54 protein-coding genes (2 of these 54 cut by a window edge) are annotated in these 57,671 nt (G+C 58.4%); 19 read left to right on the top strand and 35 right to left on the bottom strand.

Translation table 11 applies throughout. From position 1 onward, the window contains the following. Window positions 1-342 carry the 3' portion of a leucyl/phenylalanyl-tRNA--protein transferase gene (gene aat / locus T424_RS0101955; RefSeq protein WP_027486230.1) on the top strand. It extends 303 nt beyond the left edge of the window, so the window shows 342 of its 645 coding nt (coding positions 304-645); the start codon falls outside the window, past its left edge; it ends in the stop codon at window positions 340-342. 5 nt (window positions 343-347) lie between these two features. Here aat and T424_RS0101950 read toward each other — a convergent pair whose 3' ends face one another. From T424_RS0101950 to gatB, 4 genes are all read right to left on the bottom strand, one after another. Beyond that, the gene (locus T424_RS0101950; protein WP_051558719.1) at window positions 348-770 is read right to left on the bottom strand and encodes a DUF2155 domain-containing protein; all 423 of its coding nucleotides are present in this window, start codon (window positions 768-770) and stop codon (window positions 348-350) included. Between the two features lie 104 nt (window positions 771-874). Continuing rightward, window positions 875-1,273, bottom strand: a complete 399-nt coding sequence (locus T424_RS0101945; RefSeq protein WP_027486228.1) for an NADH:ubiquinone oxidoreductase subunit NDUFA12 — start codon at window positions 1,271-1,273, stop codon at window positions 875-877. 179 nt (window positions 1,274-1,452) lie between these two features. Then, window positions 1,453-1,950 (bottom strand): GNAT family N-acetyltransferase, encoded by a 498-nt coding sequence (locus T424_RS0101940; RefSeq protein ID WP_027486227.1) that lies wholly within the window; start codon window positions 1,948-1,950, stop codon window positions 1,453-1,455. A 3-nt stretch (window positions 1,951-1,953) separates the two neighbouring features. Beyond that, the gene (gene gatB, locus T424_RS0101935) at window positions 1,954-3,459 is read right to left on the bottom strand and encodes an Asp-tRNA(Asn)/Glu-tRNA(Gln) amidotransferase subunit GatB (protein WP_027486226.1); all 1,506 of its coding nucleotides are present in this window, start codon (window positions 3,457-3,459) and stop codon (window positions 1,954-1,956) included. Between the two features lie 211 nt (window positions 3,460-3,670). Between gatB and T424_RS0101930 the strand changes: the two genes are divergently transcribed. Genes T424_RS0101930 through T424_RS0101920 form a run of 3 tightly spaced genes read left to right on the top strand, consistent with a single transcriptional unit; the run spans window position 3,671 to window position 6,190 of the window. Further along, entirely contained in the window at window positions 3,671-4,414 is a 744-nt protein-coding gene (locus T424_RS0101930) for a glycosyltransferase family 2 protein (protein WP_084268353.1), read from the top strand. Next, on the top strand, window positions 4,414-4,737 hold the full coding sequence (locus T424_RS0101925; protein WP_027486224.1) for a lipid-A-disaccharide synthase N-terminal domain-containing protein: 324 nt from the start codon (window positions 4,414-4,416) through the stop codon (window positions 4,735-4,737). Before T424_RS0101930 ends, T424_RS0101925 begins: the two co-directional genes overlap by 1 nt. A gap of 7 nt (window positions 4,738-4,744) precedes the next feature. Beyond that, a complete protein-coding gene (locus T424_RS0101920; protein WP_027486223.1) occupies window positions 4,745-6,190 on the top strand; it encodes an ArnT family glycosyltransferase in 1,446 nt (481 codons plus the stop codon). Window positions 6,191-6,269: 79 nt separating this feature from the next. On the opposite strand, the gene T424_RS0101915 is transcribed toward T424_RS0101920, so the two are convergent. From T424_RS0101915 to T424_RS0101895, 5 genes are all read right to left on the bottom strand, one after another. Further along, window positions 6,270-6,785: a GNAT family N-acetyltransferase gene (locus tag T424_RS0101915; protein ID WP_027486222.1), complete on the bottom strand. Its 516-nt coding sequence runs from the start codon at window positions 6,783-6,785 to the stop codon at window positions 6,270-6,272. A 122-nt stretch (window positions 6,786-6,907) separates the two neighbouring features. Then, complete coding sequence (locus T424_RS0101910; protein WP_027486221.1) at window positions 6,908-7,372, bottom strand: GNAT family N-acetyltransferase; 465 nt, start codon at window positions 7,370-7,372, stop codon at window positions 6,908-6,910. A gap of 19 nt (window positions 7,373-7,391) precedes the next feature. Next, window positions 7,392-8,873 (bottom strand): Asp-tRNA(Asn)/Glu-tRNA(Gln) amidotransferase subunit GatA, encoded by a 1,482-nt coding sequence (gene gatA / locus T424_RS0101905; RefSeq protein ID WP_027486220.1) that lies wholly within the window; start codon window positions 8,871-8,873, stop codon window positions 7,392-7,394. A gap of 177 nt (window positions 8,874-9,050) precedes the next feature. Then, window positions 9,051-9,338 carry an Asp-tRNA(Asn)/Glu-tRNA(Gln) amidotransferase subunit GatC gene (gene gatC / locus T424_RS0101900; protein ID WP_027486219.1) on the bottom strand — a complete coding sequence of 96 codons (288 nt, stop codon included), beginning with the start codon at window positions 9,336-9,338 and terminating at the stop codon, window positions 9,051-9,053. A gap of 90 nt (window positions 9,339-9,428) precedes the next feature. Continuing rightward, window positions 9,429-10,133: a metal-dependent hydrolase gene (locus T424_RS0101895; RefSeq protein ID WP_027486218.1), complete on the bottom strand. Its 705-nt coding sequence runs from the start codon at window positions 10,131-10,133 to the stop codon at window positions 9,429-9,431. 230 nt (window positions 10,134-10,363) lie between these two features. Between T424_RS0101895 and ruvX the strand changes: the two genes are divergently transcribed. Further along, window positions 10,364-10,843, top strand: a complete 480-nt coding sequence (gene ruvX, locus T424_RS0101890) for a Holliday junction resolvase RuvX (RefSeq protein WP_027486217.1) — start codon at window positions 10,364-10,366, stop codon at window positions 10,841-10,843. Here the strand turns inward: ruvX and T424_RS0101885 are convergent. From T424_RS0101885 to T424_RS0101875, 3 genes are all read right to left on the bottom strand, one after another. After that, window positions 10,795-11,118: a DUF6105 family protein gene (locus tag T424_RS0101885; protein WP_027486216.1), complete on the bottom strand. Its 324-nt coding sequence runs from the start codon at window positions 11,116-11,118 to the stop codon at window positions 10,795-10,797. The two genes, ruvX and T424_RS0101885, sit on opposite strands and share 49 nt — an antisense overlap. Further along, window positions 11,115-11,306: a hypothetical protein gene (locus T424_RS22815; protein WP_037066267.1), complete on the bottom strand. Its 192-nt coding sequence runs from the start codon at window positions 11,304-11,306 to the stop codon at window positions 11,115-11,117. The genes T424_RS0101885 and T424_RS22815 overlap by 4 nt, the downstream gene beginning before the upstream one ends. Before the next feature lie 118 nt (window positions 11,307-11,424). After that, window positions 11,425-13,068, bottom strand: coding sequence for an acyl-CoA dehydrogenase family protein (locus tag T424_RS0101875; protein ID WP_027486215.1), 1,644 nt, complete (start codon window positions 13,066-13,068; stop codon window positions 11,425-11,427). Window positions 13,069-13,392: 324 nt separating this feature from the next. On the opposite strand from T424_RS0101875, the gene T424_RS0101870 reads away from it, so the two are divergent. Genes T424_RS0101870 through dprA form a run of 4 tightly spaced genes read left to right on the top strand, consistent with a single transcriptional unit; the run spans window position 13,393 to window position 17,435 of the window. Next, window positions 13,393-14,334: an aspartate carbamoyltransferase catalytic subunit gene (locus tag T424_RS0101870; RefSeq protein WP_027486214.1), complete on the top strand. Its 942-nt coding sequence runs from the start codon at window positions 13,393-13,395 to the stop codon at window positions 14,332-14,334. Window positions 14,335-14,345: 11 nt separating this feature from the next. Then, window positions 14,346-15,638, top strand: a complete 1,293-nt coding sequence (locus tag T424_RS0101865; protein ID WP_027486213.1) for a dihydroorotase — start codon at window positions 14,346-14,348, stop codon at window positions 15,636-15,638. Between the two features lie 11 nt (window positions 15,639-15,649). Continuing rightward, on the top strand, window positions 15,650-16,279 hold the full coding sequence (gene plsY / locus T424_RS0101860) for a glycerol-3-phosphate 1-O-acyltransferase PlsY (RefSeq protein WP_027486212.1): 630 nt from the start codon (window positions 15,650-15,652) through the stop codon (window positions 16,277-16,279). 4 nt (window positions 16,280-16,283) lie between these two features. Beyond that, window positions 16,284-17,435, top strand: coding sequence for a DNA-processing protein DprA (gene dprA / locus T424_RS0101855; protein WP_027486211.1), 1,152 nt, complete (start codon window positions 16,284-16,286; stop codon window positions 17,433-17,435). On the opposite strand, the gene T424_RS0101850 is transcribed toward dprA, so the two are convergent. Then, window positions 17,388-17,609 (bottom strand): hypothetical protein, encoded by a 222-nt coding sequence (locus T424_RS0101850; RefSeq protein ID WP_027486210.1) that lies wholly within the window; start codon window positions 17,607-17,609, stop codon window positions 17,388-17,390. The two genes, dprA and T424_RS0101850, sit on opposite strands and share 48 nt — an antisense overlap. 251 nt (window positions 17,610-17,860) lie before the next feature. Here T424_RS0101850 and topA point away from each other — a divergent pair, with 251 nt between their 5' ends. From topA to T424_RS23125, 6 genes are all read left to right on the top strand, one after another. Next, window positions 17,861-20,581, top strand: a complete 2,721-nt coding sequence (gene topA / locus T424_RS0101845; protein ID WP_027486209.1) for a type I DNA topoisomerase — start codon at window positions 17,861-17,863, stop codon at window positions 20,579-20,581. Continuing rightward, window positions 20,578-22,926, top strand: coding sequence for a ribonuclease R (gene rnr / locus T424_RS0101840; RefSeq protein WP_027486208.1), 2,349 nt, complete (start codon window positions 20,578-20,580; stop codon window positions 22,924-22,926). The genes topA and rnr overlap by 4 nt, the downstream gene beginning before the upstream one ends. 192 nt (window positions 22,927-23,118) lie before the next feature. Continuing rightward, window positions 23,119-23,565, top strand: a complete 447-nt coding sequence (locus T424_RS0101830) for a DUF983 domain-containing protein (RefSeq protein WP_027486207.1) — start codon at window positions 23,119-23,121, stop codon at window positions 23,563-23,565. Window positions 23,566-23,749: 184 nt separating this feature from the next. Continuing rightward, entirely contained in the window at window positions 23,750-24,931 is a 1,182-nt protein-coding gene (locus tag T424_RS0101825) for an MFS transporter (protein ID WP_027486206.1), read from the top strand. Between the two features lie 94 nt (window positions 24,932-25,025). After that, window positions 25,026-25,193 carry a 50S ribosomal protein L33 gene (gene rpmG / locus T424_RS0101820; RefSeq protein ID WP_027486205.1) on the top strand — a complete coding sequence of 56 codons (168 nt, stop codon included), beginning with the start codon at window positions 25,026-25,028 and terminating at the stop codon, window positions 25,191-25,193. A 652-nt stretch (window positions 25,194-25,845) separates the two neighbouring features. Next, a complete protein-coding gene (locus T424_RS23125) occupies window positions 25,846-25,974 on the top strand; it encodes a hypothetical protein (RefSeq protein WP_269076417.1) in 129 nt (42 codons plus the stop codon). 48 nt (window positions 25,975-26,022) lie between these two features. On the opposite strand, the gene T424_RS0101810 is transcribed toward T424_RS23125, so the two are convergent. Continuing rightward, window positions 26,023-27,393, bottom strand: coding sequence for a PleD family two-component system response regulator (locus T424_RS0101810; RefSeq protein WP_027486204.1), 1,371 nt, complete (start codon window positions 27,391-27,393; stop codon window positions 26,023-26,025). Between the two features lie 12 nt (window positions 27,394-27,405). Continuing rightward, window positions 27,406-27,777 carry a response regulator gene (locus tag T424_RS0101805; RefSeq protein ID WP_027486203.1) on the bottom strand — a complete coding sequence of 124 codons (372 nt, stop codon included), beginning with the start codon at window positions 27,775-27,777 and terminating at the stop codon, window positions 27,406-27,408. A gap of 118 nt (window positions 27,778-27,895) precedes the next feature. On the opposite strand from T424_RS0101805, the gene T424_RS0101800 reads away from it, so the two are divergent. From T424_RS0101800 to T424_RS0101785, 4 genes are all read left to right on the top strand, one after another. Then, complete coding sequence (locus T424_RS0101800; protein WP_037066263.1) at window positions 27,896-28,204, top strand: DUF3572 domain-containing protein; 309 nt, start codon at window positions 27,896-27,898, stop codon at window positions 28,202-28,204. 1 nt (window position 28,205) lies between these two features. After that, window positions 28,206-28,847 carry a hypothetical protein gene (locus T424_RS0101795; RefSeq protein ID WP_027486201.1) on the top strand — a complete coding sequence of 214 codons (642 nt, stop codon included), beginning with the start codon at window positions 28,206-28,208 and terminating at the stop codon, window positions 28,845-28,847. A 139-nt stretch (window positions 28,848-28,986) separates the two neighbouring features. Beyond that, entirely contained in the window at window positions 28,987-30,282 is a 1,296-nt protein-coding gene (locus T424_RS0101790; RefSeq protein ID WP_027486200.1) for a DNA polymerase IV, read from the top strand. Window positions 30,283-30,489: 207 nt separating this feature from the next. Further along, entirely contained in the window at window positions 30,490-31,662 is a 1,173-nt protein-coding gene (locus tag T424_RS0101785) for a L,D-transpeptidase family protein (RefSeq protein WP_027486199.1), read from the top strand. Window positions 31,663-31,882: 220 nt separating this feature from the next. On the opposite strand, the gene T424_RS21655 is transcribed toward T424_RS0101785, so the two are convergent. From T424_RS21655 to T424_RS19940, 20 genes are all read right to left on the bottom strand, one after another. Next, window positions 31,883-33,547 carry a sulfatase-like hydrolase/transferase gene (locus T424_RS21655; protein ID WP_051558718.1) on the bottom strand — a complete coding sequence of 555 codons (1,665 nt, stop codon included), beginning with the start codon at window positions 33,545-33,547 and terminating at the stop codon, window positions 31,883-31,885. 631 nt (window positions 33,548-34,178) lie between these two features. Beyond that, window positions 34,179-37,673, bottom strand: coding sequence for a DNA polymerase III subunit alpha (gene dnaE, locus T424_RS0101775; protein ID WP_027486198.1), 3,495 nt, complete (start codon window positions 37,671-37,673; stop codon window positions 34,179-34,181). A gap of 569 nt (window positions 37,674-38,242) precedes the next feature. Then, entirely contained in the window at window positions 38,243-38,836 is a 594-nt protein-coding gene (locus T424_RS0101765; protein WP_027486197.1) for an SCO family protein, read from the bottom strand. Then, complete coding sequence (locus tag T424_RS0101760) at window positions 38,833-39,360, bottom strand: copper chaperone PCu(A)C (protein WP_027486196.1); 528 nt, start codon at window positions 39,358-39,360, stop codon at window positions 38,833-38,835. Before T424_RS0101760 ends, T424_RS0101765 begins: the two co-directional genes overlap by 4 nt. Window positions 39,361-39,724: 364 nt before the next feature. Then, a complete protein-coding gene (locus tag T424_RS0101755) occupies window positions 39,725-40,414 on the bottom strand; it encodes an ABC transporter ATP-binding protein (RefSeq protein ID WP_027486195.1) in 690 nt (229 codons plus the stop codon). A gap of 68 nt (window positions 40,415-40,482) precedes the next feature. After that, window positions 40,483-41,760, bottom strand: coding sequence for a lipoprotein-releasing ABC transporter permease subunit (locus T424_RS0101750; RefSeq protein WP_027486194.1), 1,278 nt, complete (start codon window positions 41,758-41,760; stop codon window positions 40,483-40,485). Between the two features lie 49 nt (window positions 41,761-41,809). Further along, window positions 41,810-43,132, bottom strand: a complete 1,323-nt coding sequence (gene proS, locus T424_RS0101745) for a proline--tRNA ligase (protein ID WP_027486193.1) — start codon at window positions 43,130-43,132, stop codon at window positions 41,810-41,812. A 691-nt stretch (window positions 43,133-43,823) separates the two neighbouring features. Next, window positions 43,824-44,093 carry a DUF1467 family protein gene (locus T424_RS0101740; protein WP_027486192.1) on the bottom strand — a complete coding sequence of 90 codons (270 nt, stop codon included), beginning with the start codon at window positions 44,091-44,093 and terminating at the stop codon, window positions 43,824-43,826. A 154-nt stretch (window positions 44,094-44,247) separates the two neighbouring features. Continuing rightward, window positions 44,248-44,652, bottom strand: coding sequence for a methylmalonyl-CoA epimerase (mce, locus tag T424_RS0101735; RefSeq protein ID WP_027486191.1), 405 nt, complete (start codon window positions 44,650-44,652; stop codon window positions 44,248-44,250). 99 nt (window positions 44,653-44,751) lie between these two features. Next, on the bottom strand, window positions 44,752-46,419 hold the full coding sequence (locus T424_RS0101730; protein ID WP_027486190.1) for a ribonuclease J: 1,668 nt from the start codon (window positions 46,417-46,419) through the stop codon (window positions 44,752-44,754). Then, window positions 46,412-47,191: a biotin--[acetyl-CoA-carboxylase] ligase gene (locus tag T424_RS0101725; RefSeq protein WP_027486189.1), complete on the bottom strand. Its 780-nt coding sequence runs from the start codon at window positions 47,189-47,191 to the stop codon at window positions 46,412-46,414. The genes T424_RS0101730 and T424_RS0101725 overlap by 8 nt, the downstream gene beginning before the upstream one ends. Before the next feature lie 8 nt (window positions 47,192-47,199). Next, window positions 47,200-48,639 (bottom strand): NADH-quinone oxidoreductase subunit NuoN, encoded by a 1,440-nt coding sequence (gene nuoN / locus T424_RS0101720; protein ID WP_027486188.1) that lies wholly within the window; start codon window positions 48,637-48,639, stop codon window positions 47,200-47,202. A 17-nt stretch (window positions 48,640-48,656) separates the two neighbouring features. Then, entirely contained in the window at window positions 48,657-50,168 is a 1,512-nt protein-coding gene (locus tag T424_RS0101715; protein ID WP_027486187.1) for an NADH-quinone oxidoreductase subunit M, read from the bottom strand. After that, window positions 50,168-52,162, bottom strand: coding sequence for an NADH-quinone oxidoreductase subunit L (gene nuoL, locus T424_RS0101710; protein WP_027486186.1), 1,995 nt, complete (start codon window positions 52,160-52,162; stop codon window positions 50,168-50,170). The genes T424_RS0101715 and nuoL overlap by 1 nt, the downstream gene beginning before the upstream one ends. 7 nt (window positions 52,163-52,169) lie before the next feature. Further along, entirely contained in the window at window positions 52,170-52,478 is a 309-nt protein-coding gene (gene nuoK / locus T424_RS0101705; RefSeq protein WP_027486185.1) for an NADH-quinone oxidoreductase subunit NuoK, read from the bottom strand. A gap of 30 nt (window positions 52,479-52,508) precedes the next feature. Then, the gene (locus T424_RS0101700; RefSeq protein WP_027486184.1) at window positions 52,509-53,123 is read right to left on the bottom strand and encodes an NADH-quinone oxidoreductase subunit J; all 615 of its coding nucleotides are present in this window, start codon (window positions 53,121-53,123) and stop codon (window positions 52,509-52,511) included. 128 nt (window positions 53,124-53,251) lie between these two features. Further along, the gene (gene nuoI / locus T424_RS0101695; protein ID WP_027486183.1) at window positions 53,252-53,743 is read right to left on the bottom strand and encodes an NADH-quinone oxidoreductase subunit NuoI; all 492 of its coding nucleotides are present in this window, start codon (window positions 53,741-53,743) and stop codon (window positions 53,252-53,254) included. Window positions 53,744-53,783: 40 nt separating this feature from the next. Further along, entirely contained in the window at window positions 53,784-54,827 is a 1,044-nt protein-coding gene (gene nuoH, locus T424_RS0101690; protein ID WP_027486182.1) for an NADH-quinone oxidoreductase subunit NuoH, read from the bottom strand. Between the two features lie 12 nt (window positions 54,828-54,839). Further along, entirely contained in the window at window positions 54,840-56,921 is a 2,082-nt protein-coding gene (nuoG, locus tag T424_RS0101685; RefSeq protein WP_027486181.1) for an NADH-quinone oxidoreductase subunit NuoG, read from the bottom strand. A 163-nt stretch (window positions 56,922-57,084) separates the two neighbouring features. Continuing rightward, window positions 57,085-57,671: the 3' portion of a hypothetical protein gene (locus T424_RS19940; protein WP_051558717.1), read on the bottom strand. It continues 40 nt past the right edge of the window; only the last 587 of its 627 coding nucleotides appear in the window; its start codon lies beyond the right edge, outside the window; it ends in the stop codon at window positions 57,085-57,087.

Below are 57,671 nucleotides of genomic sequence, written 5' to 3'. Positions count from 1 at the left end.
GGCGAGCTTCACCGCATGGGCCACGCCCACAGCGTGGAGGCATGGGAAGGCAGCGAACTGGTTGGTGGTCTTTACGGTGTTTCTCTCGGGGCGGCCTTTTTTGGCGAAAGCATGTTTTCCCGCCGCAGCAATGCCTCCAAGATCTGTCTCGTGCATCTCGTCGAGCGCTTGCGGCTGCAGGGCTTCATGCTTCTGGACACGCAGTTTACCACGGACCATCTGAAAACCTTTGGCGCCATTGACGTCCCCAAGGCCGATTATTGCCTGATGCTGGAGCGCGCCATCGCCCCTCCCCACCGGCCGTTTTTGCTGCCCGGAGAATCCAGCGGGACTTCTGGTTGAAAGGATTACTTCTGGCTGGGCTTCGGTACGTCGGAGCTTTGCTTGCAGTCCTTCAGCCAGACGTCATAAATGGGATGTTCCACGGCATTCAGCGCCGGACTATCGGCAAACATCCAGCCCGAGAAGATGCGGCGAATCTTGCGGTCGAGGGTGATTTCCTCCACCTGTACGAAGGCATCGACGTGCTGTGCCTCGGACGAATCGCGCGAGTAGCAAACCTTGGGCGTGACCTGCAAGGCGCCGAACTGCACCGTCTCGTTCACATAAACGTCGAATTCGGTTATGCGTCCGGTAATCTTGTCCAGGCCGGAGAAGACGGCAACCGTGTTGGAAATGCGTGCTGCCTGCACAGAACCCGGCAGGGTAAGCCCGGACAGCGCCAGAGCGGCAACTGAGAAGAGCCAGGGGCGCAGGCGAACTGTCAGCATGGACACGTCATTCCTCAATCAGAAAATCATAAGGTTCGGGGCCGGAGGTATGTCCTTCCAGCCCCTACCTGTCTATGCGGCAATTATGGCCAAAGCCCGGAGGCTTAGTTGCCCGGCGTCCAGGCGTCGTAATCGCCGGTTACGCGCGGGCGTTCCCCGGTGGCGGCAATCGAACCCTGCGGGCGATAGGCGGCAGCAGAACCGGTGAGATTGGCGTGATGCGCCTTTTCCCATTCGCGGGGCTGATAATTATCCTTGGTCGGCGGCGTGTTGGTGCGGTGATGCATCCAGCCATGCCAGCCCGGAGGAATGGCGGAGGCTTCGGCATAGCCCTTGAAAACCACCCACCGGCGCGGAAGACCATAGCTGGACAGCGGGCCCTCGTAATAGATATTGCCGAACTGGTCTTCACCGACGCGCTTTCCATGGCGCCAGGTGAAAAAACGGGTTCCGATAGTCTGGCCGCTCCACCAGGTGAAAATCTGCAACAGAAGCTGCTTCATGTCTCGTCCTCGGCTCTGCCAGCCGCGCTGGCAGCTTTCATTCTGTTTCGCTTATGACGCCTCGCGCCGGGATTGTCCAGCAAAAGCGGTCGCCCTCATCGTCATTTCAGCCTGCAATGCAATGAAAAATCGCTGCCCCAATCTCCATTCCAAGACCGAGGATCATCTTCCGAAAAAACCTATTTCAGCGTCTTCTCCAGCACGCGCACAGCAATCTCACTGGCCTCGCCGCCGCCCCCGCCGATCCGGTCCACCTCGTTAAAGCCATGCGCGGTGTAGAAGGCAATTACGCCGGAATTCTTCTCGTCCACCTCCAGCCGCATCACCTCGGCATCGGGAAAACATGTTTCCAATTCTGCAAAGAGATCGCGCCCAATGCCCTGCCGCTGCAAGGAAGGGTGGACGTAAAGCTGGTGAAGAATTGCGGTCTTGGCCATTTTCGGCGCCATGGCGGCAAAGGCCATGCCACCGATCCTGCGGCCATCATCGGCCACCAGAAACTCCCCGTCGCGGCGCTCAAGCTGTGCCTTGAGCGCGGCTGGGGAATGCCACTGCCGGGTGATCTCTTCGACCTTGGCCGCACCGTGGAATGCGTCATAGGTGGCGTGCCAGGTTTCATGCAAAAGCCTGCGCACCTTCTCCATATCGCTTTCGGTGGCGGTCCGGACGAAGAACACGCCCTATTCCTCTTCGATGCCGAGCTTCGCCTTGACCAGCGCCTGCACGGCCTGGGGGTTGGCCTTACCGCCGGTGGACTTCATCACCTGCCCAACGAACCAGCCTGCCAGCGTCGGCTTTGCCTTGACCTTGGCCACCTGATCGGGATTGGCCGCGATGATGTCGTCAACCGCCTTTTCGATGGCGCCAGTATCCGTGACCTGCTTCATGCCACGGCTTTCCACCAGCGCAGCCGGGTCGCCGCCCTCGTTCCAGACGATTTCGAACAGATCCTTGGCGATCTTGCCGGAAATCGTGCCGTCCTTGATGAGGTCGATAATACCACCGAGCTGGGCGGGAGAAACCGGAGTCTCTTCAATGGCTTTGCCCGCCTTGTTCAAGGCGCCCAGGAGGTCGTTGATGACCCAGTTGGCGGCAGCCTTGCCGTCACGGCCCTCGGCCACGGCTTCGAAATAATCGGCAATCGCCTTTTCCGACACCAGAACGGAGGCATCATAGACCGAAAGCCCAAGCTCGGCGACGAATCGGGCCTTCTTGTCATCCGGCAATTCCGGCAGCGTTGCCTTCAGTTCGGAGACGAAAGCATCGTCGAATTCGAGCGGCAGCAGGTCCGGATCGGGGAAGTAGCGGTAATCATGCGCATCTTCCTTGGAGCGCATGGAGCGGGTCTCGCCCTTGCCCGGATCGAAAAGGCGCGTTTCCTGATCGATGACGCCGCCATCTTCCAGAATCGCAATCTGGCGACGGGCTTCATACTCGATGGCCTGACCGATGAACCGGATGGAATTGACGTTCTTGATCTCGCAGCGCGTGCCGAACGCTTCGCCCGGACGGCGCACCGAAACGTTGACGTCGGCCCGCATGGAGCCTTCATCCATATTGCCATCGCAAGTGCCGAGATATCGCACGATGGAGCGCAGCTTGGTCATATAGGCCTTGGCTTCATCGGAGGAGCGCATGTCCGGTTTGGATACGATTTCCATCAGCGCCACGCCGGAGCGGTTGAGATCCACATAGGACATGGTCGGATGCTGGTCATGCATCGACTTGCCTGCATCCTGCTCCAGATGCAGACGCTCGATGCCGATTTCGATGTCCTCGAAATTGCCCTGGCGATCCGGCCCCAGCGAGATGATGATCTTGCCTTCGCCGACGATCGGATCCTTGAACTGCGAAATCTGGTAGCCCTGCGGCAGGTCCGGATAGAAATAGTTCTTCCGGTCGAAGATCGAGCGGTTGTTGATCTTCGCCTTCAGGCCAAGGCCGGTGCGCACCGCCTGACGGACGCATTCCTCGTTGATGACCGGCAACATGCCGGGCATGGCGGCATCCACCAGCGACACGTTGGAATTCGGCGCATTGCCGAAAACGGTGGAGGCGCCGGAAAACAGCTTGGACTGGCTGAGAACCTGGGCATGGACCTCCATGCCGATGATGACTTCCCAGTCGCCGGTGGCGCCGGGAATCAGGCGTTTCGGGTCGGGCGTGCGCGTATCGACAAGGGTCATGACATGCTCTTCTACAGGAATGGTATTTTCTCTTCCGGTTAGAGCAATTGTCCCCAAGGTGCAAGACTTGCCGCGACGCGCGGCGACGATGCGGCGATATGCTGGTGGATTGCGCCACGCAAATGCGGCAAAACCCCGCAATTCTGGTGACGAGCCCTGCAAAACAAGCTAAGGAGCCGCCATCCACTCCCTGGCACCCATTGGACCGGCCATGACCGCTGACGTGACACCCCGCTTTTCCATCGTCGTTCCTATGAAGAACGAGGCGGAGAATATCGATCTCATGATTGCCGAAATCGAAGAGGCCTGCGCCGGATTCGATTTCGAGGCGATTTTCATCGATGACGGTTCGACCGATGCCACGCGCGCCCGGCTGGAACAGGCCATGGCCCGCCTTCCCTGGCTGCGCGGGCTCTCGCACGCCTCCTCCGGTGGCCAGTCGGCAGCCGTGCATTCGGGCGTTCTTGCCGCGCGTGCGCCAGTCATCTGCACCATGGACGGCGACGGGCAAAATCCGCCCGCTGAAATTCCCCGCCTCGTGGCACCGCTGATTGCCGCCGACTGTCCGGCAGGCCTTGCCCTCGTCGCGGGCCAGCGCGTGAAGCGGCAGGATACGCTGTCCAAGCGGCTTGCCTCCAAGGCAGCCAATGCCATCCGCCAGAGCCTGCTGAACGACCATACCCGCGACACGGGCTGCGGCCTGAAGGCCTTTCGCCGGGATGCGTTTCTGGAGCTTCCCTTTTTCAACCACATGCATCGTTACCTGCCAGCGCTTTTCACCGCCCATGGCTGGTCGGTGGCGCATGTGGATGTGAGCCACCGGCACCGCCATGCCGGCACCTCCAACTACAACAACCTGCAAAGGGGCCTTGTCGGCATTTACGACCTGATCGGCGTGGTGTGGCTGATCAAGCGCCGCAAGCGTGTGCGCCCGCAGGAATTGGGTAAAGCCTGATGAGCGACCTTCTCGCCTATTTCAAAATCCATTCCACCAGCGATCTCGTCTGGCTGGGGCTTGGCGTCGTGGCGCAATTGATGTTTTCGCTGCGCTTCATCATCCAGTGGCTGGTATCGGAAAAAGCCAAGCGCTCCGTCATGCCCACGGCCTTCTGGTGGTTTTCTCTGGCCGGTGGCGTCATGCTGCTGGCCTATGGCCTGCATCGCGGGGAACCGATCATCATCCTCGGGCAGGGCCTCGGCCTGATCGTCTATGTGCGCAATCTCATGCTGGTGCATCAGGGCCGCAAGACCGGCCTGCCGAACGAATCGGAAAGCTGAACCGATCATGAAACTCTCGCTGCGCGTGACCATCGCTCTTATCCTTGCGTTAACCGCCTACCGTATCGTGATGCTGCATTTCGACGGCACCGATCTTTTCGTGGATGAGGCGCAATACTGGCAATGGTCGCAGCATCTGGATTTCGGCTATTATTCCAAGCCGCCAATGATTGCCTGGGTCATCCACCTGTTCACCACGCTTGGCGGCTCCAGCGATATTTTCTGGATCAGGCTGGCAAGCCCGCTGCTGCATATGGCAACGGCGCTGATCCTCATTCCCGCCACAGCCCGCCTCACCGGCTCGAAGGAGGTCGCAAACTGGACGGCGATCAGCTATGCCACCCTGCCAGGCGTGGCGCTCTCTTCCGTGTTCATGTCCACCGATACTGTGCTTTTCCCCTGTCTGGCCATCACCCTCTACGCCTATTCTCACCTCATCGAACGCCGCGCCGCTGGCTTTGCGGTGCTGGTGGGCGTGGCGATCGGCTTCGGTACGCTGGCAAAATATGCCATGCTCTACTTTGTGGCGACCGCCGCGATTGCCGCGATTTTCATACCGCGCACGCGCATTGCGCTGCGCGATTGCCTGTTTGCGGCCATCGCGACGCTGCTGGTGATTTTTCCCAATATCTGGTGGAACGCCACCCATGGCGGCGCAACGCTGAAACACACCTCTGAAAATGCCGACTGGCACGGCCTGAACTTCAAACTGGGCAAGGCGCTGGAATTTTTCTCCAGCCAGTTCGGCGTGGTCGGGCCGGTACTGTTCGCCGCCATGATCGTGGTGTTCGTTCGCCTTGTGCGCGGCCGCGCACAGCCCACGGAAAAGCACCTCTTCATCCTGTCCTGGCCCATTGTGCTGGCCATCGTGTTTCAGGCGCTGATGTCGCGGGCCTATGCCAATTGGGCCGCGACAGCCTATGCCGCCGGCACCATGCTGGCGGTGTTTTATCTTTTTACGCATTCGCCGCGCTGGCTTCGCGCATCGCTCGTTATCAACACTCTTGCAGCACTGCTTTTCCCGCTCATGACGGTGCTTGCCCAGGACGTTCGCCTGCCAAATGGCAAACCCGTTCTGGCGCGGTATCTCGGTCGCGCCGAGCTTTCACGACAGATCGGCGAAACCGCAACCCGCGTTGGCGCCGCCACCATCGTTGCCGACAACCGCGATATTCTGGCCGATCTTTTCCACACGCTGCGCAACGAGCCCTATACGGTGCTGGCCCGCACGCAGGGCGGATTTCCGCGAAACTACTATGAGCAGACCTTTCCCCTTACGTCAGCCAAGGGTGATGATCTGGTGCTTTACGTAACGGCAGCCGGGGTTCTGTCCTGCCATGGCGTCACGCTCGATCCCGTGGCTGATCTCAGCCCCCGCGACGGCTATCTTGCCGGCAGACGCCTTCATGCCTTCGCGCTGCCTGCCAGCTGCCTGACAAACCTGATCGGATAAAGCGGTGTCCTGCAAAGAGTGATGCCGGATTTCTGACCGGAAAAGATGAGCCAGAGCGTTGGAGCGCCATGACGCAAGGTCAGAACATGCCGCCCGGACCATAGGTCAGGCGCTCATTCTGAACGAGGCGCTTTGCCATGCCGACGGTTTCCATGTCCCGGTCGAGCTTGGGATTATAAACCACGGACAGCCACTGGATCCCGAAACCATTCGACTTGAAGAATTGCACCGCTTCCCGGTTGCGGGCATGGGTTTCCAGCCGCGTTTCTTCATAGCCTGCATGGCGTATCGCTTCCTCCACCGCTGAAAGCAGGGCTGAACCATAGCCTTTGCGCAGATGATCGGGATCGATCCAGAAATCGGAAATGCGCTCATCCAGTGTTTCGCGCGCCGCCCAGCCCATGGGTCTGCCATGGCTTTCCACCACAGTGATGGTAAGCGGCGAAGAGCGCGTGAAATTCTGGAATGCCGAGCGGGCGTTTTCCACCATGGCGCGGCTTTCCCCGATCGGCAGCATGGCCCGTTCCCAGGCCCGAAAGCCAATATCCGCCAGAAAAACCAACTCTTCCGGATGCGCACTGCGAATCGCAACCACGCTTGCCTCCACTGTCCCCTGCTTCAAAGTAGAACATTGGTTTCAGCAATTGACCAGAGCGTGTCCGGCAAAAGTGCAGGGGCAGTCCTTTTCCGGACATGCAACCTGTGGACAGTGGAATATCAGTCCAGCCTGCGACGCAAGCGGACCGCCGGGATCTCCAGCTTCAGCACATAATCGACAGCCATGCCCTGCCACACCATGTCGAAACCGGCACGGCGATAGAGCCCGATGGCTGGAAAATGATTCTGGTGGGTGGAGATGAGCGCCTGCCCTGCCCCTTCGGCACGAAGAACGCCACAGACATGCTCCAGCAAGGATGCGCCAATGGCATGGCTTTGCGGATCGGGAAGCAGCCAGACATCGGAAAGACAATCCGGCTTTTCGCCCCGCGCCACCCAACCGGCAAGCACACCATGCCGTTCCGCCAGAAATACCGGCCCTGTCACCTCGAAGGGAAAGCGCAGAAAGCCCTCTCTCACACGCTGCGCAACCTTGGGGTTGGCCATGATCCGATCCGGCGGGCCATTATGCCGCCAGGCATTCCAGCCAAGATGGCCGACCGCCTCGCGATCAGCCTCCTCCATCCGCCGAAAGTAAATGGGCTCACCACCACTTGGCGGGTGTGAAGGTGCCGGCGGCGCTTTCGATGACATGGGCGGTCTTGAACAGGGTTTCTTCCTCGAAGGGCTTGCCGATCAATTGCAGGCCAAGCGGCAGGCCCTTCTTGTCCAGCCCGGCAGGCACGGAAATGCCCGGAAGGCCAGCCATGTTGAGCGTTATGGTGAAGATGTCGTTCAAATACATTTTCACCGGATCGGCCGCGAGATCCTTGTCGCCGATGGCGAAGGCGGAAGAGGGCGTGATCGGCGCGAGAATGGCATCCACGCCTGCGTGGAAGGCCTGTTCGAAATCGCGCTTGATGAGGGTGCGTACCTTCTGCGCCCGCAGATAATAGGCATCGTAATAACCGGCGGACAGCACATAGGTACCCATGAGAATACGCCGCTGCACTTCCTTGCCGAAGCCTGCCGCGCGGCTTTTCTCATACATGTCGGCAATGTCCTTGCCGTCCACGCGCAGGCCGTAGCGAACGCCGTCATAACGGGCAAGGTTGGAAGATGCTTCGGCGGAGGCGACGATGTAATAGGCGGGAAGCGCATATTTGGTGTGCGGCAGCGAAATATCGACAATCTCGGCACCGGCTGCCTTCAGCCATTCCATGCCCTGACGCCACAGGGCCTCGATTTCCTCCGGCATTCCCTCGACGCGATATTCCTTCGGGATGCCGATCTTCATGCCCTTGACGGACTGGCCAATGGCCGCCTCATAATCCGGCACGGCGACATCCACCGAGGTCGTGTCCTTCTCATCCACGCTGGCCATGGATTTCAGCAGGATGGCGGCATCGCGCACGTCGCGGGCAATCGGACCGGCCTGATCGAGCGACGAGGCATAGGCGACGATGCCGAAGCGAGAGCAGCGGCCATAGGTCGGCTTGATGCCAACCGTGCCGGTGAAGGCCGCAGGCTGACGAATGGAGCCGCCAGTATCGGTTGCGGTTGCACCGGCGCAAAGCTGCGCGGCAACGGCGGCCGCAGAGCCGCCGGAAGAGCCGCCCGGCACCAGCTTTTCGTCAGAGCCTTCAGCCTTCCACGGGTTGACGCAGGGGCCATAGAACGAGCTTTCATTGGAGGAGCCCATCGCGAACTCATCCATGTTGAGCTTGCCCAGCAAAACCGCGCCATCGTTCCACAGATTGGCGGTGACGGTCGATTCATATTTCGGCTTGAAGCGGTTCAGGATGTTGGAGCAGGCCTGCGTATGCACATCGCGCGTGGCGAAAAGATCCTTGACGCCCAGCGGAATACCTTCCAGCGCGCCTGCCTTGCCGGAGGCAATACGCTCATCCGATGCGCGGGCCATGTCGCGGGCAATTTCAGGCGTCACCGTCACATAGGCATTGATCGCGTCATTGGCGGCCTCGATGGCGCCAAGGTAAGCATCGGTGAGTTCAACGGCCTTGATGTCCTTCGCAGCCAGTCGGGCGCGGGCTTCGGCAATGGTAAGGCGGGTCAGTTCGCTCATGATGGGTTCGCTTCGGTGTTTTGCGCGGGGCGGCGCGCCAGGCAAAAAGGATGGACGGAAAAAGGCGCTCTACAGCATTTCCAGCAAAAGCCTATAGGATTTTGCGTCCGGAAATGCGTTGATACAAGGAATGAGAGCAATGCAGGTGAACCCGTGTTCACCGGAAATGCTCCAGCCTTATTCTACGACCTTCGGGACGAGGAAGAAATTGCGGTCGGTTTCCGGGGCATTGGCCACGATGTCTTCGGCCTTGCTGCCGTCGTTCACCACATCCCTGCGCTTCTTCATGGAAATGGGCGTGACGGAGGTCATGGGCTCGACGCCATCGACATCGACTTCCGAAAGCTGCTCGACAAAGCCGAGAATGCCATTCAGATCACCCATCATCTTTTCGGCCTCTTCATCGGGCAGGGCAATGCGGGCAAGCTTGGCAACACGCTTGACGGTGGCAAGATCAACGGACATCGGCATTCTCCAGATCGGTTATGCCACCGCTATACTGTCCCAACTGTTGCCGCGCAACGGGAAGCTTCCCGTTACGCGGCATTTCCACTTTCAAAGCGAGAGCGTTTCGCCGGGTCGAGGGGCCTGAACAGCGGTTTTCGTGCCCTCCATGCCGGAAATGAATTTCTCCGCCGTCGGATCGATGATCGGGAAAGAGCCATAATGGCAGGGAATGGCGGTCTTGAAGTTGAAAAAGCGCTGGCAGGCCAGTGCCGCCACCGCACCCCCCATGGTGAACCGATCCCCCACCGGCACGATGCCAATATCGGGCTGGTGCAATTCGTTGATCAGCGCCATGTCGGAGAAAATATCGGTATCGCCCATATGCAACAGCGAGGCCTCGTCATCAAAATGCAGCATCAGCCCGTTGGCATTGCCAAGAGCGTGCGAGACGCCATCTTCCGTCACCTGTGCCGAGGAATGCAGGGCATTGGTGAAGGTGGCGGTAAAACCGTCGAAATGCACCGTGCCGCCAGTATTGCCCATTTCAAGCTTTGAAACACCCTTGGCGCCGAGCCAGGCAGCAAGATCGGCATTGGCCAGAACCGTCGCGCCGCTTTCCCTTGCAATCGCAATGGTATCGCCAACGTGATCGCCGTGACCATGGGTCAGCAGGATATGGGTCACATCCTTGGCGGCATCCTTGAGGTCGAGGCCCGCAAAACCCGGATTATGGGTGAAAAATGGATCGATGAGGATTTTCGCCTTGGCCGTTTCGAGACGGAAGGCGGCATGGCCGAGCCAGGTGAGTTTCATGGAGTTTCCTCTTGAGGTAATGAAAATGGTTCCGGTGGAAAAAGATATGGCATAAGTGGGCTGAGAAAAGGACTCATACGAAGAGTCATTGAAGATGACTCTTCGTATTCCCTTTTCGAATATCTCAAGCCTTTGATGCATTTGAGATATTCGAAATCACTTCAAGGCGAGGATGCGTGGGCATCTTCGAGCCTTGATGTAAACACAGAATTCACCACAGGAAGACGACGATGACGGTTTTGACCATCGAAGAACTGGCGGCAGCCCTGCAACCGGGTCAGGCCGTGGCGGGTCTCGATCTCGGCACCAAGACCATCGGCCTTGCCATGTCGGATCTGGGAAGGCGCCTCGCCAGTCCGCGACCGGTGATAAAGCGGGTGAAATTCACCAAAGATGCCGAGGTGCTTCTTGCTTTCGCGCAAAAGGAAAAGGTCTTCGCCTTCATCATCGGCCTGCCGGTGAATATGGATGGCTCATCCGGCCCGCGCGTGCAGGCCACCCGCGCCTTCGTGCGCGCCATGGCGGAAAAGACCGATATTCCCTTCATTTTCTGGGATGAGCGGCTTTCCACGGTGGCGGCGGAACGGGCGCTGCTGGAAATGGATGTCTCGCGCGCCAAGCGGGCCGAACGCATCGATTCGGCTGCCGCGAGTTTTATCCTTCAGGGCGCGCTGGACAGGCTTCTGTCCTTGACGGCAAGCGAAAGCTGAGCGCGGCGGGCGCGAAGCCAGGCAATGATCTTCGCACGGCGACGAAGGCCGACAAGCGCAAACAAAACGGCGCTGTCCACAACAATGGCCCGCATGACAAGCGGCGGCAGGCTCGCCGGATCAAGGCCCAGCATATTGCCATAGACCTGAAAAACCAGATCGTTCGCCTGCCGGGTCAGCATGAAAATGCCGAAACTCATGTCGTTGAGCGAAAGATAATACCAACTTCCAAGGAGAAAGATCGGCCCGGCCCAGAAGATCAACAGCCACCTCATGCCGTTTCCCCCCCTGCCCCACGCCGCAAAGGCGCATCGAAGAGGTCGTCCGGCAGGCGCTCCACCAGCCATACGGAAAACGCCATTAAGCTCAACACCATGAGCGGCACCACCACATCCAGCGCCAGCACGGCAAAGAACATCATCATGATGCCCAGCACCGCAAATCGTTGAAGACCAGCCTTCATCGCCTGTTCCCATCTTTTCAATGAGTCCACAGTGGGCGGTTAAGCCTTTAAGAGCAACGTAAACCTTTTGTTAAGGTTAACAGGAGTGCCCGGCTCTGTGGATGACCTTCGTCATCCCTCAATCCACCGGCGGATACAGCAGATCGACCAGATAGCGCGCATCGAATCGGGCGTCGAGAACGCCGTAGGTGTTGCGCCAGCCGCCGGTCAGGCGGGTTTCCAGGAAGGCGTCGGCAATCTTGCCGGCACCCATGCGGTAGAGTTCGGCGGCGGCGGCGGCGAGCGCCAGTTGTTCCACCAGCAGCCGGGCGGCACCCTCGTCGCGTTCGCATAGCGCCATGGCGGCGTGCAGCACTTCGATCGTCTTTCGCCCGGCGGGGCCAAGGTCGCGCTCCAGTTCGGCAAAGACCATGTTGAACAGATCCTTGCCGCGTTCCAGCACCCGCAGCACGTCGAGCGCCATGACATTGCCCGAGCCTTCCCAGATGGCATTTACCGGTGCTTCGCGGTAATGGCGGGCAATGGCGCGCTCTTCCACATAGCCGCTGCCGCCAATGCATTCCATGGCCTCGGCAATGAGGGGCGGCGCCATTTTGCAGACCCAGTATTTCACCACCGGCGTCATGACGCGGGCGTAAGCGGCGTCCGCCGCCCTTTCGCGGGCGCGGTCGAAGGCTTCGGCAAGGCGGAAGGACAGCGCCGTTGCCGCCGCCACATCCAGCGCCATATCCGCCAGCACGCGGATCATCAGCGGCTGATCGATCAGCTTCTTGCCGAACACCGCCCTGCCGCGCACATGATGCACGGCTTCTGCCATGGAAGCGCGCATGATGCCGGCAGAGGCCAGCGCGCAATCCAGCCTTGTCAGCGTCACCATTTCCAGAATCGTGCGAATACCGCTGCCGGGATCACCCAGCAGGAAGCCGAATGCATCGGTGAATTCCACCTCGGACGAGGCATTGGAGCGATTGCCGAGCTTGTCCTTCAGCCGCTGGAAGCGCAGCCCGTTTGCCACGCCGTCCTCCAGCAGGCGCGGCACGAGAAAGCAGCCCATGCCCTCCGGCATCTGCGCCAGCATTACGAAACCGTCGCTCATCGGCGCGGACATGAACCATTTATGCCCCGATAGCCGGTAGATGCCCTCGCCCACCCTGGTTGCGGTGGAAATACTGGCGCGAACATCCGTTCCGCCCTGTTTTTCGGTCATGCCCATGCCGATCGTCACCGCAGTCTTCTGCATGGCGGATCGATTGGAGCTATCGTATTTGCGCGCGAGGATTCTGGGCGCCCATTCCTTTTGCACGCGCGGCGAGGACATCAATGCCGCCATGGAGGCGCTTGTCATGGTCAGCGGGCAAAGATGCCCGCATTCAAGCTGCGCGGTGAGGTAAAACCGCACGGCGCGGGCCTTGTGATCCTGCCCGCGCACCTCCGGCAGGTTTTCCCAGACCGAGGAATGAAGGCCATTCGCCATGGAGCGGCGCATCATGGCGTGCCAGGCGGGATGGAACTCCACCACATCCAGCCTTTCGCCGCGCGGGCCGTGGGTGCGAAGTTCCGGCGGGTTGTGATTGGCCATGCGGGCCAGTTCCTGCGCCTCGTGCGAGGTGACATAGCGGCCAAGCGCATCGAAATCATCGCGCAGCGCCCGGTTCAATCCGCTGGTCAGGTCCACAAGCAACGGATCGGTGCGGAACGCATTCACGCCGGACCATGGTTTCGGCTGATTGAGTTCCAGCAATATGTCTTCCGTCCGGCTCATGCGCGTTCCAATATACGAGTTCTTCCAGCCGTGCGGGGCCGTGAAACGGCCGCTCCTGGCGCTGAAATCGAATGATTTCCAACCGTCTTTATCATGTTTCCCCGCAAATGCGACATGGCACGCCAACGAACCCGGCCAAAACGGGGGACAAATCGGGCCACCCCGCTCGAAGACTTGCCCCAATGCCAGCCAATCATTATAGACCGGCCAACCGTTTCAGTGTCTTCCGCGGCGTAAACGCGGAAGAGATCTGAGAACTTTTACCGCTGTTTGTCTTTCGGGAAATCATCTCCCTTTTCCGGCAAACCTCAGGAGGACATGCGCATGGTCTTCTTCCCCCACCGCCATCTCATTGGCATCAAGGGCCTCAAGGAATCCGACATCACCTATCTGCTGGACAAGGCCGACGAGGCCGTGAAAATCAGCCGCCAGCGGGAAAAGAAAACCACGACCCTGCGCGGGCTTACCCAGATCAACCTGTTCTTCGAAGCCTCCACCCGCACGCAATCCTCCTTCGAGCTGGCCGGAAAGCGGCTGGGCGCGGACGTGATGAACATGTCGGTTGGCAATTCCTCGGTGAAAAAGGGCGAAACCCTCATCGATACCGCCATGACGCTCAATGCCATGCGCCCGGATGTGCTGGTGGTGCGCCATGCTTCGGCAGGCGCTGCCGCGCTGCTTTCGCAGAAAGTGGCCTGCTCGGTGGTCAATGCCGGTGATGGCCAGCACGAACACCCCACCCAGGCGCTGCTCGACGCGCTGACCATTCGCCGCGCCAAGGGCAAATTGTCCCGCATCATCGTGGCCATTTGCGGCGATGTGCTGCATTCGCGCGTGGCGCGCTCCAATATCCTGCTGCTCAATGCCATGGGTGCACGGGTTCGCGTTATCGCGCCTTCCACGCTGCTGCCCTCCGGCATTGCCGATATGAGTGTCGAAGTATTTACCGACATGAAGGAAGGCCTGAAGGACGCCGATGTCGTCATGATGCTGCGCCTGCAACGCGAGCGTATGGCGGGCGCCTTCGTGCCTTCGGTGCGCGAATATTTCCATTTTTACGGCCTTGATGCCGAAAAGTTGAAAGCCGCCAGGGAAGATGCCCTCGTCATGCATCCCGGCCCGATGAACCGCGGGGTCGAAATCGCCTCCGATGTTGCCGACGGGCCGCAGAGCGTCATCGAACAGCAGGTGGAAATGGGCGTTGCCGTGCGCATGGCGGTGATGGAAGCCCTGCTGCTGTCCGAACACAACGCCCCTCGCGCTTAAAGGTGATGAAGATGAACAAGCCGCTCGTCATCAACAATGCCCGCATCATCGACCCTTCCCGCAAGCTGGACGAGGTGGGCACGATCGTGGTCGATGCCAAAGGCGTGATCCTTGCCGCAGGCAGCGATGCCCGCAACCAGGGCGCGCCCGAAGGTGCGGTAATCCGCGATGCGAAGGGGCTGATTGCCGCCCCCGGCCTCGTCGATGCGCAGGTCTTCATCGGCGAGCCGGGCGCCGAACACCGCGAGACGCTGGCCTCTGCCGGTCAGGCGGCCGCCGCCGGGGGCATCACCTCCTTCATCATGATGCCCGATACCGATCCGGTGATCGACGATATTGCGCTGGTGGAATTCATCCGCAACAGCGCGCGTGACCGCGCAAGCGTCAACATCCATCCCGCCGCCGCCCTGACCAAGGGGCTTGCAGGCGAGGAAATGACGGAAATCGGCCTTTTGAAGGAAGCGGGCGCGGTGAGCTTCACCAATGGCCGCAAGGGCCTGTCCGACTCGCTGATACTGCGGCGCGCCATGACCTATGCGCGGGAATTCGGTGCGGTGATTTCGCTGGAAGCGCGGGAGAAATATCTCGGCAATGGCGTGATGAACGAGGGGCTCTTCGCAAGCTGGCTCGGCCTTTCAGGCATCCCGAAGGAGGCCGAACTCATTCCGCTGGAGCGGGATCTGCGGCTGGCGGGTCTGACACGGGCAAAATATCACGCGGCGAAAATTTCAGTGCCGGAATCCGTGGAGGCAGTGAAACTTGCCCGCGCACGCGGCGCAAATGTTACCTGCGGCATCTCCATCAACCATTTGTCGCTGAATGAAAACGATATTGGCGAATATCGCAGCTTCTTCAAGATGTATCCGCCGTTGCGTTCCGAGTCTGACCGGATCGGCATGGTGGACGCGCTTGCCAGCGGCGAGATCGACATCATCGTATCGGCCCATGATCCGCAGGACGTGGACACCAAGCGCCTTCCCTTTGCCGATGCCGCCGATGGCGCTGCGGGGTTGGAGACGCTGCTTTCGGCCGCCCTCAGGCTCTATCACGCCGAGCGGGTATCGCTGATGCGGCTCATTGGGGCCATGTCCACGCGCCCGGCGGAAATTTTCGGCCTTGAGGCTGGCACGCTGAAGCCGGGAGCGAAGGCAGACATTGTGCTGATCGACCTCGATGAACCGTGGATCGTTGCCCGCGATGCGCTGGTGTCTCGCTCGAAGAACACGCCCTTCGAAGATGCCCGTTTTTCCGGCCGCGCCGTGGCGACCTATGTCGGCGGCAGGCTCGTTCATTCGCTTTCCTGAAAGGCAATTTCATGCCCAGCATCGACTACAGTCAGATCTCCTCCACGGCGCTGATCGCCTCGCTCGCCCTTGGCTATCTGCTCGGCTCAATTCCCTTTGGCCTCATCCTCACGCGCATGGCGGGCCTGGGCGATGTCCGCAAGATCGGCTCCGGCAATATCGGCGCCACCAACGTGCTACGCACCGGCAACAAGAAGCTGGCCGCCGCAACGCTGCTGCTGGATGCGCTGAAGGCAACCCTTGCTGCGGTCATCGCCCAGCATGTCTTTGGCTCCGAAACCGTGCATCTGCCCGGCCTGCTTGGCGGTTTTGCCGCCTTTATCGGCCATCTCTTTCCCGTCTGGCTGCGCTTCAAGGGCGGCAAGGGCGTGGCCACCTATATCGGCACCCTGCTTGGCGTCTTTCCGCTGATGGTGCTGGTTTTTGCCATCGTCTGGCTTTCGGTTGCAAAGCTTTCACGCTACTCGTCATTGTCCGCGCTGGTTGCAACCCTTGTCATTCCGGTTGCGTTGTGGTTACTCCATCAGCCGGAACCGGCGCTGGTGACAGCCGCAATGACGGTGATCACCTGGTGGAAGCACAAGGAGAATATCGAGCGGCTGATCTCCGGGACCGAAGGGAAGATCGGGCAAAAGGGTTAGGGGCATGACGGCAGGCGGTTCGAGACGGTCAGGCATACGCCTGACGGAGAGGCAGAGAATCGCCTGGCTGAGACTGATCCGCAGCGACAATGTCGGCCCCGCCACGTTCCGCGACCTCATCAACAATTTCGGCACCGCCGAACGCGCACTTGAAGCGCTGCCGGAGCTTTCCAAGCGCGGCGGCGCCGCAAAGCCGGTGCGGATAGCCACCCGCCAGGAGGTGGAACGCGAGCTGGAATTTGCCGAAAAATTCGGCGCAAGCTTCGTGGGGATCGGCGAGCCCGATTACCCCGCCGCCCTTCGCCAGATCGACGCCGCACCGCCGCTTCTGGCGATGAAAGGCGACTTGAAACTGGCGCAGCGTCCCTCCATCGGGATTGTCGGGTCTCGCAACGCCTCCATCAGCGGCGTGAAGATGGCAAACCTGCTGGCGCGCGATTGCGGCGCGGCAGGCTATGCCATCACCTCGGGACTTGCACGCGGCATCGATGCCGCAGCCCATGCCGCCAGCCTGGCTACCGGCACGATCGCGGCCCTTGCCGGAGGGCTGGACCAGCCCTACCCCCCGGAAAATATTGATCTTCTGCATGACATCTGGGATGGCAAGGGCATTGCCGTCAGCGAAATGCCGTTTGGCTGGGAGCCGCGCGCCCGCGACTTTCCCCGCCGCAACCGGCTGATCGCCGGAATTTCGCTGGGCGTCGTTGTCATCGAGGCGGCGCAGCGCTCTGGCTCTCTCATCACGGCGCGCCTTGCGGCGGATTTCGGAAGGCTGGTTTTCGCCGTCCCCGGCTCGCCGCTCGACCCGCGCTGCCACGGCACGAACGGTCTGCTGAAAAACGGCGCCACCATTACAACCGAGCCGCGAGATGTGCTTGAGGCGCTCTCGCCGCTCAGCAATATCGATTTGTTCAGCCCGCCGCAGGTAGAAGAACCTGCCTACGAAGAAAGCGAGACATGGCACGAGCCGCCGGATGAAAACGAACGATCACGGGTTGTAAATGCCCTTGGACCTACACCCGTGGAAGTCGATGACATCATTCGCCACACGGGTCTCAGCGCCTCGGCGGTCTATCTCGTTCTGCTGGAGCTGGATATTGCCGGACGATTACACCGACATGCTGGAGGGCTTGTCTCTCTCCATATGACGCAGTGAAAGCGGCCTTTGGCCAGAGAGAATATCGTTTGCCTCCACATAGGCCATTTCAATAAGATAACAGAGCATATCCGCGCCCTCGCGCTCTGCCACAACCCTCAATTCACCCAGCATCTGCGAGATGTAGGCGACGCTTTCACCCTTGTGAATTTCACTGCCACGCTTGCCGGCCATCGGTTCTTCTCATGAAAGGAAATGCAACTTGAAAATGCATTATTGCAACCATACATCTCATGATAACGAAATCACTTGGGATTGCAATATGTATATTTATATCTTTTTGGTTGTATCGACGTGTAGACGAGAAAATTGACAGAGGGACTTGACCGCGCTCCAATCCCCCTCCATGTCGGAAAACTGGTTCTGGAATCCCGCCGGGCCGCCAACCATTGCGTATTGAAACGGGGCATGTTCAGAGAAGCACAATGAATGTCGTAGTTGTCGAATCTCCAGCCAAAGCGAAGACGATCAACAAATATCTCGGATCGGGATATAAGGTGCTCGCCTCCTTTGGCCATGTCCGTGACCTGCCCGCCAAGGACGGCTCCGTTCTGCCGGATCAGGATTTCGAAATGCTGTGGGAAGTGGATGGCGCTTCGCAAAAGCGCATCAAGGATATTGCCGATGCGGTGAAATCCTCCGACGGGCTCATTCTCGCAACCGACCCGGATCGCGAGGGAGAAGCGATTTCCTGGCATGTCCTCGACCTTCTGAAAAAGAAGCGGGTGCTGGGCGACAAGCCGGTCAAGCGCGTCGTTTTCAACGCCATCACCAAAAAGGCGGTGCTGGATGCCATGGCCGCCCCCCGCGACATCGACGTGGCGCTGGTGGATGCCTATCTGGCGCGCCGTGCGCTGGATTATCTGGTCGGCTTCAACCTTTCTCCCGTGCTCTGGCGCAAGCTGCCGGGCGCGCGTTCGGCGGGCCGGGTGCAATCGGTTGCGCTGCGGCTGGTCTGCGACCGGGAAAGCGAAATCGAGCGTTTCGTTTCGGAAGAATACTGGAACCTTTCCGCCCTCCTCAAGACCCCGCGCGGCGATGAATTTATGGCCCGCCTCGTTTCTGCCGATGGCAAGCGGTTGCAGGCCCGCAGCATCCAGAATGGCGAAATGGCCAACCGCCTGAAGACCCTGCTGGAAGGGGCGAGCTTTGCCGTCGAATCGGTGGAAGCAAAGCCGGTCAAGCGCAACCCATCGCCGCCCTTTACAACCTCCACTTTGCAGCAGGCCGCCTCCTCCAAGCTGGGCTTTTCGGCCTCGCGCACCATGCAGGTGGCGCAGAAGCTTTATGAAGGCGTGGATATTGGCGGGGAAACCGTTGGTCTCATCACCTATATGCGAACCGACGGCGTGCAGATGGCCCCTGAGGCCGTCCAGGCGGCGCGCTCTGCCATTGGCGAACAGTTTGGAGCCCGCTATCTGCCGGATACGCCGCGCTTTTATTCCACCAAGGCCAAGAATGCCCAGGAAGCGCATGAGGCGATCCGCCCCACGGACTTCCGCCGCACGCCCGATCAGCTGCGCCGCACGCTGGATGGCGATCAACTGCGCCTCTATGACCTTATCTGGAAGCGAGGCATTGCCAGCCAGATGGCCTCGGCTGAAATCGAGCGGACGACGGTGGAAATTCTTGCCGACAACAATGGCGAGAAGGCAGGCCTGCGCGCCGTGGGCTCCGTAATCCGTTTCGATGGCTTTATTGCCGCCTATACCGATCAGAAGGAGGATGGCGAGCAGGCCGATGACGACGAGGATGGCCGTCTGCCGGAGATCAATGCCCGCGAGCGCCTCGCCAAACAGAAGATCAACGCCAGCCAGCACTTTACCGAGCCGCCGCCGCGCTATTCGGAAGCCACCCTCATCAAGAAAATGGAAGAGCTGGGCATTGGCCGCCCCTCCACCTATGCCGCGACACTGGCAACGCTGCGCGACCGCGAATATGTGACCATCGACAAGCGCAAGCTCATCCCCGAGCCAAAGGGACGGCTTGTCACGGCCTTTCTGGAAAGCTTCTTCACGAAATATGTGGAATATGACTTCACCGCCGATCTCGAGGAAAAACTCGACAAGATTTCCGCCGGTGAACTGAACTGGAAGGACGTTCTGCGCGAATTCTGGGAGAATTTCTTTTCCCAGATCGAAGGCACCAAGGAATTGCGCGTTACCAATGTGCTGGACGCTTTGAACGAAGCGCTGGCGCCGCTGGTTTTCCCGAAGCGGGAAGACGGTTCCGATCCGCGCATCTGCCAGGCCTGCGGCACGGGGCAATTATCGCTGAAGCTCGGACGTTACGGCGCCTTTGTCGGCTGCTCCAACTATCCGGAATGCAACTTCACCCGTCAGCTTTCCTCCGAAGGGGGCGCGGAAGCCGAAGCTGCGGGCAACGAGCCGAAGGCACTGGGCCAGGATCCCGCCACCGGCGAGGAGATCACGCTGCGCTCCGGCCGCTTCGGCCCCTATGTGCAGCGTGGCGAAGGCAAGGAAGCCAAGCGCTCCTCCCTGCCCAAGGGCTGGTCGCCTGCCGAGATGGATTTCGAAAAGGCCATGAACCTGCTTTCCCTGCCGCGCGAGGTGGGCCAGCATCCCGAAAGCGGCAAGCCGATCACCGCCGGACTTGGCCGCTACGGACCGTTCATCCTGCATGACGGCACCTATGCCAATGTGGAGAGCATCGAAGATGTCTTCACCATCGGCCTCAACCGTGCTGTAACGGTTCTGGCGGAAAAACAATCCAAGGGCGGCGCCCGCGGACGGGGCGCAACGGCTGCTGCCCTCAAGGAGCTGGGCGATCATCCCGATGGCGGCGCAATCACCGTGCGTGATGGCCGCTACGGTCCTTATGTCAATTGGGGCAAGGTGAATGCCACCCTGCCCAAGGGCAAGGACCCGCAGAGCGTGACGGCGGAAGAGGCATTGGCCCTCATTGCCGAGCGCGCCGCCAAGGACGGCGCCGGCAAGGGCAAGAAAACCTCGGCAAAGGCCCCGGCAAAGGCAAAGACCACCAAGGCTGCGAAAGCCGAGGGTGACGAAGCCGCCGAGGACAAACCAAAGAAGGCCACAGCCAGAACAAAGGCGGCTGCGAAACCGAAAGCAGCCTCCAAAGCAAAGCCTGCTACGAAAACCACGAAGAAGAAGAGCTCAGAGTGACGAAACTACCGCACCCGAAAATCCGCACCACCGGCCCCGGAAAAGCACGGAGCCGCAAGGCGGAGGGTGCGGCCGGTGTTTCAACGCAGCCAATCATTCACGGCGCGGTGCCGCCGCGTGAGGTGCTGCTGGAATTCATTTCCGAAAACCCGGATCGGGCCTCCAAGCGAGAAATCGCCAAGGCTTTCGGGCTGAAAGGCGATGCACGCATCGAGCTGAAGGAAGTGTTGAAGGCGCTGGAGCAGGACGGGCTGGTGCAAAAGAGCCGCAAGGCATTGTCGCGTCCCGGCGCGCTGCCGCCCGTGACGGTTCTCGACATTACCACCCGCGACAAGGATGGCGATCTCATAGGCCGGCCCGCCGAGTGGCCGGAGGAGCTGGGGGTTGCCCCCGCCGTTGCCATCCGCCAATCCTCCTCCGACATGAAAAAGGGCAAGACGCCTGTGGGCGGGCTGGGCGACCGGGTTCTTGCAAAAATCTTTCCCTCCAAGGATCGCGCAGGTCCGGCCTATACGGCCCGCGTCATCAAGGTTATCGACAAGCGGCGCGGTGCGTTGCTCGGCGTTTTCCGGGAAATGCCGGGCGGCGGCGGCCGCCTGATGCCCATCGAGCGGCGTGGCGAGGAAATGGTTATCGAGGCTGCCGATCTTGGCGATGCGAAGGATGGCGATCTCGTCGAGGTGGAAGTCGGCCGCGCGGGCAGCCGACTTGGCCTGCCGCGCGCCAGGGTGCTTTCGGTGGTCGGGTCCGTTGCCTCGGAAAAGGCCATCTCGATGATTGCCATCCACGCCCACGGCATTCCCTATATTTTCCCGCAATCGGTGCTGGATGAGGCGGAGGCGGCAAAGCCTGCCACCATGGCGCACCGGGAAGACTGGCGGCACGTGCCGCTGATTACCATCGACCCGGCGGACGCCAAGGACCATGACGACGCGGTCTATGCCGAGCCCGACCCCTCGCCCGACAATCCGGGCGGCGTGATCGTAACGGTGGCGATTGCCGATGTCTCCTATTATGTCCGAACCAAATCGCCGCTGGACCGCGAAGCGTTGAAGCGCGGCAACTCCGTCTATTTCCCGGATCGCGTCGTGCCGATGCTGCCGGAGCGGATTTCCAACGACCTCTGCTCGCTGCGAGAGGGCGTGGACCGCCCTGCCCTTGCCGTGCGCATGGTGTTTTCCAAAGAGGGCAAGAAGGCCGGTCACACCTTCCACCGCATCATGATGAAAAGTGCTGCCAAGCTTTCCTACCAGCAGGCGCAGGCCGCCATCGATGGCACGCCGGACGACAAGACCGGCCCGCTGCTGGAGCCCATCCTCAAGCCGCTCTGGGCAGCCTACGCCACCATGAAGCGCGGGCGCGACCGCCGCCAGCCGCTTGAACTGGACATGCCGGAGCGCAAGATCCTTCTCAAGGCCGACGGCACGGTAGACAGGGTTTTCATTCCCGATCGACTGGATGCGCACAAGCTGATCGAGGAAATGATGATCCAGGCCAATGTGGCCGCCGCCGAAACGCTGGAAAAAAAGCAGCAGAAGCTGATTTATCGCGTGCATGACGCGCCGACACTCTCCAAGCAGGAAGTGCTTCGGGAGTTTCTCGGCACCATCGGCATGTCGCTGGCGCGCGGCAATCTGCGCTCCAACTCCTTCAACGGCATTCTCGCCAAGGCGGTGGATACCCCGCACCAGACCATGGTCAATGAAATGGTGCTGCGCTCGCAAAGCCAGGCGGTCTACAGCCCGGAGAATATCGGCCACTTCGGCCTGAATCTGATGAAATACGCACATTTCACCTCGCCGATCCGCCGCTATGCCGATCTGATCGTGCATCGGGCGCTGGTGGGATCGCTCGGACTAGGCGAAGGGGCCATAACCCCGGACGAGGAAGCCGCGCTCGATGACATCGCCGCCGAAATCTCCACCTTCGAGCGGCGCGCCATGGCCGCGGAACGCGACACCATCAACCGGCTGATCGCCCATCACCTTGCGGAAAAGGTAGGCGAGGAATTCGATGGCCAGATTTCCGGCGTCACGAAATCCGGTCTGTTCGTCAGCCTGCCGCAATATGGCGCGGATGGCTTCATTCCTGTCTCAACGCTGGGGCGCGACTATTTCCTCTATGACGAGGCGCATCAGGCGCTGACGGGCGAAAAGAGCGGCCTTGGCTATCAGCTCGGCGACAGCGTCAGCGTACGGCTGGCCGAAGCCGTGCCGCTGGCGGGCGCGCTTCGTTTCGAAATGCTGAGCGAGGGCCGGAAAATGCCGGTCGGCAGCCGCTCCTTCCACAAGGCTTCACGCCGCCCGAAAATTCCCGGCACCGCCCGCCGGCGCGGCAGGCGCTGATCCGATGACAGAAAGCACGCGGCAATGCCCAATGAACGGCTTTGCCGCGTGAAATGCCTTGAAGCGAGAGGTTCGGACATGGCCGGCGGGCTCTTTTCACCGGACATCGAGCATTTTCAGGAAAAGTGTCGTCACGGTTTTCCGTCCGAAAATGCGCAATAACTGAAGCTTAGATCCGTAAGGAGGAAAGCCATGCCGGACATCCAGCGAGTGCCCCAGCAACGCTTTGGTGGCGGACAGGAGAGCGAGCGCAGGCTTGGCCTTGCCATCAGGCGCGGGCTTGGCTGCACCTGTCCGCATTGCGGAAGCGGCAAGCTTTTTCGCGCCTTTCTGAAGCCTGTGGATCACTGCGCCGTCTGCGGCGAGGATTACTCGCATCAGCGCTCCGACGATCTTCCGCCCTATATCGTCATTGTCATCGTCGGGCATGTGCTGCTTACCGGCTTCATGCTGACCGACATGGAGTTCAACCTTTCACCATGGACGCATCTGGCCATCTGGTCGCCGATTGCGATCATCGTGTCGCTGGCGATCATCCAGCCCGTCAAGGGCGGCGTCATCGGGCTGCAATGGGCCTTGCGGATGCATGGCTTCAGCGGCGAAGACGACAGGCCTGAGGGCGACGCGGATCGGTTTTAGCCTGAGTGATACCCCAACCCCGGATAGGGCGGCGGGCGCGTCAGGCAGAAGATCACCAGCAAAGGACGGGCTCATGCAGAAGGCGTCTTTTCCACCTCATTGCGCCGGTTGCGCTTGACAGGCAGGCCTTTTCAGGTGTGAACATGCCGCGCAACCGAGACGGCCAAGGGACGACCGATCGCTTATGACCCAGAATGACTGCAATGATGGACACCGCGAAGACATTCACTGGCCATCATTGGTCGCAGCCATCTCCTCTATTTCCGCCGTTGGGATCGCGATTGGCCTCGGCCTGCCGCTCCTGAGCATCATTCTGGAAAAACGAGGCATTCCTTCCACGCTGATAGGCCTGAACTCGGCCATGGCGGGCATTGCCTCCATGCTCGCCGCGCCGGTAACGACGCGGCTTGCCCATGATTTCGGCGTGGCACGCACAATGATTGCCGCCGTGGTGATAGCCGCCATAAGCGGTCTGGGCTTCTATTATGCCGAGGCCTTCTGGATGTGGTTTCCGTTGCGGCTGTTTTTCCACGGCGCCACCACCACGTTGTTTATCCTTTCGGAATTCTGGATCAATGCCGCAGCCCCTCCTTCGCGGCGGGGCCTGGTGCTGGGCATCTATTCTACCGTTCTCTCCGTCGGCTTTGCCGTCGGTCCCTTCATCTTCTCCTTCCTTGGCAGCGATGGCATCCTGCCCTTTGCCATCGGCTCCGGCATCATATTGCTTGCCGCCATCCCGATCTTCCTGGCGCGGGGAGAAAGCCCGGAGCTGGACGAGAAGCCGGACATGCATTTCTTCCGCTACATCTTCCTCGTGCCAACGGCGACGGCAGCCGTGTTCGTGTTCGGGGCGGCCTCGGTCGGGGGCTTGTCGCTCTTTCCGATTTACGCCACCCGTGTCGGCTTTACCGAGGCACAATCAGCGCTGCTCCTCACCGTCATGGGCGTTGGCAACATGGTGTTCCAGATCCCGCTCGGCATGTTGTCCGACGTGCTGAAGGATCGCAGAATCTTGCTTTCCCTGCTGGCCATCATCGGCCTTGGCGGGTCATTGCTCATTCCCATCCTCGTGCATAGCTGGCTGGCCATGGCCATACTGCTGCTGCTCTGGGGTGGATCTGTCTCTGGTCTTTATACGATCGGCCTTAGCCACCTCGGTTCCCGACTCACCGGCGCAGAGCTTGCGGCCGCCAATGCAGCCTTCATTTTCTGCTACGCGGTGGGCACAGTGGCCGGTCCACAGGCTGTGGGCGGCGCCATGGATATTGCCGGAAACAACGGGTTCGCCTGGGCAATCGCCGGTTTCTTCGCACTTTATGTGCTCGTTTCTCTGACGAGGCTGCTTTTCAAGTCTCCGCGGGGTTGACTTTTCAGCGGCGATTTGTAGTTTCCGCCGCATGTTCGCCGTGGGCCCGAATGGTCGTTCACGGCTCGTTTGTTTCATGTAAGGCAGGACGACCATGGCCAAGGCTACCACCATCAAGATCAAGCTGCTATCGACCGCCGATACGGGCTTCTTCTACGTCACCACGAAAAACAGCCGTACCTTCACGGAAAAGATGACGAAGACCAAGTACGACCCGATCGTCAAGAAGCATGTTGAATTCAAGGAAACCAAGATCAAGTGATCCTGGATTTCAGACTTTGAAAAAAGCGCGCTTTTACAGCGCGCTTTTTTTTGCGCATTTCCAGAGGGAAAAACCGGGACGATGCTTTTACCGGAAATGCTGGATCCTCAGAGAGAACCGAACCAAACAAAAACGCCGCCGCCCTTCTCTCAGGGCAGGCGGCGTTTGAATTGGGGGCCGGCGGACATGCAATAACGGCACGAGGAACCGTAGAAAAATCGCATGTCTGCCGACCAACCCCACGACCCAGGAGATGCGGCGGACCTGAGCATCATGGGGTATCTGAACACATCCCGCCAAATATTTCCCGGCAGGATGGACCTTTTCCTTATCTCATCATTTAGGGAAAGGCGACAGTTATGCCCGCCCCTGCGAAACGCTCAAAAACCGCTGAGGAACCCTGCTTTCGCAGCCCTCTGTTTCGCTGATGGCCAAACTAACCGCATCTTACGGAAGAAAGCAAGAATTTCTTAACTGTTGCTTTTCTGTGATGGCGGTATGGTTAAAATTCTCGCCAGAAATTTTTCAGTCTTGGCGATTCCGCTCGTCTGCATTTCATGTTTTATCGACGTCGGAGGCTCGAAATCTCACGTTTTTCTGACCTACGGGAGCCCACTATGCGTCACTTGACAAGAATTTCTCAAGGAGAATCGTGAAATCCCTGAACGAATTTCAGGGAAAAGCGACCGAGATCAAGGAAAAAATCTCAGGCAGCCTCGCATTTCGAACCGAAAGCTTTGCCTTTCCTCAAAAAAATGCCGGCCGTCTGAATTTTTTATGAAAACGAACGCCCCTCATATTTGCGGGTAAATTTCGCTTTACAGGCAGCTTACGCCGCCAGTGTCACAACGCGGTTACGCCCGCTGTTCTTGGCCTGATAAAGCGCCCGGTCTGCCTGCCGTAAAAGATGTTCGGGCGCAACGGCGTCCGGTCCGAGGGTAGCGAGACCGAAGGATGCAGTAATGGTCAATTGCGTTCCATCGCGGAGAATGAATGGCTTTCTCTCGATGACCTCGCGCAACCGTTCGGCCACCTGACGGGCCGTTCCCACATCCGTATCCGGCATGACGACCACGAACTCCTCGCCGCCATACCGGCAGGCAAGATCGGCGCCCCGTATCGAGGAGCGGATTCGGTTCGCAACCTCGCGCAACACGTCGTCACCGGCATCATGGCCATAGGTATCGTTTACCTGCTTGAAACGATCCACATCCGCAAGGCACAGAGAAAGCGCGCGATGACGCGCTACGGCCCGGTCGAAAAGCACCTTCAGATGACCATCGAGATAGCGGCGATTGTTCAACCCGGTCAGACCATCGGTCACGGCCAGCTCTATCGTATGCTGCACGCTTCTGCGCAAGCGATCATTATACCGCTTCCGGCGAATTTGTGTAAGGCAACGGGCAACGAGTTCGTTGGCGTCGATGGGACGGACGATATAATCATTCACGCCAAGATCCAGCGCCCTGGTGATGACGACTTCATCGTTTTGTGACGCTATCAGCAGAATGGGAATGAAGCGGGTTCGCTCCACCGAGCGCAGTTGCGAGCACAGCCGCAACGGGTCGTAATCATCGAGATTGCCGTTAACGATCACGAGGTCGTAAATATGTTCGGCGGCCTCGAAAAGCGCGGCTTGCGGATCGGAAAATACAGTCACCTCGGCGATCGGCTTCAGCGTCTTGATGATCTTTTCCTGCGAGCTTGCCCGCCCATCCACCAGCAGGATCTGCCCTGCCTCCTCCAGCCGGTTTTCCGTCAAGCGCAGAAGGTCTTCCATGCCGATCGTGCGCGCGGTATCGGCGCGCATCCGCAGCTCGTCGCTCAGCATTTTCAGCCTCACAAGGCTTTTGACGCGGGAAATGAGTTGAAGATCATTGACGGGCTTGGTGAGAAAATCATCCGCACCAGCCTTCAGCCCCCGCACGCGGTCAGAAGGCTGGTCCAGCGCCGTCACCATGACGACCGGGATATGCGCCGTGCGGGCATTTGCCTTCAACGTCTCGCAGACTTCGAACCCGTCAATGCCGGGCATCATCACATCCAGCAAAATGACGTCCACCTGCGTTTTATTGCAGATGTCCAGAGCCTTGTAGCCGTCCTCGGCGGTCAGCACCTCGAAATATTCCGCCAGCAGCCGGGCCTCCAGCAGCTTTACGTTGGCCGGAATGTCATCGACGACCAGTACCCTGGCGGTCATGGGCTTTTCTCCTCAGGCATCGCCCAGATATGTCTTGATGGTTTCAAGGAATTTAGGCACCGAAATCGGCTTGGAGACATAGGCCTCGCAACCACCCTGTCTGATACGCTCTTCATCGCCCTTCATGGCAAAGGCCGTCACGGCAATCACGGGAATGACATGCAGCTCGCTATCCTGCTTCAACCACTTCGTCACCTCAAGTCCGGAAACTTCCGGAAGCTGGATGTCCATCAGGATCAGGTCCGGCCGGTATTTGCGCGCCAGATCCAGCGCCTCCATGCCATTGCGGGTCTGGATCGTGGCATAGCCGGATGCCTCGATAAGGTCACGGAAAAGCTTCATGTTAAGCTCGTTGTCTTCAACAATCATGACCTTTTTGGGCATTTTCATTCCTTGCCTTCTCCGCCCCCATGGTGAAAGAGGAGATACTTCGTAAAGAGTTCATTCTTCCTGAAACGGAACAATACTGCCATTTGATTGAGAAAAAGGTAAACACCGCGCCATGAGAGATAAAAGCCACGACAAGCGCCTGAGCGGGGAAGAGGCGGAAAAACTGGCTATTGCCGTTCTGGCCTGGCTTGCGGGAGAGCCGGACATGATGGGCCGGTTTCTGGCCCTGACCGGCGTGGAGCCTCAGCAGCTGCGCAGCGCCATGACACAACCAGCCTTTCTCGGCGGACTTCTGGATTTCCTCATGCAGCACGAGCCGAGCCTCCTGGCCTTTTGCGCGGCCAGCGGCACAAAGCCGGAAAGCGTGATGGCGGCATGGGCGCATTATGTAAAGCCTGGCCTCGATTCCGGAGAATATTGAGATGAGCGAGCTGACGGATCTCGATCACATTCGGCTGCGCGCCCGACCACTCGCCGTCTGCGACGTCGATGACGTGGTGCTGGAATTTCTGGGGCCATTCGAAGCCTATCTGGAGAGCCTGGGCGCCAGGCTCGTGCCCCGCTCCTTCCAGCTCCATGGCAATATCGTCTCGCGTGCCAATGATCAGGCGCTGGAAGCCGAGGCCGTCAGCCAGCTTCTTCTCGATTTCTTCGAATGCCAGCACGAATGGCAAACGCCCTTTGGCAACGCTGTGGAAAATTTGCACAGGATTGGCGCAGAGGCCGATGTCGTCTTTCTCACCGCCATGCCACCCCGCTTTGCCGCTAAGCGGCGCAGACTGCTCGACAGTCTCGGCCTGGATTTTCCGCTGGTGGCGAGCGAACAACCGAAAGGCCCGATCGTCAAACGCCTGCACGGCGCACGCCCCCTGCCGCTCGCCTTCATCGACGACATGGCGCACAACCTGCACTCCGTTGGCGAAGCAGTGCCTGAATGCCTGCTGCTGCAACTCATGCCCGAACGGGAAATCCACCGTCACGCCCCCAAACCCGGCGAAAATGTCGTGAGGGCGGCAAACTGGGACGATGCGGCAACCCAGCTGCTTGTGCATCTTTCCCGGTAGAACGTCAGGCTGGCGCGTCATCCCATTCTTGCCATATCGCCCTCTGGCGATTATGGTGGCGTTTGTTCGACCTTTGTTCTTCAGGTGTAGGCCTGCAAAGGATCAGGCCGGGACAAGGCCGCGCTGGAGATCACCCGCCATGAATGCCGCGCAACGCCGTGGTTTTTGCCGTGACTGTTTGGTCGCCCAGCCGGAGGGGGCTCGGCGATGCAAGGCCTGCGGCAGTCCCCGGCTCGTCTATCACCCTGAGCTTTTTCGGCTCACTCTGGCCCATATAGATTGCGACGCCTTTTATGCGTCCATTGAAAAACGCGACAACCCGGACCTTGTAGACAAGCCGGTGATTGTTGGAGGTGGCAAGCGCGGCGTGGTTTCCACCTGCTGTTACATCGCACGCATTCACGGCGTGCGCTCCGCCATGCCGATGTTCAAGGCTCTCGAGGCCTGTCCCGATGCCATTGTGATAAAGCCGGACATGGAGAAATATTCTCGCGTGGGGCGGCAGGTGCGGTCGATGATGGAGGAGCTGACGCCATTGGTGCAGCCCATCTCCATTGATGAGGCCTTTCTGGAACTCAAGGGAACGGAGCTGTTGCACCATGCACCGCCTGCCATGGTGCTTGCCCGCTTTGCCCGTCGTGTCGAGCAGGAAATCGGCATTACCGTCTCGGTCGGGCTTTCCTATTGCAAGTTTCTGGCAAAGGTGGCCTCCGATCTGCAAAAACCGCGCGGCTTTTCCATTATTGGCGAGGAAGAAGCCATCGCCTTTCTCGCCCCCCGCCCCGTCACCACGATATGGGGGGTTGGCAAGGCCTTTGCCGCAAAGCTCGAAGAGGACGGCATTCGCATCATTGGCCAGTTGCAGAGCATGGAAGAAGACGTGCTGATGCGCCGTTATGGCAGCATGGGTCAACGGCTTTTTCGCCTTGCCCGCGGCATCGACGATCGCGACGTACACCCCAACGATCCGGCAAAAAGTGTCTCGGCAGAAACCACCTTCATGCAGGATGTTAGCCTGCGCGACGACCTCGTGCCGGTTCTGCGCAAGCTTTCAGAGAAAGTGGCATGGCGGCTGAAGAAGAGCGACCTTGCCGGTCACACCGTGGTCCTGAAGCTGAAAACCGCCGATTTCAAACTTCGCACCCGCAACCGTCGCCTCGACGATCCTACCCGTCTGGCCGACAGGATTTTCCGCACGGGCCTGCAATTGCTGGAGAAAGAGGCCGACGGCACGAAATTTCGTCTGATCGGCATTGGTGTCAGCGATTTTGCTGATGCCGCGCTGGCAGATCCGCCCGATCTCGTGGATGAAGCAGCCACTCGCCGCGCCAGGGCCGAAGCCGCAATGGACACGCTTCGCCAGAAGTTCGGCGCCGCATCCGTTGAAACAGGCTTCACCTTCGGCGCAACAAAACCCCGGCAGGACGAGCATTGAGAAGATGGGAAACCAGACGTTAAACTTCCATTGCTATTCTTCTATGAATTGCGCCATTCTACCGGCCCTGACAATGAACGACGAGCGGCCATAGGGCAGCGGCAACGTCATGAGTCCGGGCGACGGCAAGGTGGTCTCATCAACGGGAACCGGCATTTTGCCTTCCCTATTTCCTGACGGCAGTGTTGCCGGAAGTTCAGAGGAACCATGACGGTCCGCACAGTTTTACGCGCCTTTTCCATATCCGCCTGTCTCGTGCCATTTGCCGTTACCCCGGCCCTGGCCGCCAATCCCGCCACGATCCAGATTGTCGTTTCGAAGCAGACACAATCCCTGACGGTTTATGAAGATGGCAAGGCCGTCGCGCAGTCACGTGTTTCGACCGGCAAGGAAGGGCATGACACGCCCTCCGGCATTTTTTCGGTGATCCAGAAGGCTAAATATCACGAGTCCAATCTCTATTCGAATGCACCCATGCCATGGATGCAGCGCCTGACATGGTCGGGCATTGCCCTGCATGAATCTTCGAGCGTACCGAATTTTCCCGCCTCCCACGGCTGCGTGCGGCTTCCCTCGGAATTTGCCCGCAAGCTTTACGGCATGACGACAATGGGCGCCCAGGTGATAATCACTGATGGTGTCGTGGCGCCCGCTCCCATTGGCCACCCCATGCTGTTTTTTCCGCCAAGCCAGAAGGGCGGCGAGCAGCGCCTGTCCGATGTCCAGCTGCGCGGAATAGACACCACCTCCAGGGACGGCCCCGTGGAAGTGGCATTGGCCGAGCCCGCGCCCAGCCGCGCCGACACCCCGGATGTGGCGCTTCGCATCCTCATTACCTTACGCGGCGACCGGGAAGTGATGCATGACGTGCAGGAACAGTTGACCGGGCTTGGTTTTGAAACCGGGGGCGTCGATGGACAGGCTGGCAGCCTGACACGCCAGGCCATTCTGGGCTTCAAGCGCTGGAAGGGCCTGCCACTGAGGGGACCGCTGATCACCCCGGCGTTTCTGGCGCAGCTACAAGCCACCACCGGCGCAGAGCCGCAGCCGGACGGCCAGATTTACATTCGCCGCAATTTCGCCCCGCTGACGGAAAGGGCCATTCGCATCGACGAGCCGAAGCGCCCGCTTGGCACGCATGTGATTGAAGCCACGAAGGTGAGCCACGCAAGCGCCGATGCGACCTGGAATGCGATGACCCTTGAGCCTGCGGCCGGACAAACCCTTGCCGCCGTCATGGATCGCATCCACATTCCCGACGATCTTCGCCGCGACATCGAACAGCAGCTGGCAGCGGGAACCTCCATTACCATCACCGATCACGGACTTGGCGAGGAGACGGCCGACGGCACGGATTTCATAACCGTCCTGCCGAAATAACGCCCGACACGCAAACCGGATAATTCTTTAAACCGGATCGGATTTAAGGTGAAAATTATGCAGCAGATTTAAAGTGTTACAGCGCCGTGCGTTTGATAAAACGCACGGCGCTGTAGGGCATAATCCGACCGGAGTGAAACGAGGATCGACAAGATTATGCTTCAAAAAGAAAACGTTAGAGCGCCGATCTGACACAATCAGATCGAAAAGCGCTCTAAGCTCAACGTGGGGCGGGAATGGTTGCGGTGCTGCGCATGTCCTGCTGCGGCAGGTTACGTTTCTCCGGATTATTAAGCCCCCACAGCCTGTCGCGGAGATCGTTGCTATCGTCAATCCCGCGTTCCAGCTCTATCCGTCCGAGTTGGGCAAGCAGGCTCGGCCGTTCCGAAAGAAGGGAGCAGCCAAGCCCTGCCGCCCGCGATGGCAGATGATAGCCCATAGCCTCAAGGATTGTCGGGAATATGCCCATCGGTGTGGCGCTGCGGCTGATCTCACCCGCAGGCGCATGTCCACCAATCACCATGAACAGGTTTCTGCGCGGCAAGCGGTTGAGAGCCGCATAGACATCGTTTCGCATGGCAAGGTGGTCACTCTGGATCACCACCACCGTGTTTTCCAGCAATCCGCGGGCGCGCAAATCGGTAATGAACGCCTCGAGCAGCAGATTCGTGCAGGCGAAAGCGGCAAGCGTGTGGTTTGGCTGCCGGGCAACAGCAGGCATGGCGCGGCAGGATGGCGCCACGAAGCCGTTGGGCGAATGACCGCCAATCGTCGTGAGGGTAAGGCTATAGGGTTGCGGCGAATTCCGCAGGCGTTCGATCTCCTGTCGTGCAGCCACAAACAGGTCATCGTCATTCAATCCCCATTCATTGAAAGGCGGCGTGAAGCGTCCGGCCATTTCATCGAAACCCATCCGGGTTTCATACCCATGCGCGGCCGCAAAGCCGCGTGTTCCGGCAAAATCCAGCGAGGCCCCCTTCATGAAAACATTGCGATAGCCGTCGCGGGCGAGAATATCACCCAGACAAACCGCATCCGGCATGATCCGGTCAAGAACATCATAGTGGTTATGGTTGACCGCGCCGAGCGGAAAGAGCGGAACACCACAGGTGGAAGCCACCTGCCCGGCAAGCGTCCAGCTCGTCAATTCGAGCTGCTCGATACCCGTTGCGACGAATGCGCCCTCGGACAATCGTTTCAGGGGCGTGGCAACGTCGCCAAAGACCTCCTCATTCCAGAATGTCAGCTCCGCACTTTCAAGAAACACATGGATGAGGTTGAGCGGCTTTTCCTCTTTCAGTGAAACCTGGAAAGCCTCGCCTTTTCCCTCCTGCGACCGATCCGGACGAAAAGCCGCAACGGCCTGCAAGGGATCGACATAGAACGCTTCGAGATCCGGCCCGGCAGGCCCCGCTTTCAACAAAGCTTGCTGCACCACCTGCCACCACAGCGGATTGGCCAGAAGCAGAGCGCAACACAGGAGTGGTCCAGCCTGACGGATCCCGCGGAAAAGCGACGCCAACACCACCCAGCCCGCGGCGATTATGGCAAAGCCAGCACCCAAGGGCGCCAATCGCGGGATCAGTGACGATAGCAAGCCCTCCGGCGCATATTCATAGCGAATATGGAAGAGAATAGGCTGAAGCTGGACATGACCAAAAAGCTCGTGAAGCGCAAACCAGCCAAATAGCGGCACAAGCCCGATGAAAGGCCAGGCGAGGCGGTGCCAGCCAAAGCCGCTGCGCGGCGCCGCCAGCATCAGACAATAGCCACCCAGAAAAATCACCAGAAAAACGCCGGTGAAGTAAAACCCAATCTCGTCTACCGCATCCGCCACGAGAAGTGCGCCACAAAGGGCAATGCTTGCAAGACAGGAAAGACCCACCAGCCTTTTTCCCGTCCCGTCCCGACGCCCTCGTCCCTGCGAAACCTCTATGTCGTGCCGGCCATTGAGCGCCCCTGTCTCAATAGCATCAAGCCGATCGCGTCCAGACGCAGATACTTTCTCTGCCTGCCCCATGCCTACCGCCCCGCCCTGCCGCTACCGTTCAGCAGCGGCATTAAAGCGCCGTGCATTTTAGCAAATGCACGGCGCTTTAAAACTTTAAATATGCTGCATAATTTCTACCTTAAATCGACCCCGATTTAAGAAATCATGCAGTAACCCCACGATAGCATCACGCAGAAAGATTGAAGAAATTTGAATCGCTTCAGGCTTGAGCGGGTCAGGACTTTCGATTCCAGAACATGTCGCGCAAAAAGGTGCAGCGGTTTTGCGATAATGACATGCGTTAAAACAAGACCTTACAGCGCCGTGCGTTTTATCAAACGCACGAAGGACGTTGTAACACTTTAAATCTGCTGCATAATTTTCACCTTAAATCGATTCCGATTTAAGGAATTATGCAGTAACGCACGTAGCTTGAGGTTGATAAGCCGCAACGTGCTTTAGGGCGGGACGCGCTACAGGCCCCGCAACCGTGAAGAACGGTTTATGGATGAGACAAAATCGTCGATTACACCAGCTCTACATCGACGACACCCGGTGCGGAGCGCATTGCCGCAGCAATCTCCGGGGTAATGCGGTAGCGCTGGTTAAGCTCCACCTCGATCTCCCGACGGCCGTCTTCCTTGATGACGATGAAAGACACCAGTCCGTCTCCCCTCGTATTGAGATGAGCGGCCAGCGCCCTCAAAGGGCTGGAGTCGCGCAGATAAACCCGCAAAGCCTTCTGCATCTGAAGGGACTTTTCCTCCAGCGATTGCGCCGTCTGGATACGAAGACCTATGCCTTCCGGGCGTTCCTCGGCGGCAACCGTGATGACCAGCGATTTCCCGGCCTCCAGCAAATCGCGATACTGGTTCAGCCCTTCGGAAAACAGGATGGCCTCGAACTGGCCTGATGCATCGGAGAAGGTGACAATGCCCATCTTGTTGCCGGTCCGGGTTTTCCGCTCCTGACGGGAAATGACGGTGCCAGCGAGCCGTCCGGCACTGGCCCCCTGTTTTACCGCCTGGGCAAAATCGGCAAAATTCTGCACGCGCAGCTTTTCCAGCACCTGATGATAGGCATCAAGCGGATGCGCCGACAGATAAAAGCCCAGGACCTGAAACTCCCGCATCAGCTTTTCCGAGGAGAGCCAAGGCGTATATGGCGGAAAGGAGATGCGTTCCGGTCCGGTTGCCGCCCCTGCCCCGAACATGTCCGATTGTCCGCTGACGGCATTCTCCTGAGCGCGCTGGGCATAACCGATAATCCGGTCAAGCCCGCCGATCAACTCGGCGCGATCACGTCCAAAGCAATCGAAGGCGCCTGCCGAAATAAGGCTTTCAAACACACGGCGATTGATCTGCTTGGGGTCGATCCGCAGGCAAAAATCCTCGAGATCGGCAAAGGGCGTTTCGCCACGAACCTCGACGATGTGGTCCACGGCATTCTCACCGACGCCCTTGATGGCTGCGAGCGCATAATAAATGCGGTTCGGGCCGGTCTGGAAATGCCGGAAAGACGTCTGGACCGATGGAGGAATGACCTCGATACCGAGACGCCCGGCATCCTGGCGGAAATCCACCAGCTTTTCCGTATTGGCCATGTCGAGCGTCATCGAAGCAGCCAGAAACTCGACCGGGTAATGCGCTTTCATGAAGGCGGTCTGATAAGAGACGATGGCATAAGCCGCCGCGTGCGACTTGTTGAAGCCGTAATTGGCGAATTTCGCCAGAAGGTCGAAAATCACATCGGCCTGATTCTTCGAGACACCGTTTTCAACCGCGCCATCGACGAAACGGGCGCGCTGCTTGTCCATTTCCTCCTTGATCTTCTTGCCCATGGCACGGCGCAGCAAATCGGCTTCACCCAGCGAATAGCCGGAAAGCACCTGCGCGATCTGCATGACCTGTTCCTGATAGACGATAACGCCTTGCGTCTCCTTCAGCAGGTAATCGATCTTCGGATGGATCGATTCGATCTCCTCTTCGCCATGCTTTCGGGCATTGTAGACCGGAATATTTTCCATCGGACCGGGACGATAGAGAGCAACCAGCGCAATAATGTCCTCGATACAGTCCGGCCTCATGCCGATCAGCGCCTTGCGCATACCGGCACTTTCCACCTGGAACACGCCGACAGTCTCGCCCCGCGACAGCATCTGGTAGGTTTTTTCGTCATCCAGCGGAATGGCGGCAAGATCGATGTCAATATCGCGCAGCTTGCAGAAATTCACGGCGGTTTTCAAAACCGTCAGGGTCTTGAGGCCGAGAAAGTCAAATTTAACCAGTCCTGCCTGCTCCACCCACTTCATGTTGAACTGGGTGACTGGCATGTCCGAGCGCGGGTCGCGATACATCGGCACCAGCTTGGACAGTGGCCTGTCGCCGATCACAATACCGGCGGCATGGGTGGAGGCGTGGCGATAAAGACCTTCGATCTTTTGGGCAATATCGAGAAGGCGGCCGACCACGGGCTCCTTCTCAGCTTCCTCCTGAAGGCGCGGCTCTTCTTCAATGGCCTTCGAAAGGGGCGTTGGATTGGCGGGATTGTTCGGAACGAGCTTGCAGATCTTGTCCACCTGCCCATAGGGCATTTCGAGCACCCGGCCCACGTCGCGAAGGGCGGCACGAGCTTGCAGCGAGCCGAAGGTGATGATCTGCGCAACCTGCTCGCGCCCGTATTTGCGCTGGACATAGCGGATCACCTCTTCACGGCGATCCTGGCAGAAGTCGATATCGAAGTCGGGCATGGAGACGCGTTCGGGGTTTAGAAAGCGCTCGAACAGCAGCGAAAACCGCAGCGGATCCACGTCGGTAATGGTCAGCGCATAGGCGACAAGCGAGCCCGCACCCGAGCCTCGGCCCGGCCCAACCGGAATATCATGCTGCTTTGCCCATTTGATGAAGTCGGAAACGATGAGGAAGTAGCCGGGAAACTTCATCCGCTCGATGACGTTCAGCTCGAAATCCAGCCGTTCGCGATAATCCTTTTCCTCGTAACCCGCCGCCATGCCAAGTGAGGCAAGACGTGCATCCAGACCTTCCTCGGCCTGCCGGCGCAATTCGGAGGCTTCCGCGCGCTCGGCCTCTTCCGGATCGTCACTGCCGCCGGTAAAGCGCGGCAAAATGGGCTTGCGCGTATCGAGGACGAAAGAGCAGCGGCTGGCAATTTCCACCGTATTTTCAAGCGCTTCAGGAAGGTCCGCAAACAGCGCCTGCATATCCTTGCGGCTTTTGAGATAGTGGTCAGGCGTCAGGCGAAAACGCCGGTCATCCGACACGATGGAGTTATGCGCCACCGCCATCAGGGCATCATGGGCATCATAATCATCGCTGGAGGGAAAGAAGGCCTCATTGGTTGCCACCAGTGCAATATCCTGCGCATAGGCCATTTCGACCATGCGTGCTTCGTGTTGCCGGTCATAGCCCTTCTGACGCTGCAATTCGACATAGAGACGATTACCAAAAAAGCCCTTGAGCGCCGTCAGCCGTCGTTCCGCTTGGGCAATATGTCCCTCTTTCAGCGCCAGATCCACCGGCCCGCCGGACGCTCCCGTCAAGAGGATCAGACCCTCAGCGCCAATATCTGCGAACCAGGACAGCTTGATATGCACCGCCTGACTGTTGTCGCCCGCCAGATAGGCGCGGCTGACGAGATCGACGAGGCGCTCATATCCCCCCTCATCCGCCGCCAACAACACAATGGCAGGAAACTTGCCAAGACCACGCTTGTCTTCAGCCACATCTTCCATATCGATGGAAAGCTGGCAGCCGATGATCGGCTGAATGCCGTCGCCCAGCGCCTTTTGCGAGAATTCCAGTGCAACGAAAAGATTATTGGTGTCGGTAATCGCAATGGCCGGCTGTTGATCGGAAACGGCCTTGCCTAGAATTTTCTTGAGCGGCAACGCCCCCTCAAGCAGGGAATAAGCGGAATGAACCCGCAAATGCACAAAGCCCGGACCAGCTTCGCAAGCGGCCTGATGTCCTGCGCCTGATCCCGCAACGGTAACTTCGCCCATCGTCTTCGCCCTGCCTGATCATGCCTCGACACTCTTAACGCATGTTGCGGCTTACCAGCCTCAAGCAACGTGCTTTAAGTTCTTATTTGAAAGCATGTCGTCATCGCAAAGCCGTTTCACATTTTTGAGCGACATGCTTTCTCGGCCACCCTCTTACTCAATCCGAAAAGCCGTAAGAAACTGCCGATCCCCTTATTTGCTAAATACCCACGGCCTGTCCAGCACGCCCAAGGGTCAATCAGCCTTCTCCCCCGCTTTTAACAGCCCTAGCCCCGAAGAGAAAGCCCGATCCTTTCAAGGGTCACATGGCCAGCGCAAGCAGGGAAAGGCTGGCGATAAACACAGCGATGGAGGCAAATGCGGCGAGGTCTTGCATGATGTCGGCCATAACACTCTCCTGTCTCTCTATGTTTTTATTTTGTTCCTTTTTCGTTCGTGCGTCAACCGTTTTTTGGCGCCCACTGCTTTTTGGTATTTTACAGCGCCGCGCACTTTATCAAACGCACAAGCGCTTAAATCCGCTCAATCCTCGAGAGAGCTGGTCTGAATTCATCCGGTCAAGAGGCGCTTTAACGCAGCAGGCTGGCTCGGATCATCGATATAGCCACATCGCGGCCTGCGCTATACGGGATGAGCCCGCGCAGGCGCCCATCCGGGCCGATCATCAGCAATGAGGTCGTGTGGTTCATGTGGTAATCACCGTTGCTGGCGGTCTGCTTTTGCGCATGAACCATCCAGCCGTTCACCACCTTTTGCATTTCCTCCGGCGCCCCGGTGATCCCGGTAATGCGGTTCGAGAATGCCGAGACATAGGCGTGCATGATCTCCTGCGTGTCCCGCTCCGGATCGATGGTGAAGAAATAAAGCTTCATCCTGTCGGCATCGCTGCCGAACGCCTTTACCCAATCCGCCATTTCGAACAGCGTCGTCGGGCAGACCTCCGGGCAATTGGTGTAACCGAAATAGACCAGGGATGGCGCGCCCTTGAACATTTCGCCATCGACAGGCTTGCCGCTATCATCGATCAACGAAAACTTGACGTTGAACGGCCCTGGACGGGCCTTGGCGCTATCTGCTGAAACCCAGATCATGATGCCAACCAGCGCCGAAACGAAAAGACCGGCCACGGCAAGGGTAAAGATTGTGAGCCGGTTGAACGTCATTTTCCATGGTCCATATGGGTATGATCCATGCCGCCATGCCCATCGTCGGCGGGCGTGCTGCCGGCGGCCAGAGGCCCGACGATGAAGTCTACGTCAAGCTTGCCCGCCTTTTCGAAGGTAAGAGTTGCCTTGATCTTTTCTCCCTCTTTGAAGGGTGCGGCGACATTCATGAACATGATATGATAATCGCTGTTCGGCTGCATCGGGACGGTCGCGCCAGCAGGAATGGCAATGCCATCCTTCTGCTCGTTCATTTCCATCACGCCGTCGTCCATTTTCATTTCATGCAGTTGGACGGTCTTTGCGCGCTCGCTGCTGACCGATAACAAACGGTCCGGCTCGTCGCCCTTGTTGACGATGGTAAGGTATCCGCCGCCAACCTTTACGACCGGCACCATGGCACGCGCAAAGGGATGATCGATTTCAAGCTTGCCCAGCTTGTATTCATGCCCGCTCGCTGTTTCCGCCAACAGGCCCGTGATAAGAAAGGCACTTGTGATAGCGAGCATTTTCATCGGCTTCATGACTTTTCCCTTAAAGGCATTTTGAAACGGCAGCCGCTTGAAAAAGCCGTTGCCGGAGATTTTTTCAAGTCAAATTCCGGCGATTCTTCAAAGGCCACGCCGTTCCGACCCACACTTTACGGGCCGTGGGATACGACCCCTCCCGGCCGCAAGATTGGCGACGAGCAGGCGCCACAAGCAGCCTTGCCAGGCAAACACTTGTTTTTACGCAATTTTCGAGAGTGATCGCCGCGAGCGATCAAGGGGTTTCTCACCCTTTTTTTTGCAGATGCTCAGGCAAGTGCAGCGGGGCTGCGACCACTCGTCGCGCCCGGCGCACCGAAAGCAAAACAAGGCACCGTCCTTCGTGCGGATCAGAGCTTTCTCAAATCGCCATATCCACGACCTGCCCATCGACGATGGTGACGCAGCGATCCATGCGTTGGGCAAGCTCATGGTTATGGGTGGCGATCAAAGCGGCAAGACCTGATTGCCGCACCAGTGCCTCCAGCGCCGAAAATACATAAGCGGCTGTTTCGGGATCGAGATTTCCCGTCGGCTCGTCGGCCAGCAGCAGAAGCGGCGCATTGGCAACAGCGCGCGCAATCGCCACGCGCTGCTGCTCCCCACCCGAAAGCTCGGCCGGACGGTGATCGGCGCGATGACCGATCCGCATATAATCCAGCAGGGCCTTGGCGCGTTCGCGTGCTTCGGGAATGGTCAGGCCGGCAATCATCTGCGGCATCATGATGTTTTCCAGTGCGGAAAACTCGGGCAGAAGATGGTGGAACTGATAGACGAAGCCAATATGGCTGCGCCGCATGGCGGTTCGTCCATCTTCGGAAAGGGCCGTGCATTCCTGCCCGCCAATCGTCACCTGCCCGGCGCTTGGATGTTCCAGCAATCCGGCAATATGCAGCAATGTCGATTTGCCCGTGCCGGACGGGGCCACAAGCGCCACGGTCTCGCCTTCATAGAGCTTGAGTCCCGCATTTTTCAGAATGGTCAACAGCGTCTCACCCTGCCCATAGGTGCGGTCAACGCCGGAAATTTCGAGAACAGGCTTTTTTCCCATCAATTCGCTCTGGTTTGATTGCGTGATTTGTCCTGACCGCCTTTTCGCAAGTCAGGCCGCGCATGTCCTCATTCGTAACGGAGTGCCTGTACCGGATCGAGCCGCGCAGCACGCCAGGCGGGAAAGATCGTTGCCAGGAAAGAAAGCACCAGTGACATGATGATGACGGAGGTCGTTTCACCCCAGCTCATATCCGCAGGCAGCTTGCTCAGGAAATAAAGCTGCGGATCGAACAGAACTGTCCCGGAAACCCACGAGAAAAAGCTGCGGATCGATTCGATATTGAGACAGACGATAACCCCAAGCGTTACCCCTGCCAGCGTCCCCGCAATACCAATGGCTGCGCCGGTCATGAAGAAAATGCGCAGGACCGAGCCCGAACTTGCCCCCATTGTCTTGAGGATGGCGATGTCGCTGCTCTTGTCCTTCACCAGCATGATCAGGCCGGAAATGATGTTCAGCGCCGCGACCAGAACGATCAGCGTGAGAATCATGAACATCACATTCCGCTCCACCTGCAAGGCCGAGAAGAATGTCTGGTTCCGCTGACGCCAGTCACTGATGAAAATCTGCCGTCCTGCCGCATCCTCTACCTTTGGCCGCAACGCATCGATGTCATCGGGATTCGAGACAAACAGCTCGATGGACTGCACCAGTCCCTCGGCGTTGAAATAAAGCTGAGCCTCCTCAAGCGGCATATAGATGATAGAGGCATCATATTCCGACATGCCGATCTCGAAGGTTCCGGAGATCTTGTAGGATTTCACCCGAGGATTGACGCCCATCGGCGTCACGTCACCTTCCGGGGAAACCAGCGTGATCGTATCGCCGGCTTGCAGGCCAAGATCATTGGCCATGCGGCTGCCAACCAGCACGCCCTGCCCGGACGTGAAGCCGACCATGTCGCCACTCTTGATATTGCCGGAGACTTCCTTGAGCTTCATGAGGTCATCGGCCCGAACGCCCCGCACCAGGGCGCCCGTTCCAGCCCCGCCCTTGCCGGAGGCAAGCGTCTGCCCCTCCACCAGCGGCAAAGCCATGGTCACACCCTGCACCGAGCCAAGCTTTTTCGTAAGTTCCACATAATCGTCGAAGGGTTTGTCCACAGGCTGCACGATCATGTGACCATTGATGCCCAGAATGCGCGAGATGAGTTCGGTGCGAAAACCGTTCATCACCGCCATGACGATGATGAGGGTCGCGACGCCGAGCATGATGCCCACGAAGGAAAAACCCGCAATCACCGAGATCACGGCCTCCTTGCGCCGCGCCCGCAGGTAGCGCCAGGCAACCATGCGCTCGAAGGCGCTGAAAGGCTTGGCGCTGGCAAGAATTTCACCCTGCATGGCGCCTGCGGTACCCGTTTCGCTGCTCACTCTTGCCTCCTGCAAACGCTCAACCGACCAGTCGGTTCAGCGCGGCTTCCATGGTCATTGTCTCGCGCGCACCGCTGCGGCGGAATTTCAGCTCCACCTCACCATTGGCAATGCCACGCGGCCCGACGATCACCTGCACCGGAACACCGATGAGATCTGCCGTGGCGAATTTCGTCCCGGCACGATCGTCGGTGTCGTCCAGCAGCACATCCTTGCCAGCCTTGGAAAGGGCTGCATAGATCGCTTCCGAGGCCCTGTCGCAGGCTTCGTCACCAGCCTTCATATTGATGATGACGGCATCGAAGGGAGCGACCGATTCCGGCCAGATGATGCCGTTTTCATCATGGGAGGCTTCGATAATGGCCGGAACAAGGCGCGTCGGCCCAATCCCGTAAGAGCCCATGTGGACAAGATGTTCCTTGCCGTCCGGCCCCTGCACCTTCGCACCCATCGGCTCGGAATATTTGGTGCCGAAATAGAAGATGTGCCCCACCTCGATGCCGCGCGCGCTGATCCGCTCGCCTTCGGGCATGGCGTTGTAGACAGCCTCGTCATGCATTTCCGAGGTGGCGGCGTAGTCTGCGGTCCAATCGTCGAAGATTGCCTGCAAACCGGCGACATCGTCGAAATCGGTATCCGCCGACGGAATGGACCGGTCCAGAAAGCTCTTGTGGCAGAAAACTTCCGACTCGCCCGTATCCGCCAGAATAATGAATTCGTGGCTGTGATTGCCGCCAATCGGACCCGTATCGGCCCGCATCGGAATAGCGCGCAAGCCAAGCCGGTCAAACGTGCGCAGATAGGCGGCAAACATCTTGTTATAGGAGTGGACCGCACCTTCCTTGGTCAAATCGAAGGAATAGGCATCCTTCATCAAGAACTCGCGCGAGCGCATCGTGCCGAATCGCGGCCTGATCTCGTCGCGGAACTTCAATTGAATGTGATAGAGATTGAGCGGCAGGCTCTTATAGGACTTCACATAGGACCGGAAAATATCCGTAACCATTTCCTCATTGGTCGGACCATAGAGCATCGGCCGGTCCTGACGGTCCTTGATGCGCAGCATTTCCTTGCCATAGGCGTCATAGCGGCCACTTTCCTGCCAAAGCTCGGCCGATTGCAAGGTCGGCATCAAAAGCTCGATCGCACCCGCACGGTTCTGCTCTTCGCGAATAATGGCATTCACCTTGTCCAGAACGCGCTTGCCCAGCGGCAGCCAGGAATAGATACCCTGCGATTGCTGACGGATCATGCCCGTGCGCAGCATCAGCCGATGCGAGACGATTTCCGCCTCCTTGGGGTTTTCCTTGAGAATAGGCATGAAGGTGCGAGACAGGCGCATACCGGTTTCCGTATTTTATGGCTGCCGCGCCGCAGGCGGAATCAGCCTCTTCAATGTGTCATATCCGAGCCTTCTAGCCCGTTCCGCCGCCGAAGAAAACCCGCACAATGCGCGAGAGCATGTCGCGCAAAAGTGTGAAACGGTTTTGCGATGACGACATGCGTTAAAACAAGAACTTACTGCATAATTCCTTAAATCGGAATCGATTTAAGGTGAAAATTATGCAGCAGATTTAAAGTGTCACAGCGTCCTTTGTGCGTTTGTTAAAACGCACGGCGCTGTAGTACAATCAGATCGAGAAGCGCTCAGATACCAGCCCTGGCAGCTGCTCGGCACCACGGCGAAGGCCTGTGCCCGAAGCAGAAGAATGTCAAAAAAAAGACAGCCGAAAGCCGTTTTCTGTCACGGAACAGTTTTTTCACAGGCTGTAACAAATTTGCAAAATTTTAGATGACAAAGCGGAAATGTTAGGCTAATTTCAGCTCACAAAAGAGGCAGAGAGCTTAAATTTCTGCCGGTCTCGCGGTAAAGTCTTGGGAGGATCAGATCTTAGGCGCGCCAGTTCGCAGCCCCAGCAATGGTTAAAGATCACGCGATGCTTATATAACAAGGTCTTCGGACCTTGTTTTTTTTTGCACTATATTCGGGTGAATCTGCACACGGCGAAAGCGCCGGTCAGCAGTGGCGATCCCTATCGCAAGTCCGGCATGATATGCGGCAAATCCTCGAAACTTATGCCAAAATAGCTTGAAGCAAAGTTCCAGCCGAAAAATATCGTCGCAGATACCAGCGTATTGATCGCCATGACCCGCAGGAAACGAAAACGGGCTGGCGCACTGCCAATCGTACCGGGAACGAGTTCTCGTGCATCATCCTGCGTGCGAACCCCAAAAGGCAGCACGGCGAAAATCGTCACCCACCAGACGATAAAATAGATTGCGGCACCCGTAAGCCAGGACATGCTTCCCTCCCAGTTCAAACCGACGGATACATTTTCCGGCCGCCGTCAGGCAGTATCGCGGCTTGCGTTTTATAGCAGTAAAACATGGTCCTTATAAAAGGGAAAAGGCTTATCGGGGCATTCGGGAGAAGGTGCGGCCCCCTTGACCGCTCCTTCACACCTGCTCAAGCTCGATGAGCGTGCCCATGAAGTCCTTCGGATGCAGGAAAAGAACGGGCTTGCCGTGGGCGCCTGTCTTCGGTTCACCATTCCCCAGCACGCGGGCACCCTTGCCGGTCAACAGATCTCTCGCAGCAAGAATGTCATCCACTTCGTAACAGATGTGATGCATTCCCCCGCCTGGTGCCTTTTCGAGGAAAGCCTTGATCGGCGAAGCTTCACCGAGCGGTTCCAGAAGCTCTACCTTGGTGTTCGGCAATTCAACAAAAACAACCGTAACCCCGTGCTCGGGAAGAGCCTGCGGGGGTGATACCCGCGCACCCAATGTTTCGGCATAGACCCTCGCCGCAAGCGCAATATCAGGCACGGCGATGGCAATATGATTGATCCGGCCAAGCATTGGACACCTCTCCTTTTATGCAAACATGACGACAATACCGGAAGGAGGCACTGCGCCTCCTTCCGGAAATTTTCTAGCTTGCAGCTCAAGGATATTCAATCATACCTTGCTGACAAAAACCGTCACAACCGGCTTCTTACCCCAACATTCATTGGCCGTCGAACGCACGGCGCGGCGAATGCTTTCACGAAGACCATCCAGATCCTTGCGCCGTACCCGCGGAATACTCTCAACAGCACCAAGCACGGCGTCATAGAGAATATCCTCCATATCGTCGCCCTCTTCATCCTGCTGCGGCAGGCCCACCGCGACAACCTCCGGGTCGCCCCGGAAGTCATAGCGTTCATCAATCAACACATGCACCGAAACATGGCCGACAAAGGCAAGCTTGCGTCGCTCGCCAATCCCCATTTCGTCAAAGTCACCAATGAGCTTGCCGTCTTTGAAAATACGTCCATGCGGCACTTCATCGATAACTTCCGCTGGCCCGGGCGCCAGCCGCAAGACTTCACCATTGCGAACACGCGGCACCTGTCCGATCCCCGCTTGCAGGGCAAGCTCCTGCTGCGCCATCAGATGCGCCGCCTCTCCGTGAACGGGCACCAGCACCTGAGGGCGAGTCCATTCATACATTTGCAGCAATTCGCGCCGCCTTGGATGTCCTGATACGTGAACGAGCGCGTCATTATCGGTGACAATATGAACGCCCTGCTCGATAAGGCCGTTCTTTATATCATTGATCGCCTTTTCGTTGCCTGGAATAGTCCGGGACGAAAAGACCACAGTGTCACCCTTCGCCAAGGCCACATTGCGCATCTCGTCGCGGGAAAGCTTTGCAAGCGCGGCTCTCGGTTCGCCCTGGCTTCCTGTGAGGATGACCACGATCTTGTCTCTTGGAATGTAGCCGTATTCATCCTCGGCAATAAAAGGCTTCACGCCCTCCATGATGCCGATGTCATCGGCCACCGCAACCACACGTTTGAGAGAACTGCCAAGCAGCAGCACATCGCGTCCCGCCGCCTCCGCGGCCTGGGCAATCGAGCGGATCCGGCCAACATTGGATGAGAAAGTGGTAATCGCCACTCGCCCTTCCGCATTCTCGATAATCTGGCGCAGACCTTCCGAAACTTCAATTTCCGAGGGTGAAATGCCGCCGCGCATCGCATTCGTGCTGTCGCACATCACGGCAAGCACACCCTCATCTCCCAGGGCGCGAAAGGCTGCCTCATCCGTCAGAGGGCCGAGCGAGGGATCCATGTCGATCTTCCAGTCGCCGGTATGAACGATGTTCCCCAAGGGCGTGCGGATGACCAGAGACATGGGTTCGGGAATGGAGTGATTTACGCCAATCGCTTCCACGACAAACGAGCCAAGGTGAAGCTTGTCACCGGGCTTGAATGGCGTCACGGGAATTTCCGACCGGCTCCCCTCGTAATTCCGCTTTGCTTCCAACATGCCGGAGGTAAAGGCCGATGCATAGACCGGGACATTGAGACCCGGCCACAGGTCGTTCAAGCCGCCGTAATGGTCCTCATGCGCATGGGTGATTATGATGGCCTTGAGATTCTTCCGCTGGGAAAGAACATAGCGAATATCGGGAAGAACCAGATCCACGCCCGGAAGGTCCGGGCCGGGAAAGGTGACGCCGCAATCGACCATGATCCACTCGCGATGCCTCGGCGACCCAAAGCCATACAAGGCGAGGTTCATGCCGATCTCACCAACGCCGCCAAGCGGGATAAAAACCAGTTCCTGTTTGTCAGTCATACTTCTTACGCCCATCCGGCTCAAAAAAAACATCACCTGCCGCAATCGGCGCGATGCCCTGCGAGCCTCTATCGAGCAACAGCATTCCATGTTCATCGATTCCGGAAAAGGTCCCGGTGATCGATCGATCTGGAAGGTTGACGATAATTTTTTCCCCTATCCCGCAGGCCAGTTCTCTCCAGCGCTGCGTAATCTCTCCTACGCCCTCGCCGCGGTTCCACAGGAGGAGCGTATCAGCCATTGCAGCAAAGAGATGCGCAAAGACATCTTCCGGCGAAGCTGTGGCGCCATGGTCCGCAAGGCTTGTCGTGGCGTAGGACGCCTGTTCCGGCTTGTGCGCGATATTGATTCCAACGCCAATCACCAGGGCATGACGACCAGAGGGCATCACCTCAGCTTCAAGCAGAATGCCGCAGGTCTTCGCCCGGCCAATCAGCACATCGTTCGGCCATTTCACTTCGACCGGCGGCGCAGAAACAGGAAGCACACAACGCACTGCGCGATGGACAGCAAGAGCAACAGCCAATGGAAGAGAAGATATGCGCTCCATCGGTGCGGGATCGATGAGCAACAGCGAGGCATAGAGATTACCCGGTTCGGAAACCCAGGGCCTGCCGCGACGGCCTTTACCACCTGTCTGCTGACGGGCGGTAATCCACAAATTCCCCGGATCGCCCGCACGGCCGCGCTGAAGGGCGACGACATTGGTCGAATCGACGGTATCTAAAGCATCATGCCGGAAGGCGTCGAGCGCCCTCCGGCTTTTGTACATCGAGCTACTCAATGGAACAGGGTCGCTGCCGCTGCCGATGCCGCCGTGCCAACCGGCCCGCCGATCAGAACATAGGCAATCACGAAGAGACCAGACAGACCGAAAACGACTTTCAACAAGCCAGACGTCTTTGCAAACTGGACCTTGGAGTCATCGAACCACATGACCTTGACCACGCGCAGGTAATAATAGGCGCCGATGACAGAGGCCAGCACGCCGATGATCGCCAGCGCGTAAAGCTTCGCCTCAATGGCAGCGAGAAAAACAAAGTATTTCCCGAAGAAGCCAGCCAGCGGCGGAATGCCGGCGAGCGAGAACATCAAAGCCGTCAGAATGAAGGCCATGAACGGGTTTGTCTGCGACAGACCGGCAAGATCATCCACATTTTCGAGCGTCTCGCCCTCCGCCGTGCGCATGGACAGGATGCAGGCAAAGGTGCCGAGATTCATGACAAGGTAAATTGCCATATAGAGCAACAGGCCCTCGACGCCCGTCTTGGAACCTGCGGACAGGCCCACCAGCGCATAGCCCATGTGGCCGATGGACGAATAGGCCATCAGCCGCTTGATATTACGCTGGCCGATGGCCGCAACGGAACCCAACACCATGGAGGCGATGGCAATGAAGACGACGATCTGCTGCCACTGACCCTGTACGGGCTGGAAGGCATCGATGACCACACGCACCATAATAGCCATGGCCCCGACCTTCGGCGCTGCGGCAAGAAACGCCGTAACAGGTGTGGGCGCCCCTTCATAAACGTCCGGCGTCCACATGTGGAAGGGCACCGCCGAAATCTTGAATGCCAGACCAGCGAGAACGAATACCAGACCGAAGATCAAGCCGAGATTTGCGTGTTCCGAACCAAGGACCGCGGCGATCTTGTCGAACTCGACATTGCCCGTGAAGCCGTAAACCAGCGACATGCCGTAAAGCAACATGCCGGAAGACAGCGCACCAAGCACGAAGTATTTCAGGCCAGCCTCGGTCGAACGCACGCTATCGCGATTGATGGCCGCCACGACGTAAAGCGCCAGAGACTGAAGTTCCAGAGCGAGATAGAGCGAGATCAGGCTGTTGGCAGAAATCATCAGCATGATGCCCAGGGTCGCCAGAACAACCAGCACCGGAAACTCGAATTTGTCGAGATTATTGGCCTTGGCAAGCCCCGTGGCCATCATCAGCGTCACGATGGAACCGACAAGAGCCAGAACCTTCATGAAGCGTGCATAGCCATCGGCAATGTAGGCGCCCGCAAAGGCAACGCCCTCTGCGGGAGCAAGCAGGATAAACAACCCTGCCACCAGTATGAGAATGACGGCAAGGGCAGAGACGAAGCTTGCCCGCCCCGTAAAGACACCGATCATCAGCAGCGCCAGCGCGCCAACCGCCAGCAAAAGCTCCGGCGTGACCATATGCAGGCTTGCAAGGAGAGTTTCAGCAGTCATGTCTACGGATCCTGTCGTCAGTTCGCGAGAAGCGCAACATTCTGCGCTGCCTGCAATGCGGCGGAATAATTGTTCAGAAGCAGATCGACAGAGGCCGTGGTGGCGTCGAAGATCGGAGCCGGATAGACGCCGAACAGAATGGTCAGCGCAATCAGCGGATAAAGCGTGACTTTTTCACGGAACGACAGGTCCAGAAGCCCTTTGAGACTTTCCTTGTCCAGCGCCCCGAATACCACGCGGCGGTAAAGCCAGAGCGCGTAAGCCGCGGAGAAGATCACGCCCGTGGCAGCAAACAGCGCGACCCAGCTATTGGCGCGGAAGACACCGATCAGCGTCAGGAACTCACCGATAAAACCGGAAGTGCCGGGAAGCCCCACATTGGCCATGGTGAACACCATGAAGGCTAGCGCATATTTCGGCATATTGTTGACGAGACCGCCATAAGCCGCGATCTCGCGGGTATGCATCCGGTCATAGATCACGCCAACGCACAGGAACAATGCACCCGAAACGAAGCCGTGGCTGATCATCTGGAAGAGCGCGCCCTGAAGGCCCTGCTGGTTGGCCGCAAAGATACCCATGGTGACATAACCCATGTGCGCGACCGACGAATAGGCAATCAGCTTCTTCATGTCTTCCTGCATCAACGCCACGAGCGAGGTGTAGATGATCGCGACCACGGACAGTGCGAAGACGAAAGGCGCAAAATAATCGGAGGCCAGGGGGAACATGGCGAGCGAGAAACGGATGAAGCCGTAACCGCCGAGTTTCAGCATGATGCCCGCAAGGATGACCGAACCAGCCGTTGGCGCCTGAACGTGAGCATCGGGAAGCCATGTATGAACCGGCCACATCGGCATTTTGACCGCAAAGGATGCGAAGAAGGCAAGCCAGAGGACAATTTGCAAATGCGCAGGGAACTTGTGCGCAAGCAGCTTGACGATATCGGTCGTACCGGCATCCCAATACATCGCCATGATCGCCAGCATCATCAGCACGGAGCCAAGAAGCGTATAGAGGAAGAACTTGTAGGATGCGTAGACGCGATCCTTGCCACCCCAGACCCCGATGATGATGAACATCGGAATGAGACCTGCCTCGAAGAAAACGTAGAAGAGAACGATGTCTAGCGACACGAAGACGCCAATCATCATCACTTCCAGAATGAGGAAGGCGATCATGTACTCCTTGATGCGCTTCTCGACAGACTCCCAGCTTGCCAGCACGCAAAAGGGCATGAGGAAGGCCGTGAGAACGACAAACAACATGGAAATGCCGTCAACGCCAAGATGATAGGCAATGCCGGTATTCAGCCACTCATGGTATTCGACAAGCTGGAAGCCGGGATTGGCGTTGTCGAACCCGATCCACACGAACAGGGAAACAATAAAGGTCGCAACCGTCGTCAGCAGCGAGATATTCAGCACATTGCGGCGGCCGGAAGCCGTATCGTCCCGCATCAATAGCAGCAGCACGACGCCTACCAGCGGCAGGAAAGTGACCGTGGAAAGAATAGGCCAATCGGTCATCAGAAGGAACTCCCGAGCATCATCCAGGTAACGAGCGCAGCAACACCGAGCAGCATCGCAAACGCATAATGATAGAGATAGCCGGATTGCAGACGGACAACACGCTGCGTCAGGCCGGCAACCCCTGCGGCAACACCATTCGGTCCGTAGGCATCGATCGTGGCAACGTCACCCTTCTTCCACAGGAACCGGCCAAGAGCCTTGGCGGAGCGCACGAAGAGGAAGTCGTAGAGTTCGTCGATGTACCACTTGTTCAGCAGGAACTGATAGACCAGCCACTGGCTTTCTGCGAGCTTCTTCGGCGTTTCGGGCGACTTGATGTACATGAACCATGCCGTCACGAAACCCAGAAGCATGGCAACGAACGGGCTGAATTTCACCCAGGTCGGAACGTGATGCGCCTCGTGCAGGATCTCGTTGTGTTCGCTGGTGAAGAGCGCGCCCTTCCAGAATTCCCCATAGGCTTCCCCGATGAAGTAATCATGGAAGACAAAACCAGCCACTAGCGCACCAATGGTCAGGACGTAAAGCGGCACAAGCATCACCTGTGGGCTTTCATGCACATGGTGCATGACTTCGTGCGAGGCGCGCGGCTTTCCGAAGAATGTCAGGAATGCGAGGCGCCAGGAATAGAAGCTGGTGAAAAGCGCGGCGACGACCAGCAGCACAAAGGCAAAGCCCGATGCCGCACCATGCGCCGCGAAAGAGGATTCGATAATCGCATCCTTAGAGAAAAAGCCTGCCGTACCGATGACCGTACCCGGAATTCCGACACCTGTCAGCGCAAGCGTGCCAATCGTCATGGCCCAGAAGGTAACGGGGATATGCTTGCGCAGCCCGCCCATGTAACGCATGTCCTGCTCGCCATCGACGGCATGGATAACCGAACCGGCGCCAAGGAACAGCAGAGCCTTGAAGAAAGCGTGGGTAAAGAGGTGGAACACGGCCGCGCCATAGGCGCCAACGCCAAGGGCCACGAACATGTAACCGAGCTGCGAGCAGGTCGAGTAGGCAATGACCCGCTTGATGTCGTTCTGCACCAGACCGACGGTTGCGGCAAAGAAGGCGGTAATCGCACCGATGATCGTAACCACCGTCAGGGCATCAGGCGACAGTTCGAAAATCGGCGACATGCGTGCCACCAGGAAAACGCCGGCCGTCACCATGGTTGCGGCATGAATGAGCGCCGAAACCGGGGTCGGGCCTTCCATGGCGTCCGGGAGCCAGGTGTGCAGCAGAAACTGCGCCGACTTACCCATGGCGCCCATGAACAGCAGCAGGCAGGCGCCGGTAATGGCATGGGCCTTGTCGAGATGCATCCCGAAAAGCGTGATGACAGCCTCGCCATGTTCTGCGCCTTCATGCGGCAGGTAGTTTGCCGCCGCACCGAAAATCGTGTCGAAATTGATCGAACCAAACAGCACGAAAACGGTGGAAATGCCGAGAATAAAACCGAAATCGCCGACACGGTTGACGATAAAGGCCTTCATGGCTGCGGCACAGGCAGAAGGCTTCTTGAACCAGAAGCCGATCAGCAGATAGGAGGCCAGACCCACCCCTTCCCATCCGAAGAACATCTGCAAGAGATTGTCGGACGTCACCAGCATCAGCATGGCGAAGGTGAACAGCGAAAGATAGGCAAAGAAACGCGGGCGATGCGGATCGTGGTGCATGTAGCCGATGGAATAGAGATGCACCAGCGTGGAAACGCTGTTGACCACCACCAGCATGACCGCCGTCAACGTATCGACGCGAAGCGCCCATTCGACGTCGATGCCACCGACCTGGATCCAGCGAAGGACCGGAACTTTGATCGCCTCGGCATGTTCAGCCATTCCAACGGTAATGAAGACATACCAGGAAAGGGCCGCAGCGACCACCATGAGGCTCGTCGTGAGCAACTCTGATGCCTTGGCACCGATCTGGCGACCGAACAGGCCAGCAATGAGCGAGCCGATCAGCGGGAGAAAGACAATTGCCTTATACACTAGCATAGCCGTGTCAGCCCTTCATCATGTTCACGTCTTCGACGGCGATCGAACCGCGGTTGCGGTAGAAGACGACGAGGATTGCAAGGCCGATCGCAGCTTCAGCAGCCGCGACGGTCAGAATGAATAGCGCGAAAACCTGACCGACGATGTCGTTGAGAAACGACGAGAAGGCCACCATGTTCAGGTTTACCGCGAGCAGAATGAGTTCCACCGACATGAGAATGACGATGATGTTCTTCCGGTTGAGGAAGATGCCGAAAACGCCGAGCATGAACAGGATGGCGCTGACGGTAAGGTAGTGGGAAAGTCCGATTTCCATTGTCTTGTCCTTGAAACCTCTAGCGCCCGTTCAAAGGCCCTGGCCCGGCTTTACCTTGACCACTTCAATGGCCGTAGCCGGTCCGCGGGCCACCTGGTTGGCAATGACCTGCCGCTTGATGTTCTGGCGATGACGCAATGTCAAAACGATCGCGCCGATCATCGCGACGAGAAGCACAAGCCCGGCGATCTGGAAGAAGTAAACATAATTGGTGTAGAGAACATCACCCAGGGCGGCGGTGTTCTGCCGCTGCGATAGCGGCGGGATTGGCATGGTAATGGCCTGCTTGGCCTGCGGCGACAAAGTCGAGCCACCGATCACGAAGATCAGTTCGGCTGCGACAATCGCGCCGATCAGGGCAGCCACCGGCGCGTGCTTGGCCGCGCCTGCCCGCAACTGATCGAAATCGATGTCGAGCATCATCACCACGAACAGGAAGAGAACCGCGACCGCGCCAACATAGACGACCAGAAGGATCATCGCCAGGAATTCCGCGCCGGTCAGCATGAAGAGACCGGCAGCGTTCACGAAGGTGAGGATCAGAAACAGAACCGAGTGAACGGGGTTTCTTGAAGAGATGACCATGAACGCCGACGCGACCGCGACAAAGGCGAAAAGGTAGAAAAAGATAGCCTGAAGACCCATGATGGTGCCTTTTCATCTTCCCGGGGATGAGACCGGCCGGCCTCTCCCATGAAATGGCAGGCCGAGGACCCGCCGTGATTCCGGATTTCAGACCGGAGGAACGAGTTCCCCCGATCTCATGCTCTCGATCAACGATAAGGGGCATCCATCGCAATATTGCGCGCGATTTCCCGTTCCCAACGATCGCCGTTCGCCAGAAGCTTGGCCTTGTCGAAATAAAGCTCCTCGCGGGTTTCCGTCGAGAACTCGAAATTCGGACCTTCAACGATGGCATCGACCGGGCAGGCTTCCTGGCAGAAGCCGCAGTAAATGCATTTCACCATGTCGATGTCGTAGCGAACGGTGCGGCGGGTTCCATCGTTGCGCCGGGGGCCTGCTTCGATGGTGATCGCCTGGGCGGGACAGATTGCCTCGCACAACTTGCAGGCAATGCAGCGCTCTTCGCCATTGGGATAGCGGCGAAGCGCATGTTCACCACGGAAGCGCGGGCTGACCGGCCCCTTTTCGAAGGGGTAATTCACCGTCGCCTTCTGCTTGAAGAAGTAACGCATCGACAGGAAGAAAGCGCCGACGAATTCTTTCAGGAAAAGCGAGCGGACAGCCTGGAAAAGACTTGCCATCTTCAAACTCCAAATCTGCTGGATTTCAGGATGGGCCGCATCAGGCCCAACCCATCAGCTTCAGCACGAAAGCAACGATAATGACCATGACCAGCGACAGCGGCAGGAAGACCTTCCAGCCCAGACGCATGAGCTGGTCATAGCGATAGCGCGGAACGATAGCCTTCGTAATCGCGAACATCGAGAAAACCAACGTCGCCTTGATGACAAACCAGATAATCCCCGGCACCCAGTTCAAGACCGCGATGTCAAGCGGCGGCAACCAGCCCCCGAGGAACAGGATTGTCGTCAAAGCGCACATCAGAACGATGGCGGCATATTCGCCAAGCATGAACATCATGTACGGCGTCGAACCATATTCAACCATGAAGCCGGCAACGAGTTCTGATTCGGCTTCCGGCAAATCGAAAGGAGGACGGTTGGTTTCCGCGAGCGCCGAGATGAAGAAGATCACGAACATCGGGAACAGCGCCAGCCAGTGCCAGTCGAGAAGCGACGGCGGCAGGCCCATCATCGTTCCCAGACCCGACTTCTGGGCAAGTACGATGTCGGTAAGGTTGAGCGAGCCAACGCACAACAGCACGGTAACAATCACGAAGCCGATGGAAACTTCGTAAGACACCATCTGAGCCGCGGAACGGAGTGCGCCAAGGAAGGGATATTTCGAGTTCGAGGCCCAGCCGCCCATGATGATGCCATAAACCTCCAGCGAGGAGATGGCGAAAACATAGAGGATACCAACATTTATATTGGCGATGACCCAGCCATCATTCAGCGGAATGACAGCCCATGTCGCGAGCGCCAGCGTCACGGCAACAAGTGGCGCCAGAAGGAAAACACCCTTGTTGGCGCCCGCCGGAATGATCGGCTCTTTCAGCACGAACTTCAAAAGATCGGCGAAGGACTGGAAAAGGCCCCAGGGACCCACCACATTCGGACCACGGCGCAATTGCACCGCTGCCCAGATCTTGCGGTCAGCCAGGAGGATGTAGGCAATGAACACCAGCAGACAGACCAGCAGCAACAGCGACTGGCCGATCATGATGGCCGTCGGCCAGACATAATTTGAGAAGAACGAATCCATTATCCTTTGCCCTTACTCTGCCGCTGCCTTGAAATTGTTGCGCGCCAGGGCTGAGCATTCGGCCATGACCGCAGACGCACGTGCAATCGGGTTCGTCAAATAGAAGTCTTTGACCGGGGAAGCAAACCCAGATTGAGACATCGCACCGGCTTTTTTCGCGAGCGCTTCAATAGAGGCCGCATCGCCAGCCTGGATTTCGTCGATAGCAGCGAAATGCGGGTGCGCCGCAAAGAGCTTTTGACGCAATTGCGCGAGCGAATCAAACGGCAGTTTCTTACCCAGCACATCCGACAGAGCGCGAATGACAGCCCAGTCTTCACGGGCATCGCCCGGCGCAAAACCGGCACGGTTCCCCATCTGCACGCGACCTTCCGTATTCACCCAAAGACCGGATTTTTCGGTATAGGCGGCGGCGGGAAGGATAACGTCGGCGTTCTGCGCGCCGTTATCACCGTGGGAGCCGATATAGACGGTCAATTTTGCGGACTTGGCAGAAAGGTCAATCTCGTCGGCGCCGAGCAGGAACAATACGTCCATGCTGCTCAGCATCTCATTTGCGGACTTGCCGCCCTGACCCGGAACGAAACCGAGATCGAGACCGCCAACACGCGACGCTGCCGTGTGCAGGATGCTGAAACCATTCCACTCTGCTGACACTGCACCGACCGAAACGGCCAGCGCTGCAATCTGCGACAGAACGGCTGCGCCATCAGGACGGGCCAAAGCCCCCTGCCCGACAATGATGAGGGGACGCTGAGCCTTCTTGAGGACGTCGGCGAAGCTGTTCTTGCCGTTTGCGACGTCAGCCAGCGTATCAGGGCCTGCGCCCAGATAGCTGTATTCATACCGCAATTCGCCGGCTTCCCCGATAACGCCGATCGGGAAGTTTCCGCGGCGCCAGCGCTTGCGAATACGCGCATTCAACACGGCCGCCTCAAAACGCGGATTGGCTCCGACAATCAACAATGCATCCGCATCTTCGATCCCATCGATCGTTGAATTGAAGATGTAGCTGGATCGGCCCAGGGCCGGGTCGAGAGCCACACCATCCTGACGACAGTCGTAATTGGCCGATCCCAGCGAAACGAGCAGTTCCTTGAGAGCGAACATCTCTTCGACAGAGGCGAGATCGCCGGCAATCGCCCCGATTTTCGAGCCATTCGTGGAGGAAACAGCGGTCTTGATTTCTGCGAACGCCTCTGGCCAGGTTGCAGGCTGAAGGCGCCCGTTCCGGCGGACGTAAGGCCGGTCGAGGCGCTGGGTCTTCAGGCCATCCCATATGAAGCGGCTCTTGTCGGAAATCCACTCTTCGTTGATGGATTCATTGACGCGCGGCATGATACGCATGACCTCGCGGCCGCGCGTGTCAACGCGGATCGCAGAGCCAAGAGCATCCATGACATCGATCGATTCGGTTTTGCCGAGTTCCCACGGACGGGCCGTAAAGGCAAAGGGCTTCGAGGTCAGTGCGCCCACCGGGCAGAGATCGACCACATTGCCCTGAAGCTCGGAGGTCATGGCCTGCTCGAGATAGGTGGTGATTTCAGCATCCTCGCCACGGCCAATCAGGCCGAGTTCCGCAATGCCTGCCACTTCCGTCGTGAAACGAACACAGCGCGTGCAATGAATGCAGCGGTTCATCACGGTTTTGACGAGTGGTCCGATATATTTGTCTTCAACGGCACGCTTGTCTTCGCCATAGCGGGAGCTATCGATACCGAAAGCCATGGCCTGGTCCTGCAAGTCGCACTCGCCACCCTGATCGCAGATCGGGCAATCAAGCGGATGGTTGATCAGCAGGAATTCCATAACCCCTTCGCGGGCCTTCTTGACCATCGGCGTATTGGTGTACACCTCCGGCAACTCGCCATTCGGTCCACCCCGGATGTCGCGAACGCCCATTGCGCAGGATGCGGCAGGTTTGGGCGGTCCGCCCTTCACTTCCACCAAGCACATGCGGCAATTGCCCGCGACGGACAGCCGCTCGTGGAAACAAAAGCGCGGGACCTCGGCACCTGCCTCCTCGCACGCCTGCAACAGCGTGAAATGATCGGGAACCTCGATTTCCTTACCGTCGACTTTCAGCTTTGCCATTTTCGCCTTCCTGTCTCACGTCCATCGCAACAACCGCGCAAAGGCGGCACGGGCATCGTGAAATGCCCGGCTGCGTATGTCTTTGTTCGGACCCCTTCCCCAACCCCATTGCCGACGTCGGTGGCTGGAGAGGGCTCCATAATCTTCATTCGAAGGTTTCCCTTCAGCCTTTCCGAGAGGCGCCAGCCGCTGGCGCCTTGATTTGCTTTGCCTGACCAACCCAATCGTCCCGCAGAACCCGTCCGTCAAGCCCTAACTCCGCATCCATGCGCAAGGCTTCGTCCGTGCTCCAGGAAGCAATCTGCGAAAACCGCGTGATGCCAGCCTGCTGTAGCATCGATTCGACCTTCGGACCGATACCAGAAATTTTCTTAAGATCGTCCGAAGACCGCTTGCGCGCAGAACGACCCGCCTTGGCAGGCACACTCGTCGCTGCTTCTGCCCGCTTGCTCTTCACAGGCTTCGAGATGACACTATCCGATGCACCGGCCTCGGTTTGCTGCAAACTCGACGCTTCGGCAACCGGCACTTCAGGTTCTGAATTTGCAGAGACCACTTCGGACCGGGTCTCCTCATCCAGCACTCCATTCAAGGCCTTTTGCCACGAGCCAAGAACGAAACCTGCCATCTGGGTCGCGAAACCAAGACCAGCCATGGTAGCAGCAGCGGCTGTCACTACGGGATTGGCAAGCATGGTGGGAAGGTCCACGGGAGGATACCCAGCAGCCGATACGTTGCCCACCGGATCGA

It is taken from the genome of Allorhizobium undicola ORS 992 = ATCC 700741, from assembly GCF_000621665.1.
Taxonomy (GTDB): Bacteria; Pseudomonadota; Alphaproteobacteria; order Rhizobiales; family Rhizobiaceae; genus Allorhizobium; species Allorhizobium undicola.
The sequence above is the reverse complement of the archived record's forward strand: the minus strand, read 5'-3'. Positions and strand labels throughout refer to the sequence as shown.

Excerpts from the sequence above, each read along its gene's own strand:
- T424_RS0101950 (WP_051558719.1), bottom strand. The coding sequence starts at position 770 with ATGCTGACAGTTCGCCTGCGCCCCTGGCTCTTCTCAGTTGCCGCTCTG.
- T424_RS0101945 (WP_027486228.1), bottom strand. The coding sequence starts at position 1,273 with ATGAAGCAGCTTCTGTTGCAGATTTTCACCTGGTGGAGCGGCCAGACT.
- gatB (WP_027486226.1), bottom strand. The coding sequence starts at position 3,459 with ATGACCCTTGTCGATACGCGCACGCCCGACCCGAAACGCCTGATTCCC.
- T424_RS0101930 (WP_084268353.1), top strand. The coding sequence starts at position 3,671 with ATGACCGCTGACGTGACACCCCGCTTTTCCATCGTCGTTCCTATGAAG.
- T424_RS0101925 (WP_027486224.1), top strand. The coding sequence starts at position 4,414 with ATGAGCGACCTTCTCGCCTATTTCAAAATCCATTCCACCAGCGATCTC.
- T424_RS0101920 (WP_027486223.1), top strand. The coding sequence starts at position 4,745 with ATGAAACTCTCGCTGCGCGTGACCATCGCTCTTATCCTTGCGTTAACC.
- T424_RS0101910 (WP_027486221.1), bottom strand. The coding sequence starts at position 7,372 with ATGGAGGAGGCTGATCGCGAGGCGGTCGGCCATCTTGGCTGGAATGCC.
- gatA (WP_027486220.1), bottom strand. The coding sequence starts at position 8,873 with ATGAGCGAACTGACCCGCCTTACCATTGCCGAAGCCCGCGCCCGACTG.
- gatC (WP_027486219.1), bottom strand. The coding sequence starts at position 9,338 with ATGTCCGTTGATCTTGCCACCGTCAAGCGTGTTGCCAAGCTTGCCCGC.
- T424_RS0101895 (WP_027486218.1), bottom strand. The coding sequence starts at position 10,133 with ATGAAACTCACCTGGCTCGGCCATGCCGCCTTCCGTCTCGAAACGGCC.
- ruvX (WP_027486217.1), top strand. The coding sequence starts at position 10,364 with ATGACGGTTTTGACCATCGAAGAACTGGCGGCAGCCCTGCAACCGGGT.
- T424_RS0101885 (WP_027486216.1), bottom strand. The coding sequence starts at position 11,118 with ATGAGGTGGCTGTTGATCTTCTGGGCCGGGCCGATCTTTCTCCTTGGA.
- T424_RS22815 (WP_037066267.1), bottom strand. The coding sequence starts at position 11,306 with ATGAAGGCTGGTCTTCAACGATTTGCGGTGCTGGGCATCATGATGATG.
- T424_RS0101875 (WP_027486215.1), bottom strand. The coding sequence starts at position 13,068 with ATGAGCCGGACGGAAGACATATTGCTGGAACTCAATCAGCCGAAACCA.
- T424_RS0101870 (WP_027486214.1), top strand. The coding sequence starts at position 13,393 with ATGGTCTTCTTCCCCCACCGCCATCTCATTGGCATCAAGGGCCTCAAG.
- T424_RS0101865 (WP_027486213.1), top strand. The coding sequence starts at position 14,346 with ATGAACAAGCCGCTCGTCATCAACAATGCCCGCATCATCGACCCTTCC.
- plsY (WP_027486212.1), top strand. The coding sequence starts at position 15,650 with ATGCCCAGCATCGACTACAGTCAGATCTCCTCCACGGCGCTGATCGCC.
- dprA (WP_027486211.1), top strand. The coding sequence starts at position 16,284 with ATGACGGCAGGCGGTTCGAGACGGTCAGGCATACGCCTGACGGAGAGG.
- T424_RS0101850 (WP_027486210.1), bottom strand. The coding sequence starts at position 17,609 with ATGGCCGGCAAGCGTGGCAGTGAAATTCACAAGGGTGAAAGCGTCGCC.
- topA (WP_027486209.1), top strand. The coding sequence starts at position 17,861 with ATGAATGTCGTAGTTGTCGAATCTCCAGCCAAAGCGAAGACGATCAAC.
- T424_RS0101830 (WP_027486207.1), top strand. The coding sequence starts at position 23,119 with ATGCCGGACATCCAGCGAGTGCCCCAGCAACGCTTTGGTGGCGGACAG.
- T424_RS0101825 (WP_027486206.1), top strand. The coding sequence starts at position 23,750 with ATGACCCAGAATGACTGCAATGATGGACACCGCGAAGACATTCACTGG.
- rpmG (WP_027486205.1), top strand. The coding sequence starts at position 25,026 with ATGGCCAAGGCTACCACCATCAAGATCAAGCTGCTATCGACCGCCGAT.
- T424_RS0101810 (WP_027486204.1), bottom strand. The coding sequence starts at position 27,393 with ATGACCGCCAGGGTACTGGTCGTCGATGACATTCCGGCCAACGTAAAG.
- T424_RS0101805 (WP_027486203.1), bottom strand. The coding sequence starts at position 27,777 with ATGCCCAAAAAGGTCATGATTGTTGAAGACAACGAGCTTAACATGAAG.
- T424_RS0101800 (WP_037066263.1), top strand. The coding sequence starts at position 27,896 with ATGAGAGATAAAAGCCACGACAAGCGCCTGAGCGGGGAAGAGGCGGAA.
- T424_RS0101795 (WP_027486201.1), top strand. The coding sequence starts at position 28,206 with ATGAGCGAGCTGACGGATCTCGATCACATTCGGCTGCGCGCCCGACCA.
- T424_RS0101790 (WP_027486200.1), top strand. The coding sequence starts at position 28,987 with ATGAATGCCGCGCAACGCCGTGGTTTTTGCCGTGACTGTTTGGTCGCC.
- T424_RS0101785 (WP_027486199.1), top strand. The coding sequence starts at position 30,490 with ATGACGGTCCGCACAGTTTTACGCGCCTTTTCCATATCCGCCTGTCTC.
- dnaE (WP_027486198.1), bottom strand. The coding sequence starts at position 37,673 with ATGGGCGAAGTTACCGTTGCGGGATCAGGCGCAGGACATCAGGCCGCT.
- T424_RS0101765 (WP_027486197.1), bottom strand. The coding sequence starts at position 38,836 with ATGACGTTCAACCGGCTCACAATCTTTACCCTTGCCGTGGCCGGTCTT.
- T424_RS0101760 (WP_027486196.1), bottom strand. The coding sequence starts at position 39,360 with ATGAAGCCGATGAAAATGCTCGCTATCACAAGTGCCTTTCTTATCACG.
- T424_RS0101755 (WP_027486195.1), bottom strand. The coding sequence starts at position 40,414 with ATGGGAAAAAAGCCTGTTCTCGAAATTTCCGGCGTTGACCGCACCTAT.
- T424_RS0101750 (WP_027486194.1), bottom strand. The coding sequence starts at position 41,760 with ATGCAGGGTGAAATTCTTGCCAGCGCCAAGCCTTTCAGCGCCTTCGAG.
- proS (WP_027486193.1), bottom strand. The coding sequence starts at position 43,132 with ATGCGCCTGTCTCGCACCTTCATGCCTATTCTCAAGGAAAACCCCAAG.
- T424_RS0101740 (WP_027486192.1), bottom strand. The coding sequence starts at position 44,093 with ATGTCCTGGCTTACGGGTGCCGCAATCTATTTTATCGTCTGGTGGGTG.
- mce (WP_027486191.1), bottom strand. The coding sequence starts at position 44,652 with ATGCTTGGCCGGATCAATCATATTGCCATCGCCGTGCCTGATATTGCG.
- T424_RS0101730 (WP_027486190.1), bottom strand. The coding sequence starts at position 46,419 with ATGACTGACAAACAGGAACTGGTTTTTATCCCGCTTGGCGGCGTTGGT.
- T424_RS0101725 (WP_027486189.1), bottom strand. The coding sequence starts at position 47,191 with ATGTACAAAAGCCGGAGGGCGCTCGACGCCTTCCGGCATGATGCTTTA.
- nuoN (WP_027486188.1), bottom strand. The coding sequence starts at position 48,639 with ATGACTGCTGAAACTCTCCTTGCAAGCCTGCATATGGTCACGCCGGAG.
- T424_RS0101715 (WP_027486187.1), bottom strand. The coding sequence starts at position 50,168 with ATGACCGATTGGCCTATTCTTTCCACGGTCACTTTCCTGCCGCTGGTA.
- nuoL (WP_027486186.1), bottom strand. The coding sequence starts at position 52,162 with ATGCTAGTGTATAAGGCAATTGTCTTTCTCCCGCTGATCGGCTCGCTC.
- nuoK (WP_027486185.1), bottom strand. The coding sequence starts at position 52,478 with ATGGAAATCGGACTTTCCCACTACCTTACCGTCAGCGCCATCCTGTTC.
- T424_RS0101700 (WP_027486184.1), bottom strand. The coding sequence starts at position 53,123 with ATGGGTCTTCAGGCTATCTTTTTCTACCTTTTCGCCTTTGTCGCGGTC.
- nuoI (WP_027486183.1), bottom strand. The coding sequence starts at position 53,743 with ATGGCAAGTCTTTTCCAGGCTGTCCGCTCGCTTTTCCTGAAAGAATTC.
- nuoH (WP_027486182.1), bottom strand. The coding sequence starts at position 54,827 with ATGGATTCGTTCTTCTCAAATTATGTCTGGCCGACGGCCATCATGATC.
- nuoG (WP_027486181.1), bottom strand. The coding sequence starts at position 56,921 with ATGGCAAAGCTGAAAGTCGACGGTAAGGAAATCGAGGTTCCCGATCAT.